Annotated in this window: 47 protein-coding genes (1 of these 47 cut by a window edge); 28 read left to right on the forward strand and 19 right to left on the reverse strand. The window is 72.3% G+C overall.

Features of this window, described 5'->3' with window-relative positions; genetic code table 11:
- The 10 genes from AB0L45_RS10100 to AB0L45_RS10145 form a co-directional block, all read left to right on the forward strand.
- Window positions 1-789, forward strand: partial view of a DUF2520 domain-containing protein gene (locus AB0L45_RS10100; RefSeq protein WP_365837971.1) — the 3' portion only. It extends 174 nt beyond the left edge of the window; 789 of the gene's 963 nt are visible here — the last part of the coding sequence; the start codon falls outside the window, past its left edge; its stop codon occupies window positions 787-789.
- Window positions 786-1,811: a pantoate--beta-alanine ligase gene (gene panC, locus AB0L45_RS10105; protein WP_365837973.1), complete on the forward strand. Its 1,026-nt coding sequence runs from the start codon at window positions 786-788 to the stop codon at window positions 1,809-1,811. The genes AB0L45_RS10100 and panC overlap by 4 nt, the downstream gene beginning before the upstream one ends.
- Window positions 1,808-3,643, forward strand: coding sequence for an L-aspartate oxidase (locus tag AB0L45_RS10110; RefSeq protein ID WP_365837975.1), 1,836 nt, complete (start codon window positions 1,808-1,810; stop codon window positions 3,641-3,643). The genes panC and AB0L45_RS10110 overlap by 4 nt, the downstream gene beginning before the upstream one ends.
- A gap of 29 nt (window positions 3,644-3,672) precedes the next feature.
- The gene (nadC, locus tag AB0L45_RS10115; RefSeq protein WP_365838077.1) at window positions 3,673-4,680 is read left to right on the forward strand and encodes a carboxylating nicotinate-nucleotide diphosphorylase; all 1,008 of its coding nucleotides are present in this window, start codon (window positions 3,673-3,675) and stop codon (window positions 4,678-4,680) included.
- 5 nt (window positions 4,681-4,685) lie between these two features.
- The gene (locus AB0L45_RS10120) at window positions 4,686-5,483 is read left to right on the forward strand and encodes a type III pantothenate kinase (RefSeq protein ID WP_365837977.1); all 798 of its coding nucleotides are present in this window, start codon (window positions 4,686-4,688) and stop codon (window positions 5,481-5,483) included.
- Window positions 5,484-5,727: 244 nt separating this feature from the next.
- Window positions 5,728-6,354, forward strand: coding sequence for a hypothetical protein (locus tag AB0L45_RS10125; RefSeq protein WP_365837979.1), 627 nt, complete (start codon window positions 5,728-5,730; stop codon window positions 6,352-6,354).
- Between the two features lie 46 nt (window positions 6,355-6,400).
- Complete coding sequence (locus AB0L45_RS10130; RefSeq protein WP_365837981.1) at window positions 6,401-6,580, forward strand: hypothetical protein; 180 nt, start codon at window positions 6,401-6,403, stop codon at window positions 6,578-6,580.
- 140 nt (window positions 6,581-6,720) lie between these two features.
- Window positions 6,721-7,209 carry a BlaI/MecI/CopY family transcriptional regulator gene (locus AB0L45_RS10135; protein WP_365837983.1) on the forward strand — a complete coding sequence of 163 codons (489 nt, stop codon included), beginning with the start codon at window positions 6,721-6,723 and terminating at the stop codon, window positions 7,207-7,209.
- Between the two features lie 9 nt (window positions 7,210-7,218).
- Entirely contained in the window at window positions 7,219-7,737 is a 519-nt protein-coding gene (locus AB0L45_RS10140) for an amino-acid N-acetyltransferase (RefSeq protein WP_365837985.1), read from the forward strand.
- 156 nt (window positions 7,738-7,893) lie between these two features.
- A complete protein-coding gene (locus tag AB0L45_RS10145; RefSeq protein WP_365838079.1) occupies window positions 7,894-8,226 on the forward strand; it encodes an Lsr2 family protein in 333 nt (110 codons plus the stop codon).
- Here the strand turns inward: AB0L45_RS10145 and AB0L45_RS10150 are convergent.
- Window positions 8,157-8,858, reverse strand: a complete 702-nt coding sequence (locus tag AB0L45_RS10150; protein WP_365837987.1) for an SCO3374 family protein — start codon at window positions 8,856-8,858, stop codon at window positions 8,157-8,159. The genes AB0L45_RS10145 and AB0L45_RS10150 overlap by 70 nt on opposite strands.
- A 508-nt stretch (window positions 8,859-9,366) precedes the next feature.
- Here AB0L45_RS10150 and AB0L45_RS10155 point away from each other — a divergent pair.
- Window positions 9,367-11,886, forward strand: coding sequence for an ATP-dependent Clp protease ATP-binding subunit (locus tag AB0L45_RS10155; RefSeq protein ID WP_073760604.1), 2,520 nt, complete (start codon window positions 9,367-9,369; stop codon window positions 11,884-11,886).
- A gap of 444 nt (window positions 11,887-12,330) precedes the next feature.
- Here the strand turns inward: AB0L45_RS10155 and AB0L45_RS10160 are convergent, their stop codons facing one another.
- Window positions 12,331-12,474, reverse strand: a complete 144-nt coding sequence (locus AB0L45_RS10160) for a hypothetical protein (RefSeq protein WP_365837989.1) — start codon at window positions 12,472-12,474, stop codon at window positions 12,331-12,333.
- A 659-nt stretch (window positions 12,475-13,133) separates the two neighbouring features.
- Here AB0L45_RS10160 and AB0L45_RS10165 point away from each other — a divergent pair.
- Complete coding sequence (locus AB0L45_RS10165; RefSeq protein ID WP_365837991.1) at window positions 13,134-13,823, forward strand: M23 family metallopeptidase; 690 nt, start codon at window positions 13,134-13,136, stop codon at window positions 13,821-13,823.
- A 66-nt stretch (window positions 13,824-13,889) separates the two neighbouring features.
- Here AB0L45_RS10165 and AB0L45_RS10170 read toward each other — a convergent pair whose 3' ends face one another.
- Window positions 13,890-14,468 carry a helix-turn-helix domain-containing protein gene (locus tag AB0L45_RS10170; protein WP_365837993.1) on the reverse strand — a complete coding sequence of 193 codons (579 nt, stop codon included), beginning with the start codon at window positions 14,466-14,468 and terminating at the stop codon, window positions 13,890-13,892.
- 140 nt (window positions 14,469-14,608) lie between these two features.
- Between AB0L45_RS10170 and AB0L45_RS10175 the strand changes: the two genes are divergently transcribed.
- From AB0L45_RS10175 to AB0L45_RS10185, 3 genes are all read left to right on the forward strand, one after another.
- The gene (locus AB0L45_RS10175; protein ID WP_365837995.1) at window positions 14,609-16,228 is read left to right on the forward strand and encodes an MDR family MFS transporter; all 1,620 of its coding nucleotides are present in this window, start codon (window positions 14,609-14,611) and stop codon (window positions 16,226-16,228) included.
- Between the two features lie 249 nt (window positions 16,229-16,477).
- The gene (locus AB0L45_RS10180) at window positions 16,478-16,882 is read left to right on the forward strand and encodes a helix-turn-helix transcriptional regulator (RefSeq protein ID WP_365838081.1); all 405 of its coding nucleotides are present in this window, start codon (window positions 16,478-16,480) and stop codon (window positions 16,880-16,882) included.
- A 54-nt stretch (window positions 16,883-16,936) separates the two neighbouring features.
- The gene (locus tag AB0L45_RS10185; RefSeq protein WP_365837997.1) at window positions 16,937-17,392 is read left to right on the forward strand and encodes a VOC family protein; all 456 of its coding nucleotides are present in this window, start codon (window positions 16,937-16,939) and stop codon (window positions 17,390-17,392) included.
- A gap of 49 nt (window positions 17,393-17,441) precedes the next feature.
- On the opposite strand, the gene cseC is transcribed toward AB0L45_RS10185, so the two are convergent.
- The 5 genes from cseC to AB0L45_RS10210 all read right to left on the reverse strand — a co-directional run bounded on the left by cseC (window position 17,442) and on the right by AB0L45_RS10210 (window position 22,325).
- Complete coding sequence (gene cseC, locus AB0L45_RS10190) at window positions 17,442-18,743, reverse strand: two-component system sensor histidine kinase CseC (RefSeq protein ID WP_365837999.1); 1,302 nt, start codon at window positions 18,741-18,743, stop codon at window positions 17,442-17,444.
- 8 nt (window positions 18,744-18,751) lie between these two features.
- Window positions 18,752-19,462 carry a two-component system response regulator CseB gene (gene cseB / locus AB0L45_RS10195; protein WP_365838001.1) on the reverse strand — a complete coding sequence of 237 codons (711 nt, stop codon included), beginning with the start codon at window positions 19,460-19,462 and terminating at the stop codon, window positions 18,752-18,754.
- Window positions 19,463-19,471: 9 nt separating this feature from the next.
- Entirely contained in the window at window positions 19,472-20,074 is a 603-nt protein-coding gene (locus AB0L45_RS10200) for a hypothetical protein (RefSeq protein WP_365838003.1), read from the reverse strand.
- Window positions 20,075-20,412: 338 nt separating this feature from the next.
- Window positions 20,413-20,964, reverse strand: a complete 552-nt coding sequence (locus AB0L45_RS10205; protein WP_030023568.1) for a SigE family RNA polymerase sigma factor — start codon at window positions 20,962-20,964, stop codon at window positions 20,413-20,415.
- 413 nt (window positions 20,965-21,377) lie between these two features.
- Entirely contained in the window at window positions 21,378-22,325 is a 948-nt protein-coding gene (locus AB0L45_RS10210) for an A/G-specific adenine glycosylase (protein ID WP_365838005.1), read from the reverse strand.
- Between the two features lie 103 nt (window positions 22,326-22,428).
- Between AB0L45_RS10210 and AB0L45_RS10215 the strand changes: the two genes are divergently transcribed.
- Complete coding sequence (locus AB0L45_RS10215; RefSeq protein WP_365838007.1) at window positions 22,429-22,971, forward strand: pyridoxamine 5'-phosphate oxidase; 543 nt, start codon at window positions 22,429-22,431, stop codon at window positions 22,969-22,971.
- 81 nt (window positions 22,972-23,052) lie between these two features.
- Here the strand turns inward: AB0L45_RS10215 and AB0L45_RS10220 are convergent, their stop codons facing one another.
- Window positions 23,053-23,637, reverse strand: a complete 585-nt coding sequence (locus AB0L45_RS10220; RefSeq protein ID WP_365838009.1) for a phosphatase PAP2 family protein — start codon at window positions 23,635-23,637, stop codon at window positions 23,053-23,055.
- Between the two features lie 239 nt (window positions 23,638-23,876).
- Here AB0L45_RS10220 and AB0L45_RS10225 point away from each other — a divergent pair, with 239 nt between their 5' ends.
- Together AB0L45_RS10225 and AB0L45_RS10230 are read left to right on the forward strand one after the other, a co-directional pair.
- Window positions 23,877-24,686, forward strand: coding sequence for a hypothetical protein (locus tag AB0L45_RS10225; RefSeq protein WP_365838011.1), 810 nt, complete (start codon window positions 23,877-23,879; stop codon window positions 24,684-24,686).
- A gap of 110 nt (window positions 24,687-24,796) precedes the next feature.
- Window positions 24,797-25,780, forward strand: a complete 984-nt coding sequence (locus AB0L45_RS10230; RefSeq protein WP_365838013.1) for an NAD-dependent epimerase/dehydratase family protein — start codon at window positions 24,797-24,799, stop codon at window positions 25,778-25,780.
- 99 nt (window positions 25,781-25,879) lie between these two features.
- Here AB0L45_RS10230 and disA read toward each other — a convergent pair whose 3' ends face one another.
- Entirely contained in the window at window positions 25,880-26,938 is a 1,059-nt protein-coding gene (disA, locus tag AB0L45_RS10235; RefSeq protein ID WP_003982995.1) for a DNA integrity scanning diadenylate cyclase DisA, read from the reverse strand.
- A 347-nt stretch (window positions 26,939-27,285) separates the two neighbouring features.
- Entirely contained in the window at window positions 27,286-28,698 is a 1,413-nt protein-coding gene (gene radA, locus AB0L45_RS10240) for a DNA repair protein RadA (RefSeq protein WP_365838016.1), read from the reverse strand.
- 257 nt (window positions 28,699-28,955) lie between these two features.
- On the opposite strand from radA, the gene AB0L45_RS10245 reads away from it, so the two are divergent.
- On the forward strand, window positions 28,956-30,806 hold the full coding sequence (locus AB0L45_RS10245; protein WP_365838017.1) for a sigma-70 family RNA polymerase sigma factor: 1,851 nt from the start codon (window positions 28,956-28,958) through the stop codon (window positions 30,804-30,806).
- 87 nt (window positions 30,807-30,893) lie between these two features.
- On the opposite strand, the gene AB0L45_RS10250 is transcribed toward AB0L45_RS10245, so the two are convergent.
- Complete coding sequence (locus AB0L45_RS10250; protein ID WP_365838019.1) at window positions 30,894-31,811, reverse strand: hypothetical protein; 918 nt, start codon at window positions 31,809-31,811, stop codon at window positions 30,894-30,896.
- 92 nt (window positions 31,812-31,903) lie between these two features.
- On the opposite strand from AB0L45_RS10250, the gene AB0L45_RS10255 reads away from it, so the two are divergent.
- The 4 genes from AB0L45_RS10255 (at window position 31,904) to ilvD (ending at window position 36,389) form a co-directional block, all read left to right on the forward strand.
- A complete protein-coding gene (locus AB0L45_RS10255; protein ID WP_365838021.1) occupies window positions 31,904-32,836 on the forward strand; it encodes a Ppx/GppA phosphatase family protein in 933 nt (310 codons plus the stop codon).
- A 56-nt stretch (window positions 32,837-32,892) separates the two neighbouring features.
- Window positions 32,893-33,705: a sugar phosphate isomerase/epimerase gene (locus tag AB0L45_RS10260; protein ID WP_365838083.1), complete on the forward strand. Its 813-nt coding sequence runs from the start codon at window positions 32,893-32,895 to the stop codon at window positions 33,703-33,705.
- Entirely contained in the window at window positions 33,702-34,331 is a 630-nt protein-coding gene (locus AB0L45_RS10265; protein WP_365838023.1) for a TetR family transcriptional regulator, read from the forward strand. Before AB0L45_RS10260 ends, AB0L45_RS10265 begins: the two co-directional genes overlap by 4 nt.
- 207 nt (window positions 34,332-34,538) lie before the next feature.
- A complete protein-coding gene (gene ilvD / locus AB0L45_RS10270) occupies window positions 34,539-36,389 on the forward strand; it encodes a dihydroxy-acid dehydratase (RefSeq protein ID WP_365838025.1) in 1,851 nt (616 codons plus the stop codon).
- 54 nt (window positions 36,390-36,443) lie between these two features.
- On the opposite strand, the gene AB0L45_RS10275 is transcribed toward ilvD, so the two are convergent.
- Window positions 36,444-38,894, reverse strand: coding sequence for a PQQ-binding-like beta-propeller repeat protein (locus tag AB0L45_RS10275; RefSeq protein ID WP_365838027.1), 2,451 nt, complete (start codon window positions 38,892-38,894; stop codon window positions 36,444-36,446).
- Window positions 38,895-39,178: 284 nt separating this feature from the next.
- Between AB0L45_RS10275 and AB0L45_RS10280 the strand changes: the two genes are divergently transcribed.
- Window positions 39,179-39,442 carry an SH3 domain-containing protein gene (locus AB0L45_RS10280; RefSeq protein ID WP_365838085.1) on the forward strand — a complete coding sequence of 88 codons (264 nt, stop codon included), beginning with the start codon at window positions 39,179-39,181 and terminating at the stop codon, window positions 39,440-39,442.
- A 46-nt stretch (window positions 39,443-39,488) separates the two neighbouring features.
- Here AB0L45_RS10280 and AB0L45_RS10285 read toward each other — a convergent pair whose 3' ends face one another.
- Window positions 39,489-40,241: a hypothetical protein gene (locus AB0L45_RS10285; protein ID WP_365838029.1), complete on the reverse strand. Its 753-nt coding sequence runs from the start codon at window positions 40,239-40,241 to the stop codon at window positions 39,489-39,491.
- Window positions 40,242-40,330: 89 nt separating this feature from the next.
- Between AB0L45_RS10285 and AB0L45_RS10290 the strand changes: the two genes are divergently transcribed.
- Complete coding sequence (locus tag AB0L45_RS10290; RefSeq protein ID WP_365838031.1) at window positions 40,331-40,861, forward strand: hypothetical protein; 531 nt, start codon at window positions 40,331-40,333, stop codon at window positions 40,859-40,861.
- Window positions 40,862-40,942: 81 nt separating this feature from the next.
- Here the strand turns inward: AB0L45_RS10290 and AB0L45_RS10295 are convergent, their stop codons facing one another.
- From AB0L45_RS10295 to AB0L45_RS10310, 4 genes are all read right to left on the reverse strand, one after another.
- Window positions 40,943-41,434: a nuclear transport factor 2 family protein gene (locus tag AB0L45_RS10295; RefSeq protein WP_365838033.1), complete on the reverse strand. Its 492-nt coding sequence runs from the start codon at window positions 41,432-41,434 to the stop codon at window positions 40,943-40,945.
- A 134-nt stretch (window positions 41,435-41,568) separates the two neighbouring features.
- Entirely contained in the window at window positions 41,569-42,978 is a 1,410-nt protein-coding gene (locus tag AB0L45_RS10300; protein WP_365838035.1) for a M1 family metallopeptidase, read from the reverse strand.
- A gap of 91 nt (window positions 42,979-43,069) precedes the next feature.
- A complete protein-coding gene (locus tag AB0L45_RS10305; RefSeq protein WP_365838087.1) occupies window positions 43,070-44,776 on the reverse strand; it encodes a SulP family inorganic anion transporter in 1,707 nt (568 codons plus the stop codon).
- A 341-nt stretch (window positions 44,777-45,117) separates the two neighbouring features.
- Window positions 45,118-45,558, reverse strand: coding sequence for a hypothetical protein (locus AB0L45_RS10310; RefSeq protein ID WP_365838037.1), 441 nt, complete (start codon window positions 45,556-45,558; stop codon window positions 45,118-45,120).
- Between the two features lie 166 nt (window positions 45,559-45,724).
- On the opposite strand from AB0L45_RS10310, the gene AB0L45_RS10315 reads away from it, so the two are divergent.
- The 3 genes from AB0L45_RS10315 (at window position 45,725) to proC (ending at window position 48,877) form a co-directional block, all read left to right on the forward strand.
- Window positions 45,725-46,642, forward strand: a complete 918-nt coding sequence (locus AB0L45_RS10315; protein ID WP_365838039.1) for an ABC transporter ATP-binding protein — start codon at window positions 45,725-45,727, stop codon at window positions 46,640-46,642.
- Window positions 46,639-47,421, forward strand: a complete 783-nt coding sequence (locus AB0L45_RS10320; RefSeq protein ID WP_365838041.1) for an ABC transporter permease — start codon at window positions 46,639-46,641, stop codon at window positions 47,419-47,421. The genes AB0L45_RS10315 and AB0L45_RS10320 overlap by 4 nt, the downstream gene beginning before the upstream one ends.
- Before the next feature lie 646 nt (window positions 47,422-48,067).
- Window positions 48,068-48,877, forward strand: a complete 810-nt coding sequence (gene proC / locus AB0L45_RS10325; RefSeq protein ID WP_365838043.1) for a pyrroline-5-carboxylate reductase — start codon at window positions 48,068-48,070, stop codon at window positions 48,875-48,877.
- 166 nt (window positions 48,878-49,043) lie between these two features.
- Here the strand turns inward: proC and trpS are convergent, their stop codons facing one another.
- Window positions 49,044-50,042 (reverse strand): tryptophan--tRNA ligase, encoded by a 999-nt coding sequence (trpS, locus tag AB0L45_RS10330; protein WP_365838045.1) that lies wholly within the window; start codon window positions 50,040-50,042, stop codon window positions 49,044-49,046.
- Window positions 50,043-50,988 lie beyond the last annotated feature (946 nt).

A 50,988-nucleotide genomic window follows, 5' to 3' on the forward strand; every position in this document is an offset into this window, starting at 1 on the left:
CTCCCCGACGTGCCGGTCGTCCCGCCGTCGGAGGTCCTGGAGCGCGCCGAACTGGTGCTGCTGACCGTGCCCGACGACGCCCTGCCCGGGCTGGTCGCGGGCCTCGCCGAGACCGGTGCCGTACGGCCGGGCCAGCTGCTCGTCCACACGTCGGGCCGGTTCGGTACGGCCGTCCTCGACCCGGCCACCCGCGCCGGCGCCCTGCCGCTCGCCCTGCACCCCGCCATGACCTTCACCGGTACGCGCGTCGACGTGCAGCGGCTGGCCGGCTGTTCCTTCGGGGTCACCGCGCCCGAACCGCTGCGGATGGCCGCCGAAGCGCTGGTCATCGAGATGGGCGGGGAGCCGGAGTGGATTGCGGAGGACGCCCGTCCGCTCTACCACGCGGCCCTCGCCATCGGCGCGAACCACCTGGTCACCCTGGTGGCCCAGGCCATGGAACTGCTGCGGGAGGCCGGGGTCGGCGCGCCCGACCGGATGCTCGGCCCGCTGTTGGGCGCCGCCTTGGACAACGCGCTGCGCTCCGGGGACGCGGCCCTGACCGGCCCGGTCGCCCGCGGGGACGCGGGCACCGTCGCCGCGCACGTCTCCGAGCTGCGCAAGCGCGCGCCGCAGAGCGTCGCGGGGTACCTCGCCATGGCCCGTACGACGGCCGACCGCGCCCTGGCGCACGGCCTGCTGAAGCCGGAGCTGGCCGAGGACCTGCTGGACGTCCTGGCGAACGTCGGCGACGGCCCTGACCACTCCGAAGAGCCCCCCACCGACCACCCCGAAGAAGGCGGCCGATGAACGCCCCGCGCACGCGTCTGGTGCACACCGCTGCCGAACTGCGTGCCCTGCCGGGCCCCAGCGGGCAGCGGGCCGTCGTCATGACCATGGGAGCCCTGCACGAGGGACACGCGGCCCTGGTCCGCGCCGCCCGTGGCCAGGTCGGCCCGGACGGACAGGTCGTTGTCACCGTCTTCGTCAACCCGCTCCAGTTCGGCGCCGGTGAGGACCTCGACCGCTACCCGCGCACCCTGGAGGCGGACCTCGCGCTGGCCGCCGGGGCCGGAGCGGACGCCGTCTTCGCGCCCTCCGCCGGGGAGGTCTACCCCGGGGGCGCGCCGCAGGTCCGAATAACCGCCGGTCCCATGGGCGGCCTCCTGGAGGGAGCCAGCAGGCCCGGCCACTTCGACGGCGTACTGACCGTCGTCGGCAAGCTGCTCCACCTCACCCGCCCCGACGTGGCCCTGTTCGGGCAGAAGGACGCGCAGCAACTGGCCGTCATCGAGCGGATGGTGGCCGACCTGAACTTCGGCGTACGGATCGTCGGCGTCCCCACCGTCCGCGAGGACGACGGCCTGGCCCTGTCCAGCCGCAACCGCTACCTCTCCGAGGCGGAGCGCCGGACCGCCCTGGCACTGTCCCGGGCCCTGTTCGCGGCCCGCGACCGGCTCGCCGCTGAGGAGACCCTGCGGGACCGCGCCTCGTACGCGTCGCACACCGCCCACCGGGCGCACGACCGTTCCGCGGCGCTCGCCGCCCTCGGTGAGGACCGCGCGGCGGCCGACGCGCACGCCCTCGCGCACGCCGTCGCGACCCCGCTGCGGGGCCCCTCGGTGGCGCGCGCCGCGGCCCGTACCGTCCTGGAGGACGCCGCCCGTCTCGACCCGCCACTGGTGCTCGACTATGTGGCGCTCGTCGATCCGTCCGACTTCACCGAGGTACCGGACGCCTACGAGGGGGAGGCTGTACTCGCGGTCGCCGCCAAGGTCGGCACCACCCGCCTCATCGACAACATCCGCCTCACGTTCGGAGCGCCCCGATGAACGGCACCGACCCCACCGGCCCCGGCACCGACCCCACCGGCCACACCACCCCCGCGGGCCCCGAAAGCCCCATCGGCCCTGAAGCCCCCACCGGCCCTGAAACCCCCACCACCCCCATCCGCCCCACCCTCCGCCTCCAGGCCCCCGCCCCCGGCTGGTCCATCGAGGCCGACGTCGTCGTGGTCGGGTCCGGGGTCGCGGGCCTGACCGCCGCGCTGCGCTGCGCCGCCGCGGGCCGCCGTACCGTCGTGGTGACCAAGGCCCGCCTGGACGACGGCTCGACGCGCTGGGCCCAGGGCGGCATCGCGGCCGCGCTCGGCGAGGGCGACACTCCGGAACAGCATCTGGAGGACACCCTCGTCGCGGGCGCCGGACTGTGCGACGAGGCCGCCGTACGCACCCTGGTCACCGAAGGCCCGGACGCCGTCCGCCGCCTCATCGCCACCGGCGCCCGCTTCGACACCGCGCCCGGCAGCGACGAGATAGCGCTCACCCGGGAAGGCGGGCACCACCGCCGCCGCATAGCGCACGCCGGCGGCGACGCGACCGGCGCCGAGATCTCCCGCGCGCTGGTGGAGGCCGTGCGCTCCCAGGGCCTGCGCACCATCGAGAACGCCCTCGTCCTGGACCTGCTCACGGACGCCGAGGGCCGTACCGCCGGGGTGACCCTGCACGTCATGGGCGAGGGCCAGCACGACGGCGTGGGCGCCGTGCACGCCCCCGCGGTGGTCCTGGCCACCGGCGGCATGGGGCAGGTCTTCTCCGCGACCACCAACCCCGCGGTCTCCACCGGTGACGGCGTCGCCCTCGCGCTGCGCGCCGGCGCCGAGGTCTCCGACCTCGAATTCGTCCAGTTCCACCCGACGGTGCTCTACCTGGGCCCGGACGCGGAGGGCCAGCAGCCGCTGATCTCGGAGGCGGTACGCGGCGAAGGCGCCCACCTGGTGGACGCCGACGGCGTCCGCTTCATGCTCGGGCAGCACGAACTCGCCGAACTGGCGCCGCGCGACATCGTCGCCAAGGCGATCATGCGCCGCGCCCAGGAACAGGGCGCCGAGAACATGTACCTGGACGCCCGGCACTTCGGCGCCGCCATGTGGGAGCAGCGTTTCCCGACCATCCTCGCCGCCTGCCGCGCCCACGGCATCGACCCGGTCACCGAGCCCATCCCGGTCGCGCCCGCCGCGCACTACGCCTCCGGGGGCGTACGGACCGACCTGCACGGCCGGACGACCGTGCCCGGGCTGTACGCGTGCGGCGAGGTCGCGTGCACCGGCGTGCACGGCGCCAACCGGCTGGCCTCCAACTCCCTCCTGGAGGGCCTGGTCTTCGCCGAGCGCATCGCGGACGACATCACGGCCGCGCCCGTCCGGCGGCCCGGCCCCGTCGTCGAGCCCACCGCCGCCCCCGTACCACTGCTCGCCCCCGAGACGCGGCCGGTCATCCAGCGGACCATGACCGCCGGGGCGGGGGTGCTGCGCTCCGCCACGAGCCTCGCCGAGGCCTTCTCCGCGCTGGTCCGCATGCAGCGCGCCGCCGCCGGTCCGGCCCCGGCCGACGGCCCCAAGCCCGCCGAGCCCGGCGTCGAGGCGTGGGAGGCCACCAACCTCCTGATGGTCGCCCGGGTCCTGGTCAGCAGCGCCCGCCACCGCGAGGAGACCCGCGGCTGCCACTGGCGCGAGGACCACGCCGACCGGGACGACGCCGTCTGGCGGCGCCACTTCCTGGTCACCCACCGCCCGCCGCACACCCTGCACTTCCGCACCACCGACACCGCCGCGTTCCCCGCGACGACCGCCGCACCCGCGCCCGAAACGGAGCCGATCCAGTGAGCACCCCCGACGACCTCCCCCTGCACCAGATCGGCCGTCCGGACCAGGCCGCTGACCAGGCCGCCCAGGCCGCGGCCCCGGAAGGCGGCTGCGGCGACTCCTGCGGCTGCGGCGCCGACGACGGCGCGTACGAACTCGACCCGCTCGCCTGCGGGCTGGACCCCGACCTGGCGGCGCTCCTGGTCGCCGCCGGGCTGGACCCCGTACAGGTCGAGGACATCGCCCACATGGCCGTCGAGGAGGACCTCGACCAGGGCGTGGACGTCACCACCGTCGCCACCGTCCCCGAAGACGCGGTCGCCACCGGTGACTTCACCGCCCGTCAGGCGGGCACCGTGGCCGGTCTGCGGATCGCCGAGGCGGTGCTGTCCATCGTGTGCACCGCCGAGTTCGAGGTCGAGCGGCACGTCGACGACGGCGACCGCGTCGAGGCCGGCCAGAAGCTGCTCAGCGTCACCACCCGCACCCGCGACCTGCTGACCGGCGAGCGCAGCGCCCTGAACCTGCTGTGCCGCCTGTCCGGCATCGCCACCGTCACCCGCGCCTGGGCCGACACCCTGGAGGGCACCGGCGCCAAGGTCCGCGACACCCGTAAGACGACGCCCGGGCTGCGCGCCCTGGAGAAGTTCGCGGTGCGCTGCGGCGGCGGCGTCAACCACCGGATGTCGCTGTCGGACGCGGCCCTGATCAAGGACAACCACGTCGTCGCGGCGGGCGGGGTGGCCGCGGCGTTCAAGGCCGTACGGGATGCCTTCCCGGAGGTGCCGATCGAGGTGGAGGTCGACCGGCTGGACCAGATCCCGCCGATCCTCGCCGAGGGCGCCGACCTGATCCTGCTGGACAACTTCACCCCGGAGCAGACCCGCGAGGCGGTGGCGCTGGTGGCCGGGAAGGCGATCCTGGAGTCCTCCGGACGGCTCACCCTCGACAACGCCCGCGCGTACGCCGAGACCGGCGTGGACTTCCTGGCGGTGGGCGCGCTCACCCACTCCTCCCCGATCCTCGACATCGGCCTCGACCTGCGCGAGGAGCGCTGACGGACATGCTGCTCACCATCGACGTAGGCAACACCCACACCGTCCTCGGCCTGTTCGACGGCGAGGAGATCGTCGAGCACTGGCGCATCTCCACCGACGCCCGCCGCACCGCCGACGAACTCGCGGTGCTGCTCCAGGGCCTGATGGGCACCCACCCGCTGCTCGGCGAGGAACTGGGCGACGGCATCGAGGGCATCGCCATCTGCTCCACCGTCCCCTCGGTCCTGCACGAGCTGCGCGAGGTCACCCGGCGCTACTACGGGGACGTGCCGGCCATCCTGGTCGAGCCCGGCGTCAAGACGGGCGTGCCGATCCTCATGGACAACCCGAAGGAGGTCGGCGCCGACCGGATCATCAACGCGCTGGCGGCCGTGGAGCTGTACGGCGGTCCGGCCGTGGTGGTCGACTTCGGTACGGCCACCACGTTCGACGCGGTCAGCGCGCGTGGTGAGTACGTCGGCGGGGTGATCGCGCCCGGCATCGAGATCTCGGTGGACGCGCTCGGCGTGAAGGGCGCGCAGCTCCGCAAGATCGAACTGGCCCGGCCGCGCAGCGTCATCGGCAAGAACACCGTCGAGGCCATGCAGTCCGGCATCCTGTACGGCTTCGCCGGGCAGGTCGACGGCGTGGTCCAGCGCATGGCGCGGGAGCTGGCGGACGATCCGGACGACGTGACGGTGATCGCCACCGGCGGGCTGGCGCCCATGGTGCTCGGCGAGTCCTCGGTCATCGACGAGCACGAGCCGTGGCTGACGCTGATCGGGCTGCGCCTGGTGTACGAGCGCAACGTCACCCGGGGGTGAGCCGGCCGGGGACGGGCGGACCCGGCCTGCCCGGGCTCACCCGTCCTGTCACCGGGCTCACCCGGACTGCCGGGGCTCCCCGCCCGTCCCGCCCGGACTCGTTGGGTGAAATGCCCAGTTGGGGACTGTTGGCCCGACCATTGGCCCCTATGTGGCCTTTATCGTCGAACGTGAGTTACACGACACTTGTGGCGCTCTAATCGTGTTAAGCAGTTTTTGTCCGTCGGCGGCGTAAGGTCGGCCCATGCCTATGCCCTACGGATCCCGCGGCGGTATGGCCTTCAGCGCCGACGAGTTGCGCGTCCTGCGGCGCGCGCTCGCCGCCGCGCTCCAGCCGACGCGTCACACGACCGGTGCCTCTGCGGGCTACGACGCCGACGGCGCCCAGGAGGTCCAGGAGTACCTGCGCCTGGCCGAGGCGGTGGACGAGGCGGCGCGCGAGGGCGGCCGGCTGCGGGCCTTTCTCCTCGCCGACCTCGCCCGCTACCGGGAGGCCCTGCCCGGCTCCGCCCACGGCTACCTGGAGCAGCTCCAGGAGGCCCTGACGGCCGGTTACGACCCCACCCCCGCCGATCTCGCCGCCCTGCGCGCCCTGTGCCTGGAGCAGCAGGGACCGGCCGAACACGCGCGCCGTACCGCCCTGCTGCGCCGCTGCGAGGCCCTCGCCGAACGTTCCGTACGGGCCCGCCTGCGCGCCCTCCCCGGCGGCCGGGTCGCGGACGAGCCGCAGCCTGCGCCGCGCCCGGCTCCGCGGCCCGCGCCGGCCTCGCCGCCGAAGGCGCCCCGCCCGGACCGCCCCGTACCGACCCCGGGCGAGGTCTTCCCGCCGCGCCGCAAGCCCGTGCCGCCCCCCGCGGCCCGGACCGCGTGAGCGCTGCGTACCCTGGAATCCTCACTCCCGAAGGAGGCCCCTGGTCATGGATTACGTCGCAGCGCTGGTACCGCCCGTGGTGATGGCCGTGGCGTTCGTCGCGCTCATCGTGACGATCGTGAAGAGCCAGGGTGGCGAGAACAAGTCCAAGGAGGACGCGGCGGTCGACGCCGCGCTGGCCCGCGCCGAGAGCGCCCGCCAGGAGCCCAAGGCGCACGGCGCCTGACCGGCACCGGCCGGGCCCGTCCCGGCCGCTCCCCTCCCGTACGGCCTGAGATTGCGCATCTCGGGCCGTACTGTCTTTTTCCGGGGTAAATCAACCGGGTAAGAACCGGCATTCGCGACATCTCCCACTATTGTGCTGGTGTGCCACGACGCTTGGGTGATCTGGAAGACGCGGTCATGACGCGGGTGTGGGAGTGGAACCGCCCGGTCACCGTTCGGGAAGTCCTGGAAGATCTGCAGAAGGAACGGTCGATCGCCTACACGACGGTGATGACCGTATTGGACAACCTCCATCAGAAGGGCTGGGTGCGCCGGGAAGCCGAAGGGCGCGCCTATCGATATGAGGCGGTCTCCACTCGTGCCGCCTACTCGGCCGCACTGATGAACGAAGCGTGGTCCGCGAGTGACAACCCCGCGGCGGCCCTGGTCGCCTTCTTCGGGATGATGTCGCCGGAACAGCGCCATGCCCTCAGGGATGCCGTACGCATGGTGCAGGCCGACGAACCGGCGGAACCCGCGCCGGCCCCGCCGCGGACCGACCGTACGGAACGGCCCCCGGAACAGCCCGGAGAGGGGGAAGCGGACACCGGAGAAGTACCCGCAGCGGGATCCGGTGACCCGGGGCGATAGCGTCGCGCCATGCCGCCGCTGACTAATGGACTCACCGTCCGCCGTGCCAGGACCAGCGATGTACCGGCCGTACGCCGGCTCATCGACGCCTACTCCCCGGACGGCATCCTCCTCGACAAAGCCACCGTGACGCTTTACGAGGACATCCAGGAGTTCTGGGTGGCCGAGCGGGACCAGGACGCCGAGGTCGTGGGCTGCGGAGCGCTGCACGTCATGTGGGAAGACCTGGCCGAGGTGCGCACATTGGCGGTGGACCCGCGGCACAAGGGCACCGGAGTCGGCCACCTGGTCCTCGACAAGCTGCTGCGCACCGCGGGCTGGCTCGGAGTACGGCGCATTTTCTGCCTGACCTTCGAAGTGGACTTCTTCGCCAAGCACGGGTTCGTGGAGATCGGCGAGACGCCCGTCGACGGCGATGTCTACAGCGAGCTGCTGCGTTCCTATGACGAGGGCGTTGCCGAGTTCCTCGGTCTCGAACGAGTGAAGCCCAACACCCTGGGCAACAGCCGGATGCTTCTGCACCTGTGATCAGCGTTCTATGTCCGAATCGCGCCCCTATCTCATAGCTGTGGAAGCAAGCGTTCCCCGGCCACCCTGCAACTGAACCCTACCCAGGGGTTTGTGTTTTTCCCGGAAAAGCGGTTTGCTTTCCGTCGTAATCCGCATTCGATGAAAGGGAAACCGGTGGCACAGAAGGTTCAGGTTCTTCTTGTCGACGACCTCAACGGCGGCGAGGCCCATGAGACCGTGACGTTCGCCCTCGACGGCAAGTCCTACGAGATCGACCTGTCCGACGACAACGCGCAGAAGCTGCGTGAGTCGCTGGCCGAGTTCGTGAAGGCGGGCCGCAAGACCGGTGGCCGTTCCGGTGGCCGCGGCAAGGCGCGCGCGACGTCCGGCGGCAGCCCGGACACCGCGAAGATCCGCGCGTGGGCGAAGGAGAACGGCTACAACGTCAATGACCGCGGCCGGGTGCCCGCGGAGATCCGTGAGGCGTTCGAGAAGGCGAACGGCTGACTCCCGTACCCGCGTTCCGTTTGTCTTCGAGCTTGACGACCGCGCAGCAAGCGGGCCCGGTGGCATTCCGTGGCCGCCGCGCTCACGAGTCGTACGAGGTCGGGGGCGCGCCCCTGGCGATCCGCGAGGGGAACTCCGTGGCCCCCGCGCCCTGCCCCTGTCCCCGTGGTGGGCAGAGTCGCCTCGACCTCGCGTCCCGGCTCGGGAGGCCGCACCCATCCGGCGGCCTCCCGTGGACCGGATCCGTGCGGCCACCACGCCTGCCGTGACGGCGGCGGCGGGGCCGGCGCGGGCATCCGGTCCCCGGTGCCGCGTGCGGTCAGATCCAGCCCCAGTGAGCCCCATTCCAGCCATTCCAGAAGCTCCGGCAGCTCCTCCGCGGACCCCGCGGCCACGAGCACGAGCATCCTGGGACCGGCGGAGCCGCTGCGGTCGATCACCACGGGCCCCGTGGGGCCCACCCGCCCCAGCACGGCCCGGCCCGCGTCGGCGGGCAGGTCGAGGGCGTCGAAGCGCACCCCGGTCAGCAGCTCCACCGGCTCCGAACCGGTGGTGGGCCAGCGCAGCTCGTCCTCGTACCACTGCCGTACGGCGGCGAGGGCGGGGCGGGAGCGCGGGAGCGCGACGGGCATACCGGAAGCAACTCGCGAATCCCCGAGAAGTTACGCTGGGTTGACATACGGGTACGTACTGTCGTCGCGGAAGGGGGTGCGCGGGGGTGCGGCGGCGCATCCGACGGCGCGTGGGTGTTCGCCCATAGCGGATGGAACGGGCCCGCGCCGCATGGACTGTCCGTGGCGGCGGGTAAGACATTCCCAGTGGGGAGAGACGGTGCAGCGGCGTGTGCAGCGCTTTTCCGGAGCGGCGGCGGGCTCCGGGCGGGCGTGTCGGTGACGGGTGCGTTCGCCACGGGCGTACTGACCCGGGGCGTATATGCCTGGCCTGCGGGAACATCGTCTCGCACCATCGGGTTGGAGCAGATGTCGGCTGTTCGGCAGCAGATTTCCCCGCCGTCGCGGGGGTGATCCGGACGGATGTCGGCAGTTGGAATGAGCTGTCCCGTCCCACGGGACTAGCATGCGGAAGGACAGGGAGGGGACCGACCCCTAACTGCCTGACCGCTCTGAGGAGCGATTAACGATGTTCGAGAGGTTCACCGACCGTGCGCGGCGGGTTGTCGTCCTGGCTCAGGAAGAAGCCCGGATGCTCAACCACAACTACATCGGCACCGAGCACATCCTCCTGGGCCTGATCCACGAGGGTGAGGGTGTCGCCGCTAAGGCCCTGGAGAGCCTCGGGATTTCGCTCGAGGCGGTCCGCCAGCAGGTGGAGGAGATCATCGGCCAGGGGCAGCAGGCCCCGTCCGGCCACATCCCCTTCACCCCCCGTGCGAAGAAGGTCCTGGAGCTGTCGCTCCGCGAGGCCCTTCAGCTCGGCCACAATTACATCGGTACGGAGCACATCCTGCTCGGCCTGATCCGCGAGGGCGAGGGCGTCGCCGCCCAGGTCCTGGTGAAGCTGGGCGCCGACCTGAACCGGGTGCGGCAGCAGGTCATCCAGCTGCTCTCCGGCTACCAGGGCAAGGAGGCCGCCACCGCCGGCGGCCCGGCCGAGGGCACCCCCTCGACCTCGCTCGTCCTGGACCAGTTCGGCCGCAACCTGACGCAGGCCGCCCGCGAGACCAAGCTCGACCCGGTGATCGGGCGCGAGAAGGAGATCGAGCGGGTCATGCAGGTGCTGTCCCGCCGTACCAAGAACAACCCGGTTCTCATCGGCGAGCCCGGCGTCGGCAAGACGGCGGTCGTCGAGGGCCTGGCCCAGGCCATCGTCAAGGGCGAGGTGCCCGAGACCCTCAAGGACAAGCACCTCTACACCCTGGACCTGGGCGCCCTGGTCGCCGGCTCCCGCTACCGCGGTGACTTCGAGGAGCGCCTGAAGAAGGTGCTCAAGGAGATCCGCACCCGCGGCGACATCATCCTGTTCATCGACGAGCTCCACACCCTGGTGGGTGCGGGCGCCGCCGAGGGCGCGATCGACGCCGCGAGCATCCTCAAGCCGATGCTGGCGCGAGGCGAGCTGCAGACCATCGGTGCGACCACGCTCGACGAGTACCGCAAGTACCTGGAGAAGGACGCGGCCCTGGAGCGCCGCTTCCAGCCCATCCAGGTCGCGGAGCCGTCGCTGCCGCACACCATCGAGATCCTCAAGGGCCTGCGCGACCGTTACGAGGCGCACCACCGCGTCTCCATCACGGACGAGGCCCTGGTCCAGGCCGCCCAGCTGGCCGACCGCTACATCTCCGATCGCTTCCTGCCGGACAAGGCGATCGACCTGATCGACGAGGCCGGCTCCCGGATGCGCATCCGCCGGATGACCGCGCCGCCGGACCTCCGCGAGTTCGACGAGAAGATCGCCGACGTGCGCCGGGAGAAGGAGTCCGCGATCGACTCGCAGGACTTCGAGATGGCCGCGGGCCTGCGCGACAAGGAGAAGCAGCTCCTGGCCGCGAAGGCGAAGCGGGAGAAGGAGTGGAAGGCCGGCGACATGGACGTCGTCGCCGAGGTCGACGGCGAGCTGATCGCCGAGGTCCTGGCCACGGCGACCGGCATCCCGGTCTTCAAGCTCACCGAGGAGGAGTCCTCGCGGCTGCTGCGGATGGAGGACGAGCTCCACAAGCGCGTCATCGGCCAGAAGGACGCCATCAAGGCGCTCTCGCAGGCCATCCGCCGTACCCGGGCCGGTCTGAAGGACCCCAAGCGTCCCGGTGGCTCGTTCATCTTCGCCGGCCCGTCCGGTGTCGGTAAGACCGAGCTGTCCAAGACGCTCGCCGAGTTCCTCTTCGGCGACGAGGACGCGATGATCTCCCTCGACATGTCGGAGTTCAGCGAGAAGCACACGGTCTCCCGGCTCTTCGGTTCGCCTCCCGGCTACGTCGGCTACGAAGAGGGCGGCCAGCTCACCGAGAAGGTGCGCCGCAAGCCGTTCTCGGTCGTGCTGTTCGACGAGGTGGAGAAGGCCCACCCGGACATCTTCAACTCCCTGCTGCAGATCCTGGAGGACGGTCGCCTGACCGACTCCCAGGGCCGGGTCGTGGACTTCAAGAACACGGTTATCATCATGACGACCAACCTCGGTACCCGGGACATCTCCAAGGGCTTCAACCTGGGCTTCGCCGCCCAGGGCGACACCAAGAGCAGCTACGAGCGGATGAAGAACAAGGTCAACGAAGAGCTCAAGCAGCACTTCCGGCCCGAGTTCCTCAACCGTGTCGACGACACGGTGGTCTTCCACCAGCTCACCGAGGAAGACATCATCCAGATCGTCGACCTCATGATCGCCAAGGTGGACGAGCGCCTGAAGGACCGCGACATGGGCATCGAGCTCAGCGGTGAGGCCAAGAAGCTGCTCGCCAAGCGCGGCTACGACCCGGTGCTGGGCGCCCGCCCGCTGCGCCGGACCATCCAGCGCGAGATCGAGGACGCTCTCTCGGAGAAGATCCTCTTCAGCGAGCTGCGCTCCGGCCACATCGTGGTCGTCGACATCGAGGGTGAGGGCGAGAACGCCAAGTTCACCTTCCGCGGCGAGGAGAAGTCGGCGCTGCCCGACGCCCCGCCCGTGGAGTCCGCGGCCGGCGGCCCGGACCTGTCGAAGGACGCGTGACGGCCGGCGGTACGGACCGGGCGCCCAGCGCCTGACCGGCACGGCAATCGACGCCGCGGCCCGGGACCTGTTTCAGGGTTCCGGGCCGCGGCGTCGTCGTGTGCGGTGGTGCCGTTCGTGTGCGGTGGTGCCGTACGCAAGCGCCGACCGTGAGCGGAAGTGTTTTTCCGTACCGGAAGCGCGCCGGGAGGCCCAGCGGGTGCGGCGGATACCGCGTACGGCGGAAATCCGTATCCACCGGGATGCGGCACCTTCCGCTCCGGTGGGGAAGCGGTGCCGGGTATTGCCCCGGGCGGCCCGAACGTAAAGGGAAAAAGTCATTCCGGTTTGCCGGGGCGGTGCCCGCGAATACGGACCGGACTATTCCAGGAGCCCGGGAACTCCAAGGCCGACGGCGGACCCGGGCCCGGAAAGGCAGGCGCGCGGCCCTATAGGGCCGCGATATCACAGCTCGACGACGCGGATACTGTCCGTTACGCCGGTGACGCGCGGCAGTCGGCGGCCGGCCCGCAGCTCCTCCAGCCGGGAGAACGCGGCCAGCCACTCCATCGAGGTCCCGAAGTCGTACGCCGGCCAGAGCCGGACCAAGCCCTCCGCCGGAGCCGGCCCGCCGAACCAGCTCAGCCACCGAGAACGCCCCGGCGACCTGGACGTACGGCCGGCCGCCGAGCGCCCGCGGGGCGTGCGGCAGGAGGCCGGTGCGCTGTTCGCCCCGGAAGCGGAGGAGGAGGGGGCGGTTGCGGGGGCTGGTACCGGCGTGTGGGGCCGTACGAGGCGGAAGCGTCTCCGGGGGCTTTTCCCCACGGGGTCTTTGGTCCCGATACGGACAGGCGGAAGGCCCGCCGGGGAGCGGGGGAGAGCTGCGGCGCGGTGACATGCCGCACAGGCCGTCCGGGGCCTACTACGCGGAATAGCGGGCGCTTTGCGCGGTGGGGCGGGCCGGTGCGGGCGCGGTGCGTGCCGCGGTACGGAACGGGGGCCGCCGGGGCGTTCGGCGACGTCGAACGGTGGGGGAAACCCGCAGGTCGGGGGTGGGGTGCGGGTGGCGGCCGATGGCCGGAAGACGGGGGTGGCCGAGGGGTTTGAGCCCTGGGGGTGAGGGTAAGTGCGGCGCTTTATTTCCCCGGCTTTTGCTACGGGATGGGGTAGTAGGAAGGGGTATTGGCAGCATGTCGGATTCGGGTTACCAAGGTGGGGCGATCCCGGTCGACGGCCGGGACTCACTCTTTCCCGGAGGTAACCCCCGCATGTCGAAGCACCACCCCCTGCACCGCCTGCCGAAGAAGTCCGTTCTCCGTACCCGCGCCTCCGTGCTCGCGGTGGGCCTGGGCATCTCCGCGGCCATGGGCGCCGGGGTGGCCGTGGCGGCCGGGAGCGACGCGCAGTCGATCGCCCTGGACGGGCTGACGTCCGACATCCGCTCCTCGGTGGCCGCGCAGGCCGACGCGCAGAAGAAGGCCGCCGAGGCGGAGCAGCAGGAGGCCGAGAAGGCCAAGAAGGCCGCCGAGGAGAAGGCCCGCTCCTGGGTGAAGCCGGTGGATGACTACCAGCTCGGCATGACCTTCGGGCTGGCCGGCAAGCACTGGTCCCACAACCACAGCGGCCAGGACTTCGTGGTGCCCAGCGGCACCGCCGTGCACGCCGTGCACGGGGGCACCGTGATCAAGGCGGGGCCGAACGGCGGCGGCGACGGTCCCGCGTACGGCAACGCGATCGTGATCAAGCACGACAGCGGTACGTACACCCAGTACGCGCACCTGACCAGCACCGAGGTCAAGCCGGGCCAGACCGTGGAGACCGGCCAGGAGATCGCCAAGTCCGGCAGCACCGGCAACTCGACCGGCCCGCACCTGCACTTCGAGGTCCGCACCGGCCCGAACTACGGCTCCGGCGTCGAGCCGACCGCCTTCCTGAAGGCGCGCGGCGACGGCGTGTGATCCCGGCCGCCGGGCGGACCGGGGGTGACCCCGCAGCGCCTGGCGGTCCCGGACCGCCGGACGGCCCTAACCGAGGGCCGGCGGCTGGGCCGCGGTGACCAGTTCGGTGGCGACCTCCAGGATGGCCTTGCGCTTGTCCTCGGGGTCGCCTTCGAGGTTCTGCATGGCGAACAGGCCCGCGTGCATCGAGAAGATCGCGGTGATGCAGCGGACCTGGTCCGTCAGCTCCGCATCCGGCTCCCTGAGCAGCCCGGTGAGCCGGATCATCCGCTGCTTGAAGGTCTCGCCGATGCTCAGGTCCCGGACGGCCGCCTGGTTCTCCTGCATGAAGCGGAACAGGGGCTCGGCGGAGCGCAGGGCCTCGCTGTAGCGGCGCAGGATCTCCTGCTTGGTCTCCAGGGTGCGCGGCTGCGTACCGGCCCACTCGATCAGGTCGTCGATCGGCCGGGCCAGGTCCTGGAAGAGGCCGATGACGATGTCTTCCTTGGTCTTGAAGTGGTAGTACAGCGCGGCCTTGGTGACCTCCAGCCGCTCGGCGATCTCGCGCAGCGAGGTCTTCTCGTACCCCTGCTCGGCGAACAGCTCCAGGGCGACGTCCTGAATGCGCTGGCGGGTGTTGCCCCTGCGCGGGTGCGGTGTGCCCATGCTGCTGTTCTCCTGCGTCGATCGTCCAGGCCGGGGTCGGAGGGCTCGCAGATTAACTTACTTGACGCCCGGCTAGTTGGTGGCTACCTTACTGCACTGTACTGAACTAGCCGGGCGGCAAGTAAGTGGGAGAAGCAAAAATGGGGATGTCGCAGACGAAAGCGACCCCGACGGGGGAGATACCGAAACCGGCGGACTCCGGGGGGAAGCAGCCGGCCAGCGTCCGCGTGGTGCTGTTCGCGCTGATGATCGCGATGCTGCTCGCGATGCTGGACAACATGATCGTGGGTACGGCGATGCCGACGATCGTGGGCGAACTGGGCGGGCTGAGCCACCTGTCCTGGGTGGTGACCGCGTACACGCTCGCGACCGCCGCCTCGACCCCGATCTGGGGCAAACTGGGCGACCTTTACGGCCGTAAGGGCGTCTTCCTGACGTCCATCGTGATCTTCCTGATCGGTTCGGCGCTGTCCGGCATGGCCCAGGACATGGGCCAGCTGATCGGCTTCCGCGCCGTACAGGGCCTGGGCGCGGGCGGTCTGATGGTCGGCGTCATGGCGATCATCGGTGACCTGATCCCGCCGCGCGAGCGCGGCAAGTACCAGGGCATGATGGCCGGCGTCATGGCCGTCGCGATGATCGGCGGACCGCTGGTCGGCGGCACCATCACCGACCACCTCGGCTGGCGCTGGAGCTTCTACATCAACCTGCCGCTGGGCGCGATCGCCCTGGTCATGGTGACGGCGGTGCTGCACCTGCCCAAGAAGCGGTCGCAGGCCCGCATCGACTACGTGGGCGCCGTCCTGCTCACCGTCGGCATCACCGCGCTGGTCCTGATCACCACCTGGGGCGGCACCGAGTACGACTGGCTGTCGGGCCAGATCATCGGCCTCGGCGCGGTCGGCGTCGTCGCCCTGCTGGCCTTCGTCTTCACCGAGACCAAGGTCCGCGAGCCCGTGCTGCCACTGCACATCTTCCGCAACAGCAACTTCAGCCTCGTCACGGTGATCGGCTTCCTGGTCGGCTTCGTGATGTTCGGCTCGATGACGTTCCTGCCGCTGTTCCAGCAGACCGTGCAGGGCGCCTCGGCCACCAACTCCGGGCTGCTGCTCCTGCCGATGCTGCTCGCCATGATGGCCGTCTCGCTGGTCGCGGGCCGGGTCACCACCAACACCGGCAAGTACAAGATCTTCGTGGTGGGCGGCGGCGCGCTGATCACCGCGGGGCTCGGCCTGCTGTCCCTGATGGACATCGGCACCACCCGCTTCACCTCGGGTCTGTACATGGCGGTGCTCGGCGCCGGCATGGGCTTCCTGATGCAGACCACGATGCTGATCGCGCAGAACAGCGTCGAGATGAAGGACATGGGCGTCGGCTCCTCGTCCGCCACCCTCTTCCGTACGATCGGCGGTTCCTTCGGTGTCGCGATCTTCGGAGCGATCTTCAACAACCGGGTGACGGACGTGATGACCGAGCGGCTCGGCGCCGCGGGTGCCGGTGCGACCGCCGGCGGCGGCCAGATGGACCCGAAGGCCCTGGAAAAGCTGCCCGCCGCGGTCAAGGACGCGTACATGCACGCGGTCTCCGGCGGCACCCACCAGGTCTTCGTGTGGGGCGCGCTGATCAGCGTCATCGGCTTCGCCGCGGCCTGGTTCCTCAAGGAGGTGCCGCTGCGCGGCGGCCCCGCCAAGCCGGCCGAGGGCCCGCAGGACGGCGGCGCGGCTCCGGCGAGCAAGGCTCCCGTGGCGGAAACCGTCTGATCCGAACAGGGAAAACTCCTGCTCAGTGGCCCCCGGCGTACGTGCCGGGGGCCACTGGCGTACGGGGTGCGGCCGCCGGGCGCACGGCCGGGCGGCTGCCGCCCGGCCGTTGTCAGTGGTCCGTGCCAGCATCGGAACATGAACGGCGACGAGGCGGGGGACAGGCGGCAGGGCGGGCGCGCGGGTGGCGGCGCCACGGCCCCGGTGCCGCTCGCGCGGCTGCGGCAGCTGCGGCTGGCGAAGGACGCGATGGACCGCGACTGGGCCGCGCCGCTGGACCTGGACGCGGTGGCGGCACACGCCGGGTATTCGCGCTTCCACTTCATCCGCGCCTTCAAGCAGGTGTACGGCCTGACCCCCGGCCAGTACCTGAGCCGCCGCCGGATCGAGCGGGCCGAGGAGCTGCTGCGTACGGCCGATCTGTCGGTGACCGAGATCTGCTGGCTGGTCGGCTTCGGCAGCCTCGGCACCTTCTCCGCGCGGTTCAAGGAGCGGACCGGACTGACGCCGAGCGCGTACCGGCAGCGGCATGTGGGGCAGGGCGCCGGGCTGATACCGGGCTGCTACGCCCTGCTGTGGTCCGGCGGCTTCAAGTCGTTCGAGACCCGCGACGGGCCGGCCCCGGAGGACCGCAATTCTCAAGAAGGCGGGTAGCGGACGGGCTGCCTACGGTGAAGAGGACCGAGCACGGAGCAACGGAGGCACGCCATGATCAAGGGAATCGCCATCACCACGGTCTGGGTTCTCGACCAGGACCGGGCGAAGGAGTTCTACACGGAGAAGCTCGGGCTGGAAGTCCGCACGGACATGCGGATGGGCGGCGAGGACGGCATGCGCTGGCTGACCGTCGGCGCCAAGGACCAGCCGGAGGTGGAGCTGACCCTGATGGTCCCCGGCCCGCCCGGCATGGACCCGGAGTCCGGCGGGATGCTGCGGCAGCTGGTGAGCAAGGGGCTGATGGGTGCCGGAGTGCTGGCCACGGACGACGTCCTGGCCGATTACGCGGCGCTGAAGGCCAAGGGCGTGGAGTTCCTCCAGGAGCCGCAGGAGCGCCCGTACGGCACCGAGGCGATCTTCCGTGACGACTCCGGCAACTGGTTCTCGCTGACCCAGCGCAACGAACAGCTCGACCTGGGCAAGGACTGGGGGGAGTGCGGGGAGTGACCGCCGCGCCGAGGACGGCGGGCCGGGGCGGCCGGGCGGCCGCCGCCCGTCACCGGTCCGGCAGCTGGATCACCGGGAAGCTGCCCGTGTTCGTCGGCGCGTTCTCCGGCAGCCACAGCACGGACACCGCGCCGGTCGAGCCGTCCGTCAGCTCGTCCGCGTTGCGGAAGGTCAGCCGGGCGCCCAGCACCCGGGCCTGGCCCGCCGCGATGGTCAGGCCGAGCCCGTGCCCGCGCCCGGACCGGTCGCTGCTGCCGGTGCGGAAGCGGCTGGGGCCCTCGCGCAGCAGGGCCTCCGGGAAACCGGTGCCGTGGTCGCGCACGCGCACCACGCGCCCTTCGACGGTGACCTCGATCGGCGGCTTGCCGTGCCGGGCCGCGTTGGCGATCAGGTTGCCCAGGATGCGTTCCAGGCGCCGCGGGTCGGTGGAGACCTCGGCGTCCCGCAGGATCTCCACCTTGATGTCGGAGTTCAGCGCCCGCACCCGCCGGGTGACGAACTCGCCGAGCGGCACGTCCTGGAGCTCGGCCCGCTCCGCGTAACCGTCCAGCCGGGCCACCTCCAGCACGTCCTCGACGAGGGTGCGCATCGCCTGGGCCCGGTCCCGTACCAGCTCCGAGGGGCGGCCCGGCGGCAGCAGCTCGGCCGCGGTGAGCAGCCCGGTGACCGGGGTGCGCAGCTCGTGGGCGATGTCGGCGGTCACCCGGCGCTCCGCCTCGATGCGCTTCTGGAGCGCGTCGGACATCGCGTCCACCGCCCAGGCCAGGTCGTCCGTCTCGTCCCGGATGCGGCCGCCGACCTCGTCGCGGATGCGTACGGAGGTGTCGCCGTCGGCCAGCTTGCCGGCCGCCGCCGCGGCGGCGCGCAGCCGCTTGGACAGCCGTCCGCCGATCAGCACGCCGAGCGCGCAGCCGCCGACCACGACCGCCGTCGAGCCGATCAGCAGCGCCTGGTCAAGGTCGTCCAGGACGGCGAACCGGTCGGGGAAGTAGCCCTGGATGGACAGCACCCGGCCGCCCGCGACCGGCGCCGCGGCCCACACCTTGGGCGTGGTCTGGCCGGTGTCCTCCAGGTAGGTCGCCCGCTTGCCCTTGGTGACCTCGTCCCGCAGCTCCTTGGGCAGTGCCGGGTCGTCCAGCTTGGCGCCGAAGCGCAGCTGGTGGGTGGATTCGTAGATCTTCTGCGTGAAGTTGAGGCGCTCGGTCTGCACGTCGCGGCTGTTGTCCAGCATCGAGCCGCGGGCCGCGTTGTGCACGACAAGGCTCAGCGCGATCGCGACCAGCGCTCCGACGAGCGCGATCGCGGCGCTGAGCTTCCACCTCAGCCCCGTCCGCAGGGCGAGCCTGACCACCGCAGGAGTCAGCCTCTCAGCTTGTAACCGAAGCCGCGGACCGTCTCGATCCGGTCCTGGCCGATCTTGCCGCGCAGCCGCTGGACGTGGACGTCCACGACCCGGGTGTCGCCGCCCCAGCCGTAGTCCCACACCCGCTCCAGCAGCCGGTCGCGGGAGAGGACCGTACCGGGCGAGTTCGAGAACTCCAGCAGCAGGCGCATTTCGGTGGGGGTCAGCGCGACCGGCTGACCGCCTTTGCGCACCTCCATGCCCTCCGTGTCGACCTCCAGGTCACCGAAGCGCAGCACCGCCTCGGCGGACGCGGCCGCCTCCGTGGCGGCGGCGCTCCCGCCGTCCGGCCCCGAGGCGTGCCCGAAGCGGCGCAGCACCGCGCGGATGCGGGCCACCAGCACGGCGCCGTCGAACGGCTTGGTGACGTAATCGTCGGCGCCGGCCTCCAGGCCCAGCACCACGTCGATGGAGTCGGCCCGCGCGGACAGCATGATCACCGGCACGGTCGACTCGTCCCGGATGCGCCGGCACAGGCTGACGCCGTCCAGGCCCGGAACCATCACGTCCAGCAGGGCGATGTCGGGCCGGTCGGCGCGGAACGCCTCCAGCCCCGCCAGGCCGTCGGGCATCGCGGTGACCACGAAGCCGTCCCGCTCCAGGGCGAGCTGGGTCGCCTCGCGGATGACGTCGTCGTCCTCGACGAAGAGCACATGGGTATCGGCCATGCGGTGTTCTCAATCCTCCGGTGCCGGTTCCGGGGACGCGGACTCCGTGTTCCCGGTGTTGCTGTAGTCGGTGTGGTACCGGGCGTACTCGACGAAGCGGCTGCCCGTCCAGCGGTAGGTCATCACATCCTCGCCGGAAGCGCAGCACACCTTGTCGCCGGTGTTGTAGGTCTGCTTGGAGATCTCCAGTTCGCCCTTGTTGACGCCCGCGTACACCGACGGCTGCTCGTCGGCGAAGACGTTCTCGTACGACCCGCCCTGCTTACGGTAGACGTAGGAGCCGATGCCGACCGAGTCCGCGCACGTCATCACGTTCACCACGACGTCGGGGGCCTTGCCGTGGGTGAGCGAGGCGTAGGTGACCTCGACCGGGTACTCCTCGGCCGCGCACGGCTTCCCGAGGGACTTCTTGACGTCGGCGCCGACCTTCGGGTCGTGCTTCATCAGCTCCACCGCGTCGACCTTCTGGTACGAGGCCGACGCCGAGGGGGACGGGGAGGTCGCGCGGGCTGACCGGTTCGTGGGCGCCGGGGTGCTGCTGGCCGTGCCCTCGGTGCGGACGCCCTCGCCGCCGGGATTGCAGCCGGCCAGCAACAGCGAGAGGGCGGCCATCCCCGCGACGGCCGCTCCGCCGCTCGTCCGAAGAGCCCTGGTCCGCCGGGACCGGGCCACGGGTTTGCGCCGTCCCCGCTCGGGGGCCGGGTGATCCGGTCCGGGGCTGCCCGGCCGGGACCGCCGGACGGCGCTCCGCCCGGACCCGGCGCGCCAGCCGGTGGCCCGCCCGATGCCCCGGCGGACGGACCGGGCCGGTGCCGTCCCGGGCACGGCGGCGCCGGCCGGCGGGGGCCCGGCCGGCGTGCTCTGGGCCGGCCTGCTTCCGGCCGGCCTGTTCCTGGTCAAACCGCTCCCGCTCACAGTCCCTCTGGCTAAGCCACCGGTACCGCAGCCGGTCAGGCCGCGCACCGCTCCCGCTCCTGCTCGCCGCGCTCCAGCATCCGCGCGTCGATGTCGCGATTCTCCAGCTCCTGGCGCAGCCGGGCCAGGGCCCGGTGCAGTGTGCTCTTGACCGTACCGGTGGACATGCCCAGCGCCGCCGCGGTCTCCTCCGTGCTCATCTGCTCCCAGTGTCGCAGCACGACGACGCTGCGCTGCTTGGGCGCGAGCACCCCGAGGATGTCCATCAGCAGCGCCCGGTCGGCGCGCTGCTCGGTGCCGTCGTCGACGCTGGCGTCCGGGAGCTGCTCAGTGGGCACCTCCTCCAGCTTGCGGGCGCGCCACCACTCCGTCCGCGTGTTGATCATGACGCGGCGCAGGTAGGCGTCGGCCAGGGACTTGTCGGCGATGCCGTCCCAGCGCCCGTACGTGCGGACCAGGGCCGTCTGGAGCAGGTCCTGGGCGTCGACCGGGTCGGGTACCAGGCGCCGGGCGCTGCGCAGCAGGGCCTCCTGCCGCGTCCGCACGTACTCTTCGAAGTCCAGTACCTTGCCGCCGCTGGTCGCCATCCCGACGCCTCCGATCCGCTTGCGATTCCCCACGTTGACCGTGCCGGCAGTCATCTCCAGCACGAGGAAGACGCTACGGAGGGGGTGTTGCGGCGTAATGTGCGTGGGCCCCACAGGGAGTGCACGGAAAACCGTCGGTTGTGTAACAGCCCGCTGGGGGTCATACCTCCGGCTGACCGGAGCCCCCGAAGGGTCATCCTCCCGAGGGACAGCGGAGGCGGCCGAAAAGCCAGGAGATGTCCCGAAAGCCTGGTGCCGGGGCGCGCGTCGGCACGCTGCTGTCACACGCGGCCGTCGTGCAGCTGTCACATACGGCCGTCACATACGGCCGCACGGCGCCGTTGACCGCGGCCGTCACACACGGCCGTCATGCCGCTGTCACACAAGGCTGTAACGGCCCGCCATCAGAACCGTCAGGACGTGCCGCGGCCGAGCGGCAGGCGGTACATGCCGCCCGGCAGCGGCTCCACCAGGCCGTCGGAGACGAGACCGTCGAGCGCTCGCGCGCGCTGCACCGGCTCGTCCCACACCGTGTCCAGTACGGCCTGCGGCACGGCACCGACGGCTTCCCGCAGTACGGCGAGGAGCTTGCCGCGCACCTGGCGGTCCGTACCGGCGTACGTCTGTCCGCGGCGCGGCGGGCCGTCGTGGGCGGGCGAACCCGCCAGCCGCCAGGCGCACTGCGCGGAGATCGGGCAGCGCACACACTCCGGGCCGCGGGCGGTGCACACCAGCGCGCCCAGCTCCATTGTGGCGGCGGCCCACTTGGCGGCCGTCTCCTCGTCCTGGGGCAGCAGCGCGCGGGCCAGCTTGCGTTCGGCGGCGGTGGTGGCGTTCGGTGGGTACTGCCGGCCGCTGACGGCGCGCGCGAACACCCGGCGGACGTTGGTGTCCAGTACGGCGTGGCGCTGCCCGTACGCGAAGGACGCCACGGCCGCCGCCGTGTACTCCCCGACGCCCGGCAGTGCGAGAAGCTGGGCGTGCTCGCGCGGAACGTCACCGCCGTGACGTTCCTGTATGGCGGAGGCGGCGGCGTGCAGGCGCAGCGCGCGCCGCGGATAACCGAGGCGGCCCCAGGCGCGCACCGCTTCCCCGGGCGGCTCGGCGGCCAGGTCGGCGGGGCGCGGCCAGCGCGCGAGCCACTGTTCGTACACCGGCAGCACTCTGCTGACCGGCGTCTGCTGCAGCATGAACTCGCTCACCATCACGCCCCAGGCGCCCGCCTCGGGGCGGCGCCAGGGCAGATCGCGGGCGTGCTCGTCGAACCAGTCGGTGACGGGGCCGTGCAGCCGGGCCCCTTCGGCGGCTTCGTCGGCGGCGGTGACAGCGGCGGTGCCGGTGGCGGCAGGAGTGGAAGTCATGGCACTGCCGATCCTGGCACGACGGCGCTCCGCCGTGAAACGCACCGGGCGCGCGCCACGACGTGCCCACCCGCTCGCGGGAACGGGAGGCGAGGATGTCCCCATGACCCGTCCCCACGATGTGGATGCCGACGGGACCGACGAGACCGGCGGGAGAGCCGCGATGACCACCGCAGACGACTGCCCGGACGCGATCCGCCGGGCCCTGGCCGCACACACGACGCTGACCCTCGCGTACACCGACGACGAAGGGCCGCAGGCGTGCGCCGTGCTCTACGCCACAGCGGACGGGCCGGCGCCCTCGCTCGTGCTGGTCACTGCCGAGTCGACCCGGCACGGCCGGGCCTTCGCCCGGGCCGCCGACGCCGGAAGCGGCGCCCGCGTCGCCTTCACGGCCCAGCGCGACGGCCAGGAGTGGTCCGCGCTGACGGGGGTGCAGGGCCGGGGCCGCTGCCACCGGCTGGCGGGCGCGGACCGCGCGGCCGGGTGGCGTACGTATCTGGAGCGCTTCCCGTTCGTCGCGGCCGACGACCGGCTCACCGCGGCGCTGGAACGCACCGCGCTCTGGGAAGTCCGCCCGGAATGGCTGCGGTTGATCGACAACGGCCGCGGCTTCGGGCACAAGGAGGAGTGGCACGCGCCGTGACCGAGCGGCACGCGCCGTGACCGCGTGGCACGGGCCGGGCCCGGGGCACCCCGAGGGGCGCCCCTGTCTCCGGGGAGACGGTCAGGCGCGCACCAATATCTTCCAGCGCCCCGCGCCCAGGCGTATGACCAGGGAGGTCAGCGGCCCGGCGAACAGCGTCACGCACAGCGTGGCGGTCAGGGTGCCCAGCGCCAGGCCGGCCACCACGTCGTGCGGGTAGTGCGCACCGACGAAGACCCGCGAGAAGCCGGTCAGCAGGGCGATCGGCAGTACCAGCCAGGCCAGTGCGCGCCAGGCGAACACGATGCCGACGGCCAGCGCCGCCGCGATGGTGGAGTGGTTGCTCGGGAAGGACCAGTCGCCCGGCGGCGGGCACGGGACGATGGAGGCGGCGGCGCCCGCCACGGCCCGGCAGGGCCGCTCCTCGTTCACGAAGCTCTTGACGATCTCACTCACCAGGTACGCGACCGCCGTGGCGATCGGCACCAGGATCGCGAGCGCGACCAGCCGCTCCTCCCCCTTCCGGGAGCGCCACCAGCCCAGTACGGCCAGGGCCATCAGCAGCAGGATGCCGCCTTCGGTACCGCCTGCGGCCAGCGAGTGGACCCAGCCGGGTGTGTCGTGCGCGAAGTCGGTGACGTCGCGATAGAGATCGGTGCTGTACATGAACGCATACGGTACGGACTGTTGCGGGAAAGCCGCATCTGACCATCGTCGCGGAAAACCCCTGACGAAAGTTGTGGTGACCGGGGGGCGCGGACCGGGCGGCGGACCGCCGCGGAGCGTCGCGGCACCACGCGGCCCGTGCCACCGCACCCCCACTCCGGAAAGATGATGTGAAAAGTTGCAGCTTCGTGCGGCGGGTACTGGCCGGTGTGACAGCTGATCTCTCGTAGAGTTTCCACGTGGGATCTCTGCGCAATCCGATCGGGCCGCTTCCCTCCTCCATCTACTGGCGGCGGAGGGCCGTTGCGCTGGCCGTCCTCGTCGTGCTCGTCCTGTTGGTGGTGTGGGCCCTCAACTGGACCGGCAACGGCGGGAAGACCGGCGACGAGGGCAAGGGCCCGGGCGGCCCGGGCCCCGCCACCTCCATCACGCCCGGTCCGAACGCGACGGACACCGGATCCGACCAAAAGCCGGGCGGCCGCGACGAGTCGAGCGGCAGCGGCGGCTCCACCGGCGGCTCCGGCGGAGCGGGCGGCAGCGGCGGCGGTACGGGCGGCGCCGGCGGGGGCACGGGCGGCGGCGCCTCGGGCGCCGGCGGCCCCATAGGGCAGGGCAGCGGCACCGTGGCGGCCGGCTCGGCGCTGGCGAACTGCGCGCCCGCCACCACCGAGTTGAAGCTGCGCAGCCGCAAGGAGAGCTACGCGCCCGGCGAGAAGCCCACGTTCGAGGTCACGATAGAGAACGCGGCCGACAGCGCCTGCAAGGTGGACCTGGGGCGCGGCTACGCGGCCCTCACCATCACCGGCCCCACCGACGACGAGCGGGTCTGGTCCTCCGGCGACTGCCCGCCGGGCAGCGGCGGCACCGCGCCCGTACAGGTGCCGGCGGGCGGCTCGGTCCAGCGGACCGTGGAATGGGACCGCAAGCCCAGCACCTCGGAGTGCGCGACACCGGCCGCCGAAGCCGTCGGCCCCGGTACGTACGAGGTCGAGGCCAAGGTGGGCGGACTGGACGCGGTGCGGACGTCCTTCGTCCTGGCCGAGGACTGACCCGCCGCCAAGTGGTCCGCCCGGTACCGCAGTCCGGGGCCGGGAGGCGGGATTGCGCTATGAGCGTGCAGCCGTTCCGCAGCCACCCATGATCGGGCACAGTCGGCTCCATGAAGCTACTGATTCTGGGCGGAACGGAGTTCGTGGGACGCGCGGTCACCGACGCGGCGCTGGCCCGCGGCTGGCAGGTGACGGTCTTCCACCGCGGACAGCACGAAGCGCCGCCGGGAGCGTCCGTCGTGCGGGGCGACCGTACCGATCCGGCCACCCTCGCCGCGCTCGCCGACGGCACCTGGGACGCCGTGGTGGACACCTGGGCCTGGGCGCCGACCGCGGTGCGCGACGCCGCCCGGCTGCTGGCCGGCCGGGCCGGACGGTATGTGTACGTCTCCACCGGCTCGGTCTACCGGCACCCGGCCGGGCCCGGACACACCGAGGCGAGCCCGCTGGTGGAGGGCTCCCCGGACGCGGACGCGGTGGCGTACGCGGAGGACAAGCGCGGCGGCGAACTGGCCGCGCTGGCGGCCTTCGGCGAGGACCGGACGGTACTGGCCCGCGCCGGGCTGATCCTCGGCCCCTGGGAGAACATCGGCCGGCTCCCCTGGTGGCTGACGCGCATCGCCCGCGGCGGACCGGTGCTCGCGCCCGGCCCGCGCGACCTGGGCCTGCAGTACATCGACGCCCGCGACCTGGCCGAGTGGGTGCTGCACGCCGCGGAGACCGGGCTGTCCGGCCCGTACAACATCATCAGCAGGCCGGGCCACGCCACGATGGGCGAGCTGCTGGAGACGTGTGCCGAGGTCACCGGCTCCGACGCCGAACTGCGCTGGTACGGGCCCGAGGAGATCGCCGCCGCCGGCCTCACGCCGTGGACCGAACTGCCGGTCTGGCTGCCGCCGGGCGAGCTGTACGACGCCATCCACCGCGGCGACGTGACCAAGGCGCACGCGGCGGGGCTGCGCTGCCGGCCGGTCGCTGAGACGGTGGCCGACACCTGGGCGTGGCTCCAGAAGCTGGACGGGCCGCCACCGCTGCGGGCCCGTACCCCGATCGGACTGGCGCCCGAGAAGGAGGAGGCGGTGCTGCGGGGCTGACAGCCGGTGCCGCGGCCCGGCCCCTGAGACGGCAGACGACAGGCGGCGTGCGGGCGTCGGTGCGCCCGCACGCGGCAGGCCGCCTCGCGCCCTGCGCCCCTACACGTACCGTTCGAGGATCGAGGACTCCGCCAGCCGGGACAGGCCCTCGCGTACGGACCGGGCGCGGGCCTCGCCGACCCCGTCCACCGCCTGGAGGTCGTCCACGCTCGCCGCGAGCAGCTTCTGCAGCCCGCCGAAGTGGTCGACCAGCCGGTCGATGACGGCGCCCGGCAGCCGCGGCACCTTCGCCAGCAGCCGGAAGCCGCGCGGCGAGACCGCCGAGTCCAGCGTCTCGGGCGAGCCGCTGTAGCCCAGCGCGCGGGCCACGATGGGCAGTTCCAGCAGCTCGGCGTGGCTGAGCGCGTCCAGCTCGGACAGCGCCTCCGGCACCGTACGGGAACGCTTGGCCGTCGGCTCGGGCACATAGTCACGGGCGACCAGCTCGCGCTCCGGCTCGACGCCCGCGATCAGCTCGTCCAGCTGGAGGGAGAGCAGCCGGCCGTCCGTGCCCAGCTCGACCACGTACTCGGCGATCTCCGTGGCGATCCGGCGCACCATCTCCAGCCGCTGCGCGACCGCGGTGACGTCCCGGACCGTGACCAGGTCCTCGATCTCCAGCGCGGACAGGGTGCCGGCCACCTCGTCCAGGCGCAGCTTGTAGCGCTCCAGCGTCGCCAGCGCCTGGTTGGCGCGGGAGAGGATCGCCGCCGACTCCTCCAGGACGCGGCGCTCACCGTCCACGTACAGCGCGATCAGCCGCATCGACTGGCTGACCGAGACGACCGGGAAACCGGCCTGTATCGAGACGCGCTGGGCGGTGCGGTGCCGGGTGCCGGTCTCCTCGGTGGGGATGGACGCGTCCGGGACCAGCTGCACACCGGCCCGCAGGATCTTGGTGATGTCCTTGTCCAGCACCAGCGCGCCGTCCAGCTTGCACAGCTCGCGCAGCCGGGTCGCCGAGAACTCCACGTCCAGCACGAAGCCGCCGGTGCACATCGACTCGACGGTCTTGTCGAACCCGAGGACGATCAGACCGCCGGTGTTGCCGCGCAGAATGCGCTCCAGGCCGTCCCGCAGCGCCGTGCCGGGCGCCACCGCGCTCAGCGAGGCGCGCATCAGGCCGTCCGTGCCGCCGCTGTCGCCCGACCTCCGGGTGGGCGGCCCCCAACCGGACCTGCCACCAGACGACGATGCCCGGTCGTTGGCTGCCACTGCACTCCTCCGTCGCAAGGTCTGTCGGTGCCGCAGGCCGCCCGGCAGATGCCTTGGTCACGCAGCTCACGGGCTGCGCGGGCCGACGGCACGACTTCATTGACAGGCGAGACCGGGGCAAAGTCTACCGGCGCCCAGGCTAGGGGCTGTCTGCAAAGTCACGTCGTACGCCCGCGAGCCGGGCGCTCGCCCGCGCGCGGACAGCCGCTCACGGAGGTTCAGGCGGCGGGTGCGCCTACGGAGGACCGGGCTCATTCGGCCGCCGCCTTCTCGCGCGGCGGCTCCCGGCGCGGCCGCTTGGGCAGCACCCGCAGCGCCTCGCCGACGTCCGCCACCTCCAGCACCCGCATCCCGTCCGGGATCTTGCCCGGGTCGGCCGGGACCAGGGCATGGGTGAAGCCGAGCCGGGCCGCCTCGGCCAGCCGGCGCTGTACGCCCGTCACCCGCCTGACCTCGCCCGCCAGGCCCACCTCGCCGATCGCGACCAGGTTCTTCGGCAGCGGACTGTCGCTGGCGGCGCTGGCCAGCGCGAGCGCCACGGCGAGGTCGGCGGCCGGTTCGGTCAGCTTCACGCCGCCGACCGTGGCGCTGTAGATGTCGCGCTTGCCGAGGGCCGCGATGCGCCCGCGCTGCTCCAGGACGGCCAGCATCATCGAGACGCGGGAGGTCTCCAGGCCGGAGGTGGTGCGGCGGGGGGAGGGGATCTGCGTGTCGACGGTCAGTGCCTGCACCTCGGCGACCAGCGGGCGGCGGCCCTCCAAGGTGACCGTCAGGCACGTACCGGGCACCGGCTCGTCGCGGCGGGTCAGGAAGAGCCCGGACGGGTCGGCGAGGCCGGTGATCCCCTCGTCGTGCAGCTCGAAGCAGCCGACCTCGTCGGTGGTGCCGTAGCGGTTCTTCACACCGCGGACCAGGCGCAGGCGGGCGTGCCGGTCACCTTCGAAGTTCAGTACGACGTCGACCAGGTGCTCCAGGAGGCGGGGGCCCGCGATGGCGCCGTCCTTGGTCACATGGCCCACCAGCAGCGTCGCCATGCCGCGCTCCTTGGACGCCCGGATCAGGGCCCCGGCGACCTCGCGGACCTGGGCCATACCGCCGGGCGCGCCGTCGATCTCGGGCGAGGCGACGGTCTGGACGGAGTCCACGATCAGCAGCGACGGCTTGACCGAGTCCAGGTGGCCCAGGACGGCGGACAGGTCGGTCTCGGCGGCGAGATACAGGTGGTCGTCGATGGCGCCGATGCGGTCGGCGCGCAGCCGCACCTGGCTGGCGGACTCCTCACCCGTCACGTACAGCGTGCGGTGGTCGTCGCTCGCGGCCTTGGCGGCCACGTCCAGCAGCAGTGTGGACTTGCCGACGCCGGGCTCGCCGGCGAGCAGCACCACGGCGCCCGGCACCAGGCCGCCGCCCAGCACCCGGTCCAGCTCGTCGACGCCGGTCGAGCGGGCGGTCGCCCGGCGGCCGTCCACCTGGCCGATGGGCAGCGCGGCCGTCGTGACGCGGCCGGGCGCGGTCGTCCGGACGGCGGGCGCGCCGCCGAACTCCTCGACCGTGCCCCACGCCTGGCACTCCGGGCAGCGGCCGAGCCACTTCGCGGTGGTCCAGCCGCATTCGGTGCAGCGGTACGAGGGCCGCTCCTTGGCCGAGGATTTACGAGTCGCCATGGTGTTCACCGTAACGGCGGGGTGTGACAACGACGGGCGTACGGGGTGTGACAACGCCGGACGTAGGGGGTGGGGCAATGCCGGGCGGGCGGCGCGCCGGAGTGCCGGAAGGGGCCGGTGGGTGGGGTGTGAAGGTCCGTAACGCGCGTGAAACCCCGCTCTGGTGTCCCCTTTTGAGGGAGAACATCACCCGTATGGATTAAAAGTGTCCGTGCGGCGCGATAGTGCCTGCATCATCCGCCTACCGTCGCCGGGTGATGAGCAGCAGGTCCGATCACCCCACGCACGCCACCGGTGCACACCGGGCGCACGACGGCGCTCAGCGCCCCGACCGGGCGCCGTTTCCCGACCGGTACGAGCCCCATCTCGACGGGCTGTTCACCTACTGTCTGTCCGTCCTGTGCGAGCACGACGCGGCGACCGCCGTCCTGGGCGAGGTGCTCGCCGTCGCCGACCGGCACCACGGCCGCCGCCCGCCCGACCCCGGCCTGTACCGCTCCTGGCTGTACGCGCTGGCCCGGTGGGCCTGCCTGCGGCGGCTGGCCGACCGGGCGCAGGACGGCGGCCAGGACGACCACGGGAGCGGCACCACGGCCGGCCCGGGCGGGGCCTCCGGCACCGCCACGCACGGCACCGGCACGACGTACGGCACCGGAGCCTCCCGCGGCCTGGGCACCGCGCCCGGCGGCGGGCCGTCCGGCGAGACCGCCGACGCGGCCCGGCAGCGGCGCGAACTGGCCGGCCTGGCCTGGCCCGAAGCCGCCGGCACGACCCCCGAGCAGCGCGAGGCGCTGGAGCTCTCGGTACGCCACCGCCTGACCCCCGAGGAGGTCGCGGCCGTCCTCGGCGGTGACACCGACGCCACCCGCACCCTCCTGGCCACCGCCGCCTGCGAGGTCGAACGCACCCGTGCCGCGCTCGCGGTCGTCGAGTTCGGCCGCTGCCCGGACGTCGCGCAGCTCGCGGCGGACACCCAGATGCTGCTCGGCGTCGCGCTGCGCCGGGAGCTGGTCCGGCACGTGGACGACTGCGCGGAGTGCCGCCGTACGGCCGAGCGGGCCACCGCCCACGGCCCCTGGCCGGGCACCGCGCCCCTCGATCACGGCGCGCTGCCGTTGGTCGGCGCCCCGCGCGTGGCCGTGCACACGGCCATGGAGGCGGCGCGCGCGTCGCGCTCGGGGCGTGCCGAGGGGGTGGCGGGCGCGGGCGTGCCCGTACGCTCCGGGCGCGCGGGGCGCACGAGTGGCGCAAACGGTTCTCCACGCTACGACCGGCGCGGATTCCCTGTCCGCCCCAAGGATCCGGTGGCCCGCAGACGCCGGCTGCGCACCCGGGCCGTGACCACGACCGTGATCGCCACCGTGCTGGCGGCACCGGTGCTCGCCCTGTGGGCCGCCTACCGGGGCGCACCCCTGACCGGCGAGAGCGAGCACCCGGCGGTGACGGCCGGCGAGCCGGACAGCGGCCCGCTCGACGGTCACCCGTACGAGAACGCCGGCAGCGCCCGCTCGACCGCCGCGCCGTATCTGCTGACGGCGAGCGGCCGGTCCACCGTCTCCGACGTCTCCGTGCAGGTCGTCGGCGCGGACGGCACGCTGCTGCGGCCCGGCGAACCGGACCGCTCCGGTACCGGCCCCGGACGGCTGACCGTCACCGCCGAACCGCGCGGCGGCGTCACGGCCGTCACCCTCACCGCGTCCGGCGGCGCACCGGTCCACTGGTCGGCGCGGGCGGGCGCGCCGTGGCTGCGGCTGAGCGCCGCGGCCGGCGTGCTGCGGCCGGGGGAGTCCAGCACGCTCCTGGTCTCCGTGGACCACGCCCGGGAGCCAGACGGCTACTGGAACGCGCGGGTCACCCTGGCGCCCGGGGGCACGACGGTGACGCTGGAAGGGTGGGGCCAGGGCAGCGGCGGCCACTGGCCGGGGCACCCGAGGCCGACCGGACCCGGCCCCCGGCCCGAGCCGACCGCACCGACCCGGCAGCCGACGAGCGAGCCGCCGGCGTCCCCCACCCCGACACCCACCCCCACGCCCACGGCGCAGGAGCCGACGCAGGGACCGACGACGGGACCGACCACGTCCCCCGGGCCGTCCGGACCGGCGGGATGACCGGGTGATCAGGTGACCAGCGGCTCCGCGGGCCGGCCCGATCCACTCGGCTCCGGCCTACGCCGCTCCGGCCCCTTCCGCTCCGGCCTACTCCGCCCCCGCCTGCTGCGTCACCAGCGGAAGCGTCCTCCGCGAAGCCGCCCCCTGCGGAGCCGTCACCTGCGGGTCCGCCGGATGCGGCGCCATCGGGAGCGCCGCCGCCAGGCGCTCCTCGCAGAGCTCCACGAGGCGGTCATAGCCCTCCTTGCCCATCAGCTCGGTCAGCTCGGGTCCGTAGGACACATAGACCGGCTCGCCCGCGCCGTGTGCGGACGTCGCCGAGGTGCACCACCAGTGCAGGTCGTGGCCGCCGGGGCCCCAGCCGCGGCGGTCGTACTCGCCGATGGTGACCTGGAGGACGCGGGTGTCGTCGGGGCGGTCGATCCAGTCGTAGGTGCGGCGGACCGGCAGCTGCCAGCAGACGTCCGGCTTGGTCTCCAGGGGCTCGCGGCCCTCGCGCAGCGCCAGGATGTGCAGCGAGCAGCCGGCGCCGGCCGGGAAGCCGGGCCGGTTCTGGAAGATGCAGGAGCCCTTCCAGCGCCGGGTCTGCCGGTCGCCGTCCTCGTCCTCCTGGGTCCAGCCGGTGGCCGTACCGACGTCGTGGAACTGCCACAGGTCCGGTGTGAGGCGCGCCACGTGCTCCGCGACCCGCTGCTCGTCCTCCTCGTCGGAGAAGTGCGCGCCGAGGGTGCAGCAGCCGTCGTCCGCGCGGCCCGCCTCGATGCCCTTGCAGCCGCTGCCGAAGATGCACGTCCACCGGGAGGTGAGCCAGGTCAGGTCGCAGCGGAAGACCTGCTCGTCGTCGGCGGGATCGGGGAAGGTGACCCAGGCGCGGGCGAAGTCCAGGCCGCCGACCTCGTCGGCCCGAGCCCCTTGCGCCTCCTGCGCCGCACGCGCCTGCCGAGCGCGCTGCTTTTCCGCCTTCTTCAGGGCTTTTTCCTGCTTCGCCTTGTTCGTCTTAGCCACGACTCCAGCGTACGGCGGACGGTACCCCGCGCCGTTCTCCGGAGGCCGGGGCTCGCCGTCGGTTCCCGGCCGCCCGCAGTAGGTTCGACGGTATGAGACTCGGAGTCCTCGATGTGGGGTCGAACACGGTCCATCTGCTGGTGATGGACGCGCACCCGGGTGCGCGCCCGCTGCCCGCCTACTCGCACAAGGCGGAGCTGCGGCTGGCCGAACTCCTCGACGAGGACGGCGCGATCGGCGACGCGGGCGTACGGCGGCTGGTGACGACGGTACGGACGGCGGTCGAGGTCGCGGAGGACAAGGGCGTCGAGGACGTGCTGCCGTTCGCCACCTCCGCGGTCCGCGAAGCGGCCAACGGCGAGGACGTGCTGCGCCGGGTCGCCCTGGAGACCGGCGTGAAACTGCAGGTGCTGTCCGGCGAGGACGAGGCCCGGCTGACGTTCCTCGCGGCCCGCCGCTGGTTCGGCTGGTCGGCCGGGCGGCTGCTGGTGCTGGACATCGGCGGCGGCTCGCTGGAGATCGCGTACGGGCTGGACGAGGAGCCGGACGCGGCGGTCTCGCTGCCGCTGGGCGCGGGCCGGCTCACCGCGGCGGACCTGCCGGGCGACCCGCCGGAGGCGGAGGACATACGGGCGCTGCGCAAACGGGTACGGGCCGAAATCGCGCGGGTGGTGAGCGATTTCACGCGCTTCGGCACCCCCGACCACGTCGTCGGCACCTCCAAGACCTTCAAGCAGCTGGCCCGTATCGCCGGTGCCGCCCGGTCCGCCGACGGCCTGTACACCCAGCGTGAGCTGGACCGGAAGGCGCTGGAGGAGTGGGTGCCGAAGCTCGCGGGGATGACCGTCGCGGACCGCGTCAAACTGCCCGGCGTCTCCGAGGGGCGCTCGCGCCAGCTGCTCGCCGGGGCGCTGGTGGCGGAGGCCGGAATGGACCTGTTCGGCGTGCGCACGCTGGAGATCTGCCCGTGGGCGCTGCGCGAGGGCGTGATCCTGCGCCACCTCGACCACCTGCCCGCGGGGTAGGGCGCCTCCGCCACCCGTCGGCGGCGGCCCGTACCCTGTCCCTCGTGACGGAGCCAGTGGTGCGCATCCCGGATGCGAAGGTCGCCCTGTCCACGGCCTCGGTGTATCCGGAGTCGACGGCGACGGCCTTCGAGATCGCCGCGCGCCTGGGCTACGACGGCGTCGAGGTCATGGTGTGGACCGACCCGGTCAGCCAGGACATCGAGGCGCTGCGCCGGCTCTCCGACTATCACGGGGTGCCGATCCTGGCCGTGCACGCGCCGTGCCTGCTGATCACGCAGCGGGTGTGGTCCACGGATCCCTGGGTCAAGCTGCAGCGCGCTCGCAACGCCGCGGAGAAGCTCGGGGCCTCGACGGTGGTCGTCCATCCGCCCTTCCGGTGGCAGCGCAACTACGCCCGCGAGTTCGTACGCGGAGTGTGGCGGATGGAGAGCGAGACGGACGTCCGGTTCGCCGTCGAAAACATGTACCCGTGGCGCTACCGGGACCGCGAGATGCTGGCGTACGCGCCGGACTGGGATCCGACCCAGGACGATTACCGGCACTTCACCGTCGACCTCTCGCACACCGCCACCTCGCGCAGCGACGCCCTGCAGATGGTCGACCGGATGGGCGAGCGCCTCGCGCACATCCACCTCGCCGACGGCAACGGCTCCAACAAGGACGAGCACCTGGTGCCGGGCCGCGGCTCGCAGCCCTGCGCCGAACTGCTGGAGCGGCTCGCCGCCACCGGCTTCGGCGGGCACATCGTCGTGGAGGTCAACACCCGGCGGGCGATGTCCGCGGCCGAGCGGGAGGCGGACCTCGCGGAGGCACTGGCCTTCACGCGGCTGCACCTGGCGTCGCCGACGTGGGTGCCCGGCTCGTGACGGACGGCCCCGCCGGGACCGGGGGCGCCCGCAGGCGCGGCCGCCCCTCCCGTACGGACTCGGCGGACGGCCCCGGCGCGCGCGAGCGCATCCTGACGGCGGCGCGCGCCGAGTTCGCCGCGCGCGGTTACGAGAAGGCCTCGATCCGCGGCATCGCCAAGGTGGCGGACGTGGACCCGGCCCTGGTCCACCACTATTACGGCACCAAGGAACAGGTCTTCGAGGCGGCCGTCGAGATGTCCCTCGCGCCCGCCCTGGAGGCGTCCGAAGGCGTGCTCGAAGGCGGCCTGGACGGGGCGGGGGAGCGGCTGACCCGCTTCGTCCTCGGCGTCTGGGAGAACCCGGTCACCCGTGAGCCGCTGCTGGCGATCGTGCGCAGCGCCCTGAACAACGACATCGCCGCGGCGGTCTTCCGCAAGCTCGTCACGCGCCAGCTGCTGCGCCGGATCGCCGCCGAGCCGGCGGTCCCGGACGCCGACCTGCGGGCCGGGCTGGCGGCGGCGCAGCTGGTGGGGACGGTGATGCTGCGCTACGTGATCAAGCTGGAGCCGCTGGCGTCCGCCGCCCCGGAGCGGATCGTCGCCCGGGTGGCGCCGGTGGTGCAGCAGCATCTGACCGGCCCCTGACTGGCCCCTGACCGGCCCGGACTGGCCCCTGACCGGCCCGGACCGGGTGGAAGGGCCCCGGGGCGGGTGTCCGCCCAGCGGGCACCAGTCTCACATTCCGGATCAACTGTCCAGATCTTGGAGCCGGGGCGTAGTCTCGACTGATTCGCTGACGTACGCGCACTGGGCGTACGAGAGACGTACACGCACCCGAGGGAGTGGATCCACGTGCCCGAGCTGAGGTCCCGCACCGTCACCCATGGCCGCAACATGGCCGGCGCCCGCGCGCTCATGCAGGCGTCGGGCGTAGCGCGCGAGGACTTCGGCAAGCCCGTGATCGCCGTAGCGAACAGCTTCACCGAGTTCGTGCCGGGCCACACCCACCTCCAGCCGGTCGGCCGGATCGTCAGCGAGGCGATCAAGAAGGCCGGCGGCATCGCGCGTGAGTTCAACACCATCGCGGTCGACGACGGCATCGCCATGGGCCACGGCGGCATGCTCTACTCCCTGCCGTCCCGCGACCTGATCGCCGACTCCGTGGAGTACATGGCCGAGGCGCACTGCGCGGACGCGCTGATCTGCATCTCCAACTGCGACAAGATCACGCCGGGCATGCTGATGGCCGCGATGCGGCTGAACATCCCCACCGTCTTCGTCTCCGGCGGCCCCATGGAGGCCGGCCGCGCCACCCTCGTCGACGGAACGGTCCGCAAGCTGGACCTGGTCAACGCGATCTCCGACGCGGTCGACGAGAACGTCTCCGACGAGGACATCCTCCGTATCGAGGACAACGCCTGCCCGACCTGCGGCTCCTGTTCCGGCATGTTCACCGCCAACTCGATGAACTGCCTGACCGAGGCCATCGGCCTGTCGCTGCCCGGCAACGGCACGGTGCTGGCCACCCACACCGCCCGCCGGGCGCTGTACGAGAACGCCGGCCGCACGGTCGTGGAGATCACCAAGCGGTACTACGACCAGGACGACGCGACCGTGCTGCCGCGCAGCATCGGCTCCCGCGCCGCCTTCGAGAACGCCATGGCGCTGGACATCGCCATGGGCGGCTCCACCAACACGATCCTGCACCTGCTCGCCGCCGCCCAGGAAGCCGGTCTGGACTACGGCCTGGAGGACATCAACGCGGTCTCGCGCCGGGTGCCCTGCCTGGCCAAGGTCGCACCGAACGTCGCGCCGGGCGGCACGTACTACATGGAAGACGTGCACCGGGCCGGCGGCATCCCCGCCATCCTGGGCGAGCTGTACCGGGCCGGCCTGCTCAACGAGGACGTGCACACCGTGCACAGCTCCTCCATGGCGGACTGGCTGAAGACCTGGGACGTGCGCGGCGGCTCGCCGTCCCCCGAGGCCGTCGAACTGTGGCACGCGGCCCCCGGCTGCAAGCGCTCCGCCACCGCCTTCTCCCAGTCCGAGCGCTGGGACAGCCTCGATGTGGACGCCGCGGGCGGCTGCATCCGCGACCTCGCGCACGCCTACTCCGCCGACGGCGGCCTGGCCGTCCTCAAGGGCAACCTCGCCGAGGACGGCTGTGTGGTGAAGACCGCGGGCGTCGACGAGTCGATCTGGACGTTCGAGGGCCCGGCCGTGGTCTGCGAGTCGCAGGAGGAGGCCGTCGAGAAGATCCTCGGCAAGAAGGTCACGGCGGGCGACGTGGTCGTCATCCGCTACGAGGGCCCCAAGGGCGGCCCCGGCATGCAGGAGATGCTCTACCCGACGTCCTTCCTCAAGGGGCGCGGCCTGGGCAAGACGTGCGCGCTGGTCACCGACGGCCGCTTCTCCGGCGGCACCTCCGGCCTGTCCATCGGCCACGCCTCGCCCGAGGCGGCCTCCGGCGGCACCATCGCCCTCGTCGAGGACGGCGACCGCATCCGGATCGACATCCCGAACCGCACCATCGAACTCCTGGTGCCCGAAGCCGAGCTGACGGCCCGCCGGGAGGCGCTGGGCGGCGTGTACGCGCCCAAGAAGCGCGAGCGCAAGGTCTCGCAGGCCCTGCGCGCCTACGCGGCGATGGCCACCAGCGCCGACAAGGGCGCGGTGCGCGATGTGAGCAAGCTGGGGTGAGACCCCGGCCCGGCTCCGGCCGGGCTTCCGCTTCCGCGCGCCCCGTCCGCTCTCTCACCAGCGGGCGGGGTGCTCCGCGTCCGCGGCGAAGACCGAGCCGTCCGGCGCCGCCGCGTAGATCCGGCCGCGCCGCGGGTCCGGCAGCGGCGCGGGCAGCGTCTCCAGGTAGCCGCTGCGGCCGGTGGCCAGCCGGGGCGGCGTCTGGCCGAGCAGCGCGCCGCGCCGGGTGTCCACGGCCAGCAGCCGGCCGTCGGCGCCGGTGAAGTACAGCCGCTCGGCCTTCGGGTCGAGCACCGGCACCGACCCCCGGCTCACCGAGGTCTCCACGCTCCACCGCCGGTCGCCGACGGCCTGGAGCGTGCCGCCGGTGGTGGCGAGGACGTAGACCGTCTCGCCGCGCACCACGCCCGCCGCGTCGTCGACCGGCGCGTCCAGCGGCAGCCGCCGGACGCGGTGCGTCGCCGGGTCGTAGCGCACGACGGCCGAGGTGCGGGTGACGAGCAGCGGATCGGCGGCGGTCAGGTAGACCGAGCCGGACGCGCCCGTACCGGCCAGGGTGAGGGATCCGGGCAGCCGCCGTTCCCAGCGCAGCGTGCCGCGCACCGGGTCGATCGCGGTGACCACGGTGGAGGCCCCGTCGGCCGCCACGGTGGCCGCGTACGCCGTACGGCCGTCCCCGTACGCGGTGAACTGGCCCAGCGGCTGCGCCGGGAACCGGTGGTGCCAGCGCTCTTCGTGGGTGGCGCTGTCCAGCGCCGTGATCATGCCGTCCGGCGCGGTCAGCAGAATCGTCCCGCCCACGATCCGCACCTCGGCGGCGTACCCGGTCAGGTCCTTGCTCCAGCGTGTCGCGCCCTTCGCGCCGGCCGACGGATCCAGCGCCTCCAGACGCTTGCCGTCAGGAGACCGTACGTACACCAGCCCGCCGGAGAACACCGGCACGCCCGGCGGCATGTCCCCCTTGCGGACCGGTTCGCTCGCCCGCCGCCACGTCACCGCGCCGCCCTCCGTGTCCACCCGCGCGGCCTTCAGCCCCCGCTCGACGCAGAACAGGGCGGCAGCGCCGTGCGCGCAGAACGGCATCTCGGCCGGGTGCCCGGCGGGCCGCTGCACCACCTGCGTGTGCCACGGGCGGAAGGCCGCGGCGGTGCCGTCGGCGGTGTGCGTCTGGAGCGCCGGGGCGTCCTCGGCCCCCAGCACCCGTACGCCCGCGAAGATGCCCGCACCGGCGAGCACGGCCGCCGCGGCCGCCACGGCGGACCAGATGATCCAGCGGGGGCGGGGCGGGGTTTTGGGTGGGGTGGGTTCCGGTTCGGGTTCCGGTTCCGCTGTGAGTCCCGGTTCGGGTTCCGGTTCGGGTTCCGCTTTTGCTTCCGCTCGTCCTCCCGCTGCCGCGTCCGGCCGCCGGGCCCGTACGTGCGTCTCCTCACCCGGGTCCGGCGCAGCGGACGGCGCGGGGGCCGGGACGATCCGTACGGGCTCCCACTGAGCCGGAACGAGGCCGTCCGCCGCGCCGGCAGGACTCTCCGGCCCGGCAGGACTCTTGGGTCCGGCAGGACTCTCCGGCCCTGAAGAGTCCTCCCGTAGGACCGACCCCTCACGTAGGGCCGAACCCGGCGGCACGGCAGCCCCCGCCGACTCCGGGCCGCCCGCGAGCAGATCCTCGTAAGTCTCGGTAGGGGCCTCCGTGTGCAGCATCCGCATCAGCACGTCCGGAGTCGGCCGGTCGGACGGCCGCTTCGCCAGGCACGTACGGATCAGCGGCGCCAGGTCCTCCGGAACACCCGTCAGGTCCGCCTCGTCGTGCACCACCTGGTACGCGACGATGTACGGGCTCTCCGAGTCGAACGGCCCCCGCCCGGTCGCCGCGTGCACCAGCACCGACCCCAGCGCGAACACGTCGGCCGCCGGGCCCACCTCACGCGGCCGCTGGAACTGCTCGGGCGCCATGAACGGCGGCGTGCCGATCAGCTTGCCGGTCTCGGTGCGCATCTCGCTGTCCGCGGGACGCGAGATACCGAAGTCGATGACCTTGGGGCCGTCGGCGGCGAGCAGTACGTTGCCCGGCTTCAGGTCGCGGTGCACCACGCCCGCCCGGTGGATGTCGCGCAGCGCCTCGGCGAGCCCGGCGGCCAGTCTGCGCAGCTCGTCGGGCGCGAGCGGCCCGTTGCGCTTCACATGCTGGCCGAGGGTCGGCCCGGGTATGTAGAGGGTGGCCATCCAGGGCCGGTCGGCGTCCGGGTCGGCGTCCACGACCGGCGCGGTGAACGCGCCGCTCACCCGCCGCGCCGCGGTCACCTCCTGCCGGAACCGGCCGCGGAACTCGGGGTCCTGGGCGAACTCGGCGTGCACGACCTTGACCGCCAGGCGCAGCCCGGACGACGACCGCGCCAGGTGCACCACGCCCATTCCGCCGGAGCCCAGGCGCGCGTCCAGGCGGTACCGTCCCGCGTACAGCGGACGTTCCGCTTCCGGGTCCACCCCGGAACCGCGCAGCGGCGGCATCTCCCCACCCCCGTGTCCATGGGCCGCAGATGCGACGCACGGAGCCTAGTCGATGGTGCGTACGGGACAGGTGAGGCTTGCTAGCGTGCCGGTGAACCGGCCGCGGCCCGCGGACCGGTCCAGCACACCGGGACCATTCAACGGGGGAGTGACGCATGACCAGCACACCGGAGAACACCGTCGGCACGGCCGCGGAGACCGGCACGGACATCGGCGTGGAGGCGGCCGCGGTGGTCGCGGAGGCGGAGGCGGTCACCGAGGCCGAGGGCGTCGCCGTCGAGGCGATGGCGGCGACCGCGGCCACCTACCCGGTCGCCCCGGGCTACCGCCTCAACGTCCGCAGCGGCCCGAGCAGCCGCAGCGCCCTCGTCCGGCAGCTCCCGTACGGTGCCCGGGTCGCCATCCGCTGCCAGCGCAACGGCGAGCGGGTCAGCGGCCCGTACGGCACCAACGACATCTGGGACTGCATCGCGCCCGGCCAGTACGTCTCGGACACGTACGTCCACACCGGCAGCGACGGCTTCGTGGCCCCGCGCTGCGCGAACTGAGCCGCCTGAGTCAGGGGCCGGGGCCGGGCGCGGGGCCCGGCCCGGGTCATCCGGCGGCCTGCCGCAGCTTCTCCGCCGCCTGGGCGGTGACGGACTCCACCAGCCGGCCGTCGTCACCGACGGTCCCGGCGAACGTGACGATGGTGAGACCGGTACCGACCCGGATCACGATCTCGTCGAACCGGTTGCCGCCCACCCGCAGACGGACGCCCACCGACTCGTCCCCCTGCCGCGGCGCGCCCAGCACCCCGTAGCTCACCGCGTACGGCCCCGCCGTGGCCGTCGCGCACTTCTGCCGCAGCTGTCCGACCTCCTCGACGGCCTGCCGGGCACCCGTGACGTCCGGGAAGATCTTCACCTCGAACATCAGGGAGCGCCGGAGCATGGCGTTCTCCATCGTCCGGCTGACCACGGCGCTCGCCCGGACGTGCTGGAACGATTCGGCGACCACGCGGTTGCACGCGGCGTCACCTTTCAGGTCGCGAATGCCGTGGTCGTCCTCCTCCACCGCGGGTGACAGGTCCTCTTCCGCCACCGCCCAGCCCGCGGGCAGATCGGCGGTCGAAAGCATCGCCCGGGCCGTCTGCGCGCCCGTCAGGGGACGCGGTGCCGCGGAGGCCCCGGCGGTTCCGGGAGCCCCGGCGGATTCGGCGGCCCCGGCGGGTGCGGGACGGCCGCCGGCGGCCGCGGTGCTGTCGCCCGAGGGCCCGGAGGCCGGGTCACCACACCCCGCGACGGTGACCGCCAGCAGGGACAGCGTCCCGATCGCCGTACCCCATCGCCCGTATCGCCTGCGCATACTGAACCTTCCCCCGGTTGGCATGTACAGGCGGATGCTAGCGGGGCGCGCGGGCCCGGCCGCTCCGGCCTACCGGGATAATCGACCCCATGAGCGACGAGACACCGCCCGCCCCGGATCCGGCCGGCCCCGAGCCGGCCCCGATCCGCTTCTTCGGGACGACCTGGGTGCACCACGACGGCGGCTACGGCCTGCGCCGCGCCGGGGTCGCCATCGGCTCCCTGGCGCTCGCCGCCGCCGGCGCGGTGGTGCTGCGCTTCGCCTTCGAGGGCCTGGAGATCGCCGCCGTCGGCTCCTTCCTGAACGCGCTGATCGTGGCCTGCTTCGCGGTGTGCAGCGCGGTCGCCTTCCGCCGCACCTGGGACCGCCTGACCCGCCCCGCCACCGACGCGGCCACCGACCGCCCGGTCGACCGCTCCGCACAGAGCATGCTGCTCATCGGCTTCATCGGCTCGCTGCTCGCCTACTTCTGCCGCAGCCTCGTCGAGGCCCCGGGCGAGGGCGTACGGCGCGCCGAGTACGCGGCCGAACGCGAACGCTACGAGCGCCGCCGAAAGGCCCGCACGGGCAATCCGGCGGCCAAGAAGCCCACAAAGCCGAAGAAGAAGCGCGCCACCTAGCAGGAGGCAGCGCCTGCCTCCTGCCTTCCGTCTCCTGCCTGCCGCTTCCTGGTTCGCGCTTCCCGTTCCCGGTCTCCCGCCTCACTCCCCGGGCGTGCAGGCCGCGGCGATCGCCAGGCTGTCCTCGTACACGTGGTGCCGCACGATCTCGCCGCCCGCGACGGTGAACCGCAGCGCGAACGGCGACCGGAAGGACTTCCCGGTGGCCCGCACCGTCCCCCAGAGGTACCCGGTCAGCACCACCTCCGGCCCCGAGGCCACGACCGCGTCGACCGAAGCGCCGCCCGCGCCCGCCACGGTGTGCTCACGCAGCTCCCGCCAGTGCGCCGCGACGTCGGCCCGGGTCGCGCGCGGCCGCAGCCACGGCACCACCGGGTTGTCGGCGCACATCCAGTCGACCCGCTCCGCATAGTGCGCGGCGATGCGCTCGGGAGTCGCTTCCGGGTCGGCGACCGTGGCGAGATAGGCATCGACGACTTCGGTGGCTTCGGTTGCTTGGGTTGCTTGGGTTGCTTCGGTTGCTTGGGCTGCTTCGGGAACTTCGACGGTAACTGCGGAATCAGTGCTGTTCATGCCACCGATGCTGCTGGCCGCCACGGCCCCCGTCGATTACTTCCGAGGTAATGCCGGCCGCCGGCCAGGCTGCCCGGACCTGCCGCGGCCCGCGACATGCCCGTTCGCCTCGCCTGAGTACTCCTGAGTACTCCTCAGTACTCCCAGTCCGGCTTCCCGTCCCCGTACAGCCAGTCGTCGAAGAGGTCCGTCAGGTCTTCGTCCGTACGGTCTTCGCAGAAGTCGATGAACTGCTGGGTGTCGGCGCTGCCGTGGCGGTGTTCGGCGGGCCAGTCCTTGAGGATCGCGAAGAAGGTCTGGTCGCCGACGGCCTTGCGGAGCTGTTGGAGGACCATGCCGCCGCGCTTGTAGACGGGGTCGCCGGTGACGTTCTCCGCCGTGCCGGGGTCGCCGGGCGGGAAGCCCCAGAGGTCCTCGTCGTCCTCGTCGGTCTTGTACAGCGCGTCGAACTGCTGCTGCGCCGTACGGCCGCCCTTGTCCTCCTCCCACAGCCACTCCGCGTACTGCGCGAAGCCCTCGTTGAGCCAGATGTCCTTCCAGGTCTTCGGTGTCACGGAGTTGCCGAACCACTGGTGCGCGGTCTCGTGCACGACCGTGCCCTCGTCCGGGGCCCCGACGTAGATCGGTTTCGTCTGGGTCTCCAGCGCGCCCCAGTCGACCCGCTCGGGCGTGTGGTCGACGACCGCGCCGGCGGAGGAGAACGGATACGGGCCGAATCGTTTCACCGACCAGTCCAGGATCTCGTCCAGCCGGCCCAGCGGCCCCGCGCTCTCCTTCGCCTCCGCCGGGTCCACGGCCGTGTAGACGGGCAGGCCGCCCTTCGTCCGGGACTCCTCGACGGTGAACTTCCCGATCGTCGCGGTGGCGAGGTAGGAGGCCATCGGCTCGGCGTTGTGCCACTCGAAGGTGGTGCGGCCCTTGGTGCTCTTACGGCTGCGCAGCTCACCGTTGGCGACGGCGGTGTACCCGTCCGGCACGGTGATCTTGAAGTCGTACGCGGCCTTGTCACCGGGGTGGTTGTTGCCGGGGAACCACGTCATCGACCCGGCCGGCTGGCCCGCCACGAAGGCCCCGTCCTCCGTACGCACCCAGCCCTCGGTCGCACCGTCCGCGTCCGTCATCTCCTCGGGCTCACCGTCGTACTCGACCGTCGTACGGAACGCCGCGCCCTTCTTGACGGTCTCCCGCGGCCGGACCGTCAGCTTGTGGCCCTTGCGGGAGAACTCGGCGTCCTTGCCGTCCACCCGCACGCCGTGCACCTTCAGCCCCTGGAGATCCAGCTTGAAGGAGGCGAGGTCGGCCTGCGCGGTGGCGCTGATCTCGGCGGTGGCGTCCAGCTTGCCGCCGCGTACGTCGTAGGCGAGGTCGAGGCCGTAGTGCCCCACCTCGTACCCGCCGTTTCCGAGGGCGGGGAAGAGCGGGTCGTGCACACTGCCCGCGCCCTGCGTGCCGTCCAGCCGGGTCGCACTCGTACAGGAGGACAGCAGCAGGGCGACGGAGAGCGCGGCGGTCGCACCGCAGGAGCGGAGAGGCCGGCGGATCACGGGGCTCCTAGGGTCGTGGGACGGGTGGATCAAGCTCCCCGACCCTACGGCCCTTTGGCCCGCAACGCCGCTCCCTTCCGCTTAATGGCGCTTATGGGCCTTTATGCCCGGATGGTGGGGTGGAGGTAGGGGCGGGGGTGGTGAGGGTGGCGGCCCCGGCGCCGGCAATCCCTGCCCCGGCAACCCCTGCCCCGGCAACCCCGGCACCGATACCAGCCCCACTGGCCCTACCGGCCCCACCGGCCCCACCGGACTCACAGGCCGTACCGGACCTACCGACCGCACCGACCCCGCCGACCGCACCGACCCCGCCGACCGCATCGAACCCGGCGACCGCATCGACCCCACTGCCCCCTCCACCCCCCACCTCACCATCCGGCCGCCGCCGCTCCGCCCAGTTCCCCAGCGCCGCCGCGCAGGCGCGGTCGAGGTGGCGCAGCCCGGAGAGGTCCAGGATCACGGCACGGTCGTGCGGCAGCGCCTCCAACTGGTCCAGCAGCCTGGGCAGCCGCAGAAAGGTGGCGTTCCCCAGGGCGCGTACGCGCAGCGGCCCGGTCCCGGAGCCGTCGCCCTCCGCCCCCGACACCTCCAGATGCGCGTGCGAGGTCTCCCACGCGGACTTCGCGACCGCCATCAACAGCCCGATGACGACGCCCTCGAACATGTTGGTCACCACGATCGCCACGGCCGTCCCGACGAGCACCACCACCTCACCGCGGTACTCACGCCACAGCGACACCAGATCCCGTACGGGAATGAGCTTGCAGCCCGCGTGCACCAGCACGCCCGCCAGTGCCGCCGGCGGCACGACGCCCAGCGCCGCCGGGAACGCCGCCGCGAACAGCAGCAGCCACCCGCCGTGCAGCACCCGCGACGTCTTCGTACGGGCCCCGGCCCGCACGTTCGCGGCGCTGCGCACGATCACCGCGGTCATCGGCAGCGCGCCGAGCAGCCCGCACACCGCGTTGCCCGCGCCCTGCGCCATCAGCTCCTTGTCGTAGTCCGTCCGCGCTCCGTCGTGCAGCCGGTCCACGGCCGCCGCGCTGAACAGGGACTCGGCGGACGCGATGAGCGCGAAGGCCAGGACGGTGCCGACCGCGCCGACCTCCGCCAACTGCGCGAAGTCCGGCCCGCCCGGCGGCTGGACGGCGGACAGCAGCCCGGTGACTTCCAGCCGTGCCACCGGCAGACCGAGGGCCGTGACGGTGACGGTGGCCAGCGCCACGGCCGCCAGCGGCGCCGGCAGCATCCGTGCGGCGGGCTTCCACCGGGGCCACAGCACCAGTACGGCGATGGTGCCCAGGCCGATCGCCGCCGCGGTCAGCGCCTGGTCCGACCAGATCGTGTCGGACACCAGCTCCGGCAGGCCACCGAGGTTGGCGAGCCCGGTGCCCGGCGGGTCGGCGTCCGTGAGCGCGTACACCTGCCCCGAGATCAGGACGAGCCCGATGCCCGCCAGCATCCCCTGCACGACCGCGACCGAAATGGCCCGGAACCAGCGACCCAGCCGCAGCGCACCCATGACCAGCTGCAACACCCCGGCCGCGAGCACCAGCGCCCCGAGCGCACTCAGCCCGAATTCCTGGACCGCCTCGTACACGAGCACGGTCAGCCCGGCGGCCGGGCCGCTGACCTGGAGGCTGCTGCCGGGCAGGAGGCCGGTGAGCAGGCCGCCGACGATGCCGGTGATCAGTCCCAGCTCGGCGGGTACGCCGGAGGCGACGGCCACGCCGACGCACAGCGGCACGGCGACCAGGAAGACGACGAGGGAAGCGGCGAAGTCCGCACGTATGACCATGGCCTGCCGCCCGGACACTTTCTGCACGATTGCGTTCTGCACGATTGCTTTCTGTACGGATCCCTTTCGTGCGGATCCCTTTCGTGCGGATCCCTTTCGTGCGGACCCCTTTCGTACGCATGACTTACGTACGGACCCCTTTTGCATGAGCGTTTTCCGCATGACGTTGCCTCCAGCGCATTGCGGCGGACCGCGCGGCGCGGACGTGCGCCGGGCGGCGGGAACGGATGTGGGTATCGATCCGTGAACGGTGAACTGCGCGGGCAGGGAAACCGGCCGCGCTGATCTGCGGGGGGCGGAGAGAGGGCGGAGAGAGATCGCCTGAAGGAAGTGATCGCCGCTCAGCAGCGGAAGACGCGATGGCTGATCGGAAGCTGGCCCGAACTCTTCAGCGGCACGGCGCGGCGCCCGGTGACCGGGGCCGCCGGAGCCGGGCCGGCGGCCGGTGGAACGGTGGGGTCGCTCGCGCTCCTGACCTGGTCGCCGGGGTGGAAGGCGGGGATGCCGGTCGCCGAACGCGCGGCGCGGCCGGTCGGACAGTGTCCGGCCGCGGAGTCCGCCGGGCCGCCGTCCTCGTACGGAGCGGCCACCTCGGCGGCCGACGCCCCGGACCGGCCCTCGGCCGTCCGCCCGTACGGACTCCCGGCCGTCCGCCCGTAAGCGCCCTCGGTGTCCCGCCCGTAGGCGCCCTCGGTGCCGACCGGGAACGCCAGCAGCGCTGCCAGGAGAAACAGCAGCACGCGGCGCATGGCGTCGGCCCCCTCCTCCGGCTGGCTGGACACTCACCTTGAGTGTGTCCAGTGCGGCCCGGCTTCGATCGAATCCCTGTGTAACCGTCAGGTAAACGCTGAGTCATCGCCCAGGAGTGGTCGGACCCGTGCCGTCCGACGACCGCCGGAGCGCGCCCCGGCCCTTGACGCACCGGGCCCCGCACGCAATATTCAACACATGAAGAATTACGGTCACGGTCAGCCCGCCCCGGCCACCCGGACCGCGCCCGAAGGGGCCGCCACCACCGGAACGACCGCCGTCCGGGCCCGCGCCCTCACGGTCGTACGCGGCCGCCGCACCGTCCTGGACGACCTCAGTTTCGACGTCCCGCCCGGCCGGATCACCGGCCTCCTCGGCCCGTCCGGCTGCGGCAAAACCACCCTGATGCGCGCCGTCGTCGGCACCCAGGCCAAGGTGACCGGCACCCTCGACGTCCTCGGCCACCCCGCCGGCCACACCCGCCTGCGCCCCCGCATCGGGTACGTCACCCAGTCACCCGCGGTCTACGACGACCTCACCGTCCGCCAGAACCTCGCCTACTTCGCCGCGGTGCTGCGCCCGGGCCGCGCCGCCCGCGCCGAGCGCCGGGAGAGCGTGCGTCGCGTCATCGAGGACGTCGACCTCGCTCCGCACGCCGACGCCCTCGCCGGCCGGCTCTCCGGCGGCCAGCGCAGCCGCGTCTCCCTGGCCGTCGCCCTGCTCGGCACCCCGGAACTGCTCGTCCTCGACGAACCGACCGTCGGCCTGGACCCCGTACTCCGCCGCGACCTGTGGCAGCTCTTCCACCGCCTCGCCGCCGGCCGCGGCACCACCCTCCTCGTCTCCTCCCACGTCATGGACGAGGCCGAACGCTGCCACCGGCTGCTCCTGATGCGCGAGGGCCGCATCCTCGCCGAGGACACCCCCGAAGCGCTGCGCGTCCGTACGCGTACCGCCACCGTCGAGGAGGCCTTCCTCCACCTGGTCGACAAAGCCACCGCCACCGACCGCGCCCGTTCCACCCCAGCACCCCGCTCCCCAGAACCCCGCCCCTCGGAGCCCCGCTCCCCAGAACTCCGCCCCTCGGAGCCCCGCCCCCCGGAGCCCACCCCATGACCACACCCCGCACCCCCTCACCTCTCCCCCTCCCCCTCCCCGTCTCCGGAGCACGGGTCCTGGCCACCGCCGCCCGGGTGCTGCGCCAACTGCGCCACGACCCGCGCACCATCGCCCTGATGCTGCTCGTCCCGTGCGTGATGATCGCGCTGCTCCGCTACGTCTTCGACGCGCATCCCCGCACGTTCGACAGCGTCGGCGCCTCGCTCCTCGGCATCTTCCCGATGATCACCATGTTCCTGGTGACCTCGATCGCCACCCTCCGCGAACGGACCTCGGGCACCCTCGAACGCCTCCTGGCGATGCCCCTGTCCAAGGCGGACCTCCTCGGCGGCTACGCCCTCGCCTTCAGTACCCTCGCCGTCGTCCAGTCCGCCCTCGCCACCGCGCTCTCCGTCTGGCTGCTGGACCTGGACATCACGGGCTCGCCCTGGCTGCTCCTCCTGGTCGCCGTCCTGGACGCCCTCCTCGGCACCGCCCTCGGCCTGTTCGTCTCGGCCTTCGCCTCGTCCGAGTTCCAGGCCGTCCAGTTCATGCCGGCCGTACTGATGCCGCAGCTCCTCCTGTGCGGCCTCTTCGCCCCACGCGACACCATGCACCCGGTGCTGGAGGCGATCTCCGACGTCCTCCCGATGTCCTACGCGGTCGACGCCATGACCGAAGTCCTCACCCACCCCACCCCCACACCCACCTTCTTCCGCGACGCCCTCATAGTCACCCTCTGCACCCTCCTCACCCTCACCCTCACCACCCCCACCCTCCCCCGCCGCACCCCCTAGCTCCCCACCCCCTCAAACCCCACCCAACACCCGAGGCCGCCCCTTCGCCCACCACCAACCCCGCCCCACCCAAGCCACCAAACATCCCACCCACCCCAGCCCACTCAAGCCCGTCCGGCGTTTGAGGACGAGCCTTCGGGCGATTCTGCCCTCGGCCCACTCAAGCCGCTCCGCTGTCTGAGGAGGAGCTTTCGGTCGCTCTCGGCCCCGGCCAAATCAAGCCCGTCCCGCGTTTGAGGACGAGCCAGCCGGGCGACTCGGCCCCCGGCCCACTCAAGCCGCTCCGCCGTCTGAGGAGGAGTCTTCGGTCGCCCTCGCCCCCGGCCAAATCAAGCCCGTCCGGCATTTGAGGATGAGCCAGCCGGGCGATTCTGCCCTCGGCCCACTCAAGCCGCTCCGCTGTCTGAGGAGGAGTCTTCGGTCGCTCTCGGCCCCGGCCAAATCAAGCCCGTCCGGCGATTGAGGACGAGCCCGCCGGGCGATCACGGCGTCCCATACCGCCCCGCCCACACCCCCTCCGCCCACAACGTGAACGCCCCCACCCCCCAAACCCCCACGATGCGAGGATGAGCCCAGAACCAACACCACCCCACCCACCCCACCCACCCACCCCCAATTCAGCCCCACCGGCGAGGTGAACCGCACCATGACCCAAAAGGTCGCCGTACTCGGCACCGGAAAAATCGGCGAAGCCCTCCTCAGCGGCATGATCCGAGGCGGCTGGACCCCCACCGACCTCATGGTCACCGCCCGCCGCCCCGAACGCGCCGACCAGCTCCGCACCCGTTACGGCGTCACCCCTGTGACCAACGCCGAGGCCGCCAAGTCCGCGGACACCCTGATCCTCACCGTGAAGCCGCAGGACATGGGCGCCCTCCTCACGGAGCTGGCCCCGCACACCCCCGCCGACCGCCTGGTCATCAGCGGCGCCGCCGGCATTCCCACGGCCTTCTTCGAGGAGCGGCTGCCGGACACCACTCCCGTCGTACGGGTCATGACGAACACCCCCGCCCTCGTGGACGAGGCGATGTCCGTCATCTCGGCCGGCACGCACGCCACCGCCGCCCACCTCACCCGCGCCGAGGAAATCTTCGCCACCGTCGGCAAGACGCTGCGCGTCCCGGAGTCCCAGCAGGACGCCGCGACCGCGCTCTCCGGCTCCGGCCCGGCGTATTTCTATTTCCTCGTCGAGGCGATGACCGACGCCGGCATCCTGCTGGGCCTGCCGCGCGACAAGGCCCATGATCTGATCGTGCAGGCGGCGATCGGCGCGGCGACCATGCTGCGGGACAGCGGCGAGCACCCGGTCACCCTCCGCGAGAACGTGACCTCTCCCGCCGGCACCACCATCAACGCCATCCGCGAGCTGGAGAACCACGGCGTACGGGCGGCCCTGATCGCCGCTCTCGAAGCGGCCCGTGACCGCAGCCGCGAACTCGCCTCCGGCAACGGCTGACCCCAGGCCCGACCACCGCCCGCTCTCAGCTCAAGCAGGGCCGTGGCCACCACCGCGCCCCGGGACGCTCCCACGCCCCAGAACGCTCCCGCCCCCCCAGGCGCACCGCGCCCCCCCCGCACACCGGTGGCCACGCCCCCACCCCCCACCTCACACCACCCGCACCTCACACCGCCGGCATCAACCCCACCGCCTGATACGCCGCATCCACCCGGGGCCGCGCGACCGCCCGGGCCCGCTCGGCCCCGTCCCGCAGGACGGAGTCCACGTACTCCGGATCCCGCACCAGCTCCGCGTGCCGTTCCCGCACCGGCCGCAGGAGTTCCACCACCGCCTCGGCCGTGTCCTTCTTCAGCGCGCCGTACGAGTCGTACTCGGCCGCCAGCTCCGCCGGCTCACCCGCACCGCACGCCGCCAGGATGTCCAGCAGGTTGGCCACCCCGGGCCGCTCGGCCCGGTCGTACACGACGTCCGTTCCGGTGTCCGTGACGGCCCGCATGACCTTCTTGCGCACCACGTCCGCCTCGTCGAGCAGGTAGACGATCCCGGAGGTGCGGGCGTGCGACTTCCCCATCTTCGACGTCGGTTCCTGAAGGTCCATGACCCGCGCGGCCACCTTCGGCAGCGTCGCCTTCGGTACGACGAACGTCTGCCCGTACCGCTGGTTGAACCGCACCGCCAGGTCCCGGGTCAGCTCGACGTGCTGCGCCTGGTCCTCACCCACCGGCACCTCGTCGGCCCCGTACGCGAGGATGTCGGCGGCCATCAGTGCCGGGTACGTCAGCAGGGACAGCCGTACGCTGCCGCCCCGGGCCCGTTCCCGCTCGGTCTTCTCCTTGTACTGGATCATGCGCCGCATCTCGCCGTCGGACGCGGTGCACTCCATCAGGTACGACAGCCGCGCGTGCTCGTCGACATGGCTCTGCACGAAGACCGTGCACTGCCGTGGATCGAGCCCCACCGCCAGCAGCAGCGTGGCGGCCTGACGACTGAGCCTTCGCACCCGTGCCGGATCGTGCTCGACGGTCAGCGCGTGCAGGTCGACGACGCAGAACAGCGCGTCCGCCCGGTGCTGGTCCTCGTCCGCCCAGCCGCGCAGGGCCCCGAGGTAGTTCCCCAGGGTCAGGTGCCCCGTCGGCTTCACACCACTGAAGATCCGCGTCATCTCTCTCGTCTCCCGAACTACTGGTCCCGGGACCGCCGCGCCCACCGGCCGCTGCAAGGAGATACGCAAAACGGCCGCCGGGTCCGGCGGCCGTCTGTCTGCATGCACTGGGGGCGGCCGCCGTCAGGCGGGCCACCACTGCTGTACGAGTGCACGCGTCGTCATGCGGACCACGGTACGCCAGGATCCGTGCCCTGGCACGGGTTTGAAGCGCCCCAACCGCTCGTGTAGTGTTCTCCGAGTTGCCACGGAGCCGACAGGCATCCACGGCAGCCCCTCACGCCAGACCGGCGGCACCACCACTACTGCACGACTCCCGAACGGGACGGATTTCGGCATGCCGAAATTCTGACCAGTGACCCGATTATGTGTCACAGGGGAAAGGCACTAAAGTAGTGAGCACGCCGGAAGGCGCGAACAAACCCCCTCCGACGGGGAATCGGATTCACTTTCGAAACCGAAAGCTTCCTGAACCGGAAGCCCGGAACGAAAAACGGATCTGATAGAGTCGGAAAGACCGAAAAGCGAAAGCCGGACGGTCACCCCGCTCCAACAGGGGCCGGATACGGAAAGCGGAAACGCGGAACGGATCTGGTAAGGTTGGAACCGCGCAGAAGCCGAAAGGCCGAAACGCACCGGCGAAAATCGGGACCGCGAGGATCTGATAGAGTCGGAAACGCAAGACCGAAGGGAAGCGCCCGGAGAGCCTGGTGAAACAGGCACAAAGGAAGCGTCCGTTCCTTGAGAACTCAACAGCGTGCCAAAAGTCAACGCCAGATATGTTGATACCCCGTCCACCGGCACCACGCCGGAGGATGAGGTTCCTTTGAAAAGCCCACCGGCACCCATGCGGTGCGGGTGGCACACACAGCGAGGACGCTGTGAACGGGAAGCCTATTCCGCTTCCTGTTCCGCTCTCGTGTGTGTTACCGGGAGAACCCGGAAA

It is taken from the genome of Streptomyces sp. NPDC052496 (genome assembly GCF_040679095.1).
In the GTDB taxonomy this organism is placed as follows: domain Bacteria; phylum Actinomycetota; class Actinomycetes; order Streptomycetales; family Streptomycetaceae; genus Streptomyces.

Coding starts and splice junctions, on each gene's coding strand:
- AB0L45_RS10185 (WP_365837997.1), top strand. CDS start 16,937: ATGATCAAGGGAATCGCCATCACCACGGTCTGGGTTCTCGACCAGGAC.
- disA (WP_003982995.1), bottom strand. CDS start 26,938: ATGCGCGCCTCGCTGAGCGCGGTGGCGCCCGGCACGGCGCTGCGGGAC.
- AB0L45_RS10175 (WP_365837995.1), top strand. CDS start 14,609: ATGGGGATGTCGCAGACGAAAGCGACCCCGACGGGGGAGATACCGAAA.
- AB0L45_RS10140 (WP_365837985.1), top strand. CDS start 7,219: ATGCCGCCGCTGACTAATGGACTCACCGTCCGCCGTGCCAGGACCAGC.
- AB0L45_RS10165 (WP_365837991.1), top strand. CDS start 13,134: ATGTCGAAGCACCACCCCCTGCACCGCCTGCCGAAGAAGTCCGTTCTC.
- AB0L45_RS10180 (WP_365838081.1), top strand. CDS start 16,478: ATGGACCGCGACTGGGCCGCGCCGCTGGACCTGGACGCGGTGGCGGCA.
- AB0L45_RS10280 (WP_365838085.1), top strand. CDS start 39,179: ATGGCGGCGACCGCGGCCACCTACCCGGTCGCCCCGGGCTACCGCCTC.
- AB0L45_RS10290 (WP_365838031.1), top strand. CDS start 40,331: ATGAGCGACGAGACACCGCCCGCCCCGGATCCGGCCGGCCCCGAGCCG.
- AB0L45_RS10130 (WP_365837981.1), top strand. CDS start 6,401: ATGGATTACGTCGCAGCGCTGGTACCGCCCGTGGTGATGGCCGTGGCG.
- AB0L45_RS10295 (WP_365838033.1), bottom strand. CDS start 41,434: ATGAACAGCACTGATTCCGCAGTTACCGTCGAAGTTCCCGAAGCAGCC.
- AB0L45_RS10220 (WP_365838009.1), bottom strand. CDS start 23,637: ATGTACAGCACCGATCTCTATCGCGACGTCACCGACTTCGCGCACGAC.
- AB0L45_RS10125 (WP_365837979.1), top strand. CDS start 5,728: ATGCCTATGCCCTACGGATCCCGCGGCGGTATGGCCTTCAGCGCCGAC.
- AB0L45_RS10245 (WP_365838017.1), top strand. CDS start 28,956: ATGAGCAGCAGGTCCGATCACCCCACGCACGCCACCGGTGCACACCGG.
- AB0L45_RS10255 (WP_365838021.1), top strand. CDS start 31,904: ATGAGACTCGGAGTCCTCGATGTGGGGTCGAACACGGTCCATCTGCTG.
- cseB (WP_365838001.1), bottom strand. CDS start 19,462: ATGGCCGATACCCATGTGCTCTTCGTCGAGGACGACGACGTCATCCGC.
- radA (WP_365838016.1), bottom strand. CDS start 28,698: ATGGCGACTCGTAAATCCTCGGCCAAGGAGCGGCCCTCGTACCGCTGC.
- AB0L45_RS10150 (WP_365837987.1), bottom strand. CDS start 8,858: ATGCCCGTCGCGCTCCCGCGCTCCCGCCCCGCCCTCGCCGCCGTACGG.
- AB0L45_RS10275 (WP_365838027.1), bottom strand. CDS start 38,894: ATGCCGCCGCTGCGCGGTTCCGGGGTGGACCCGGAAGCGGAACGTCCG.
- AB0L45_RS10155 (WP_073760604.1), top strand. CDS start 9,367: ATGTTCGAGAGGTTCACCGACCGTGCGCGGCGGGTTGTCGTCCTGGCT.
- AB0L45_RS10215 (WP_365838007.1), top strand. CDS start 22,429: ATGACCCGTCCCCACGATGTGGATGCCGACGGGACCGACGAGACCGGC.
- AB0L45_RS10210 (WP_365838005.1), bottom strand. CDS start 22,325: ATGACTTCCACTCCTGCCGCCACCGGCACCGCCGCTGTCACCGCCGCC.
- panC (WP_365837973.1), top strand. CDS start 786: ATGAACGCCCCGCGCACGCGTCTGGTGCACACCGCTGCCGAACTGCGT.
- AB0L45_RS10285 (WP_365838029.1), bottom strand. CDS start 40,241: ATGCGCAGGCGATACGGGCGATGGGGTACGGCGATCGGGACGCTGTCC.
- AB0L45_RS10315 (WP_365838039.1), top strand. CDS start 45,725: ATGAAGAATTACGGTCACGGTCAGCCCGCCCCGGCCACCCGGACCGCG.
- AB0L45_RS10305 (WP_365838087.1), bottom strand. CDS start 44,776: ATGGTCATACGTGCGGACTTCGCCGCTTCCCTCGTCGTCTTCCTGGTC.
- trpS (WP_365838045.1), bottom strand. CDS start 50,042: ATGACGCGGATCTTCAGTGGTGTGAAGCCGACGGGGCACCTGACCCTG.
- AB0L45_RS10230 (WP_365838013.1), top strand. CDS start 24,797: ATGAAGCTACTGATTCTGGGCGGAACGGAGTTCGTGGGACGCGCGGTC.
- AB0L45_RS10120 (WP_365837977.1), top strand. CDS start 4,686: ATGCTGCTCACCATCGACGTAGGCAACACCCACACCGTCCTCGGCCTG.
- AB0L45_RS10200 (WP_365838003.1), bottom strand. CDS start 20,074: ATGGCCGCCCTCTCGCTGTTGCTGGCCGGCTGCAATCCCGGCGGCGAG.
- AB0L45_RS10320 (WP_365838041.1), top strand. CDS start 46,639: ATGACCACACCCCGCACCCCCTCACCTCTCCCCCTCCCCCTCCCCGTC.
- proC (WP_365838043.1), top strand. CDS start 48,068: ATGACCCAAAAGGTCGCCGTACTCGGCACCGGAAAAATCGGCGAAGCC.
- AB0L45_RS10110 (WP_365837975.1), top strand. CDS start 1,808: ATGAACGGCACCGACCCCACCGGCCCCGGCACCGACCCCACCGGCCAC.
- AB0L45_RS10170 (WP_365837993.1), bottom strand. CDS start 14,468: ATGGGCACACCGCACCCGCGCAGGGGCAACACCCGCCAGCGCATTCAG.
- AB0L45_RS10205 (WP_030023568.1), bottom strand. CDS start 20,964: ATGGCGACCAGCGGCGGCAAGGTACTGGACTTCGAAGAGTACGTGCGG.